This is a genomic window from Cryobacterium sp. MP_M3 (assembly GCF_015752155.1).
Lineage (GTDB): Bacteria > Actinomycetota > Actinomycetes > Actinomycetales > Microbacteriaceae > Cryobacterium.
In genome coordinates this window covers 1-56,974 of record NZ_JADOVI010000012.1, presented here as the reverse complement: position 1 = coordinate 56,974, position 56,974 = coordinate 1, and the positions used below count along the sequence as shown (strand labels likewise).

The 56,974-nt window shown below is 67.7% G+C and carries 51 protein-coding genes and 1 other RNA gene (1 of these 52 cut by a window edge); 30 read left to right on the top strand and 22 right to left on the bottom strand.

Annotated features, from left to right (window positions below; genetic code table 11):
• The 3 genes from IWX89_RS13785 to rnpB form a co-directional block, all read left to right on the top strand.
• Positions 1-365, top strand: partial view of a Nif3-like dinuclear metal center hexameric protein gene (locus IWX89_RS13785; protein WP_196904125.1) — the 3' end only. Its footprint begins 457 nt before the window's first position; the window shows 365 of its 822 coding nt (coding positions 458-822); its start codon lies off the left edge, out of view; it ends in the stop codon at positions 363-365.
• Positions 366-435: 70 nt separating this feature from the next.
• Positions 436-1,173, top strand: coding sequence for a zinc ribbon domain-containing protein (locus IWX89_RS13780; RefSeq protein WP_196904124.1), 738 nt, complete (start codon positions 436-438; stop codon positions 1,171-1,173).
• Between the two features lie 35 nt (positions 1,174-1,208).
• Positions 1,209-1,585, top strand: an RNA gene (gene rnpB / locus IWX89_RS13775) — RNase P RNA component class A.
• A 134-nt stretch (positions 1,586-1,719) separates the two neighbouring features.
• On the opposite strand, the gene IWX89_RS13770 is transcribed toward rnpB, so the two are convergent.
• A complete protein-coding gene (locus IWX89_RS13770; RefSeq protein WP_196904123.1) occupies positions 1,720-2,316 on the bottom strand; it encodes a TetR/AcrR family transcriptional regulator in 597 nt (198 codons plus the stop codon).
• A 66-nt stretch (positions 2,317-2,382) separates the two neighbouring features.
• On the opposite strand from IWX89_RS13770, the gene IWX89_RS13765 reads away from it, so the two are divergent.
• Positions 2,383-2,883, top strand: coding sequence for a cupin domain-containing protein (locus IWX89_RS13765; protein ID WP_196904122.1), 501 nt, complete (start codon positions 2,383-2,385; stop codon positions 2,881-2,883).
• A 28-nt stretch (positions 2,884-2,911) separates the two neighbouring features.
• Here IWX89_RS13765 and ppgK read toward each other — a convergent pair whose 3' ends face one another.
• A complete protein-coding gene (gene ppgK / locus IWX89_RS13760) occupies positions 2,912-3,676 on the bottom strand; it encodes a polyphosphate--glucose phosphotransferase (protein ID WP_196904121.1) in 765 nt (254 codons plus the stop codon).
• 16 nt (positions 3,677-3,692) lie between these two features.
• The gene (map, locus tag IWX89_RS13755) at positions 3,693-4,559 is read right to left on the bottom strand and encodes a type I methionyl aminopeptidase (protein WP_196904120.1); all 867 of its coding nucleotides are present in this window, start codon (positions 4,557-4,559) and stop codon (positions 3,693-3,695) included.
• Positions 4,560-4,571: 12 nt separating this feature from the next.
• Here map and IWX89_RS13750 point away from each other — a divergent pair, with 12 nt between their 5' ends.
• A complete protein-coding gene (locus IWX89_RS13750; protein ID WP_134506399.1) occupies positions 4,572-4,760 on the top strand; it encodes an SPOR domain-containing protein in 189 nt (62 codons plus the stop codon).
• A gap of 3 nt (positions 4,761-4,763) precedes the next feature.
• Here the strand turns inward: IWX89_RS13750 and panB are convergent, their stop codons facing one another.
• Positions 4,764-5,636 carry a 3-methyl-2-oxobutanoate hydroxymethyltransferase gene (gene panB, locus IWX89_RS13745; protein WP_134537316.1) on the bottom strand — a complete coding sequence of 291 codons (873 nt, stop codon included), beginning with the start codon at positions 5,634-5,636 and terminating at the stop codon, positions 4,764-4,766.
• A gap of 101 nt (positions 5,637-5,737) precedes the next feature.
• Between panB and IWX89_RS13740 the strand changes: the two genes are divergently transcribed.
• Together IWX89_RS13740 and IWX89_RS13735 are read left to right on the top strand one after the other, a co-directional pair.
• A complete protein-coding gene (locus tag IWX89_RS13740) occupies positions 5,738-7,075 on the top strand; it encodes a glutamine synthetase family protein (protein WP_134506403.1) in 1,338 nt (445 codons plus the stop codon).
• A 23-nt stretch (positions 7,076-7,098) separates the two neighbouring features.
• Positions 7,099-10,131 carry a bifunctional [glutamine synthetase] adenylyltransferase/[glutamine synthetase]-adenylyl-L-tyrosine phosphorylase gene (locus IWX89_RS13735; RefSeq protein WP_196904119.1) on the top strand — a complete coding sequence of 1,011 codons (3,033 nt, stop codon included), beginning with the start codon at positions 7,099-7,101 and terminating at the stop codon, positions 10,129-10,131.
• A gap of 185 nt (positions 10,132-10,316) precedes the next feature.
• On the opposite strand, the gene glnA is transcribed toward IWX89_RS13735, so the two are convergent.
• On the bottom strand, positions 10,317-11,741 hold the full coding sequence (gene glnA / locus IWX89_RS13730; RefSeq protein WP_196904118.1) for a type I glutamate--ammonia ligase: 1,425 nt from the start codon (positions 11,739-11,741) through the stop codon (positions 10,317-10,319).
• 144 nt (positions 11,742-11,885) lie between these two features.
• Between glnA and IWX89_RS13725 the strand changes: the two genes are divergently transcribed.
• Positions 11,886-12,329: an RDD family protein gene (locus IWX89_RS13725; protein ID WP_196904117.1), complete on the top strand. Its 444-nt coding sequence runs from the start codon at positions 11,886-11,888 to the stop codon at positions 12,327-12,329.
• Between the two features lie 16 nt (positions 12,330-12,345).
• Here the strand turns inward: IWX89_RS13725 and IWX89_RS13720 are convergent, their stop codons facing one another.
• The 3 genes from IWX89_RS13720 to lipB are packed head-to-tail and all read right to left on the bottom strand — an operon-like array spanning position 12,346 to position 14,727.
• Positions 12,346-13,056, bottom strand: coding sequence for a DUF4191 domain-containing protein (locus IWX89_RS13720; protein ID WP_196904116.1), 711 nt, complete (start codon positions 13,054-13,056; stop codon positions 12,346-12,348).
• Positions 13,057-13,105: 49 nt separating this feature from the next.
• Positions 13,106-14,095 carry a lipoyl synthase gene (gene lipA, locus IWX89_RS13715; protein ID WP_196904115.1) on the bottom strand — a complete coding sequence of 330 codons (990 nt, stop codon included), beginning with the start codon at positions 14,093-14,095 and terminating at the stop codon, positions 13,106-13,108.
• Positions 14,092-14,727, bottom strand: a complete 636-nt coding sequence (gene lipB, locus IWX89_RS13710; RefSeq protein ID WP_196904114.1) for a lipoyl(octanoyl) transferase LipB — start codon at positions 14,725-14,727, stop codon at positions 14,092-14,094. Before lipB ends, lipA begins: the two co-directional genes overlap by 4 nt.
• A gap of 109 nt (positions 14,728-14,836) precedes the next feature.
• Here lipB and IWX89_RS13705 point away from each other — a divergent pair, with 109 nt between their 5' ends.
• Positions 14,837-16,465 carry a hypothetical protein gene (locus IWX89_RS13705; protein ID WP_196904113.1) on the top strand — a complete coding sequence of 543 codons (1,629 nt, stop codon included), beginning with the start codon at positions 14,837-14,839 and terminating at the stop codon, positions 16,463-16,465.
• Between the two features lie 28 nt (positions 16,466-16,493).
• Here the strand turns inward: IWX89_RS13705 and IWX89_RS13700 are convergent, their stop codons facing one another.
• The 3 genes from IWX89_RS13700 to IWX89_RS13690 all read right to left on the bottom strand — a co-directional run bounded on the left by IWX89_RS13700 (position 16,494) and on the right by IWX89_RS13690 (position 20,953).
• On the bottom strand, positions 16,494-17,909 hold the full coding sequence (locus IWX89_RS13700; RefSeq protein ID WP_196904112.1) for a 2-oxo acid dehydrogenase subunit E2: 1,416 nt from the start codon (positions 17,907-17,909) through the stop codon (positions 16,494-16,496).
• Between the two features lie 68 nt (positions 17,910-17,977).
• Complete coding sequence (gene lpdA / locus IWX89_RS13695; RefSeq protein WP_196904111.1) at positions 17,978-19,351, bottom strand: dihydrolipoyl dehydrogenase; 1,374 nt, start codon at positions 19,349-19,351, stop codon at positions 17,978-17,980.
• A 105-nt stretch (positions 19,352-19,456) separates the two neighbouring features.
• Positions 19,457-20,953 (bottom strand): leucyl aminopeptidase, encoded by a 1,497-nt coding sequence (locus tag IWX89_RS13690; RefSeq protein ID WP_196904110.1) that lies wholly within the window; start codon positions 20,951-20,953, stop codon positions 19,457-19,459.
• A gap of 95 nt (positions 20,954-21,048) precedes the next feature.
• Between IWX89_RS13690 and IWX89_RS13685 the strand changes: the two genes are divergently transcribed.
• From IWX89_RS13685 to IWX89_RS13665, 5 genes are all read left to right on the top strand, one after another.
• A complete protein-coding gene (locus tag IWX89_RS13685) occupies positions 21,049-21,972 on the top strand; it encodes a proteasome assembly chaperone family protein (RefSeq protein WP_196904109.1) in 924 nt (307 codons plus the stop codon).
• A gap of 73 nt (positions 21,973-22,045) precedes the next feature.
• Positions 22,046-23,380, top strand: a complete 1,335-nt coding sequence (locus IWX89_RS13680; protein ID WP_196904108.1) for a nitrate/nitrite transporter — start codon at positions 22,046-22,048, stop codon at positions 23,378-23,380.
• Between the two features lie 230 nt (positions 23,381-23,610).
• Entirely contained in the window at positions 23,611-24,978 is a 1,368-nt protein-coding gene (locus IWX89_RS13675) for an RNA polymerase sigma factor (RefSeq protein WP_231383300.1), read from the top strand.
• 8 nt (positions 24,979-24,986) lie between these two features.
• Entirely contained in the window at positions 24,987-26,255 is a 1,269-nt protein-coding gene (locus IWX89_RS13670; protein ID WP_196904106.1) for a Mur ligase family protein, read from the top strand.
• Positions 26,255-26,986, top strand: a complete 732-nt coding sequence (locus tag IWX89_RS13665) for a type 1 glutamine amidotransferase (protein WP_196904105.1) — start codon at positions 26,255-26,257, stop codon at positions 26,984-26,986. Before IWX89_RS13670 ends, IWX89_RS13665 begins: the two co-directional genes overlap by 1 nt.
• A 168-nt stretch (positions 26,987-27,154) precedes the next feature.
• On the opposite strand, the gene IWX89_RS13660 is transcribed toward IWX89_RS13665, so the two are convergent.
• Positions 27,155-27,406: a hypothetical protein gene (locus IWX89_RS13660; protein ID WP_231383299.1), complete on the bottom strand. Its 252-nt coding sequence runs from the start codon at positions 27,404-27,406 to the stop codon at positions 27,155-27,157.
• 172 nt (positions 27,407-27,578) lie between these two features.
• Here IWX89_RS13660 and IWX89_RS13655 point away from each other — a divergent pair, with 172 nt between their 5' ends.
• Positions 27,579-29,660, top strand: a complete 2,082-nt coding sequence (locus tag IWX89_RS13655) for a type IIA DNA topoisomerase subunit B (protein ID WP_196904104.1) — start codon at positions 27,579-27,581, stop codon at positions 29,658-29,660.
• Here the strand turns inward: IWX89_RS13655 and IWX89_RS13650 are convergent.
• Entirely contained in the window at positions 29,657-30,397 is a 741-nt protein-coding gene (locus IWX89_RS13650) for an SDR family oxidoreductase (protein ID WP_196904103.1), read from the bottom strand. The two genes, IWX89_RS13655 and IWX89_RS13650, sit on opposite strands and share 4 nt — an antisense overlap.
• Before the next feature lie 79 nt (positions 30,398-30,476).
• Positions 30,477-32,963 carry a DNA topoisomerase (ATP-hydrolyzing) subunit A gene (locus IWX89_RS13645; RefSeq protein ID WP_196904102.1) on the bottom strand — a complete coding sequence of 829 codons (2,487 nt, stop codon included), beginning with the start codon at positions 32,961-32,963 and terminating at the stop codon, positions 30,477-30,479.
• Positions 32,964-33,055: 92 nt separating this feature from the next.
• Here IWX89_RS13645 and IWX89_RS13640 point away from each other — a divergent pair, with 92 nt between their 5' ends.
• Entirely contained in the window at positions 33,056-34,198 is a 1,143-nt protein-coding gene (locus IWX89_RS13640) for an alkaline phosphatase family protein (protein ID WP_196904101.1), read from the top strand.
• 48 nt (positions 34,199-34,246) lie between these two features.
• Here the strand turns inward: IWX89_RS13640 and IWX89_RS13635 are convergent, their stop codons facing one another.
• Positions 34,247-34,807, bottom strand: a complete 561-nt coding sequence (locus tag IWX89_RS13635; protein ID WP_196904169.1) for a DUF3043 domain-containing protein — start codon at positions 34,805-34,807, stop codon at positions 34,247-34,249.
• Between the two features lie 73 nt (positions 34,808-34,880).
• Here IWX89_RS13635 and IWX89_RS13630 point away from each other — a divergent pair, with 73 nt between their 5' ends.
• The 5 genes from IWX89_RS13630 (at position 34,881) to IWX89_RS13610 (ending at position 40,121) form a co-directional block, all read left to right on the top strand.
• Positions 34,881-36,311, top strand: a complete 1,431-nt coding sequence (locus IWX89_RS13630) for a dipeptidase (RefSeq protein ID WP_196904100.1) — start codon at positions 34,881-34,883, stop codon at positions 36,309-36,311.
• Positions 36,312-36,485: 174 nt separating this feature from the next.
• Positions 36,486-36,845: an iron-sulfur cluster insertion protein ErpA gene (gene erpA, locus IWX89_RS13625; RefSeq protein WP_196904099.1), complete on the top strand. Its 360-nt coding sequence runs from the start codon at positions 36,486-36,488 to the stop codon at positions 36,843-36,845.
• A 216-nt stretch (positions 36,846-37,061) separates the two neighbouring features.
• Positions 37,062-37,949 carry a cytochrome c oxidase subunit II gene (coxB, locus tag IWX89_RS13620; protein WP_196904098.1) on the top strand — a complete coding sequence of 296 codons (888 nt, stop codon included), beginning with the start codon at positions 37,062-37,064 and terminating at the stop codon, positions 37,947-37,949.
• A 3-nt stretch (positions 37,950-37,952) separates the two neighbouring features.
• Positions 37,953-39,698 carry a cytochrome c oxidase subunit I gene (ctaD, locus tag IWX89_RS13615; RefSeq protein WP_196904097.1) on the top strand — a complete coding sequence of 582 codons (1,746 nt, stop codon included), beginning with the start codon at positions 37,953-37,955 and terminating at the stop codon, positions 39,696-39,698.
• The gene (locus tag IWX89_RS13610) at positions 39,699-40,121 is read left to right on the top strand and encodes a cytochrome c oxidase subunit 4 (protein WP_196904096.1); all 423 of its coding nucleotides are present in this window, start codon (positions 39,699-39,701) and stop codon (positions 40,119-40,121) included.
• A 101-nt stretch (positions 40,122-40,222) separates the two neighbouring features.
• Here the strand turns inward: IWX89_RS13610 and IWX89_RS13605 are convergent, their stop codons facing one another.
• From IWX89_RS13605 to IWX89_RS13585, 5 genes are read right to left on the bottom strand one after another with little or no spacing between them, the layout of a single operon-like run.
• A complete protein-coding gene (locus IWX89_RS13605) occupies positions 40,223-41,050 on the bottom strand; it encodes a methyltransferase domain-containing protein (RefSeq protein ID WP_196904095.1) in 828 nt (275 codons plus the stop codon).
• A gap of 30 nt (positions 41,051-41,080) precedes the next feature.
• A complete protein-coding gene (locus IWX89_RS13600; protein WP_196904094.1) occupies positions 41,081-42,700 on the bottom strand; it encodes a ubiquinol-cytochrome c reductase cytochrome b subunit in 1,620 nt (539 codons plus the stop codon).
• Positions 42,697-43,770, bottom strand: a complete 1,074-nt coding sequence (locus tag IWX89_RS13595) for a ubiquinol-cytochrome c reductase iron-sulfur subunit (RefSeq protein WP_196904093.1) — start codon at positions 43,768-43,770, stop codon at positions 42,697-42,699. Before IWX89_RS13595 ends, IWX89_RS13600 begins: the two co-directional genes overlap by 4 nt.
• A gap of 54 nt (positions 43,771-43,824) precedes the next feature.
• Positions 43,825-44,637: a c-type cytochrome gene (locus tag IWX89_RS13590; RefSeq protein WP_196904168.1), complete on the bottom strand. Its 813-nt coding sequence runs from the start codon at positions 44,635-44,637 to the stop codon at positions 43,825-43,827.
• Between the two features lie 25 nt (positions 44,638-44,662).
• On the bottom strand, positions 44,663-45,292 hold the full coding sequence (locus IWX89_RS13585; protein ID WP_374220521.1) for a heme-copper oxidase subunit III: 630 nt from the start codon (positions 45,290-45,292) through the stop codon (positions 44,663-44,665).
• 145 nt (positions 45,293-45,437) lie between these two features.
• On the opposite strand from IWX89_RS13585, the gene trpD reads away from it, so the two are divergent.
• A complete protein-coding gene (gene trpD, locus IWX89_RS13580) occupies positions 45,438-46,490 on the top strand; it encodes an anthranilate phosphoribosyltransferase (protein WP_196904091.1) in 1,053 nt (350 codons plus the stop codon).
• A gap of 41 nt (positions 46,491-46,531) precedes the next feature.
• On the opposite strand, the gene glpK is transcribed toward trpD, so the two are convergent.
• Together glpK and IWX89_RS13570 are read right to left on the bottom strand one after the other, a co-directional pair.
• Positions 46,532-48,046, bottom strand: coding sequence for a glycerol kinase GlpK (gene glpK / locus IWX89_RS13575; protein WP_196904090.1), 1,515 nt, complete (start codon positions 48,044-48,046; stop codon positions 46,532-46,534).
• An 86-nt stretch (positions 48,047-48,132) separates the two neighbouring features.
• A complete protein-coding gene (locus tag IWX89_RS13570; RefSeq protein WP_196904089.1) occupies positions 48,133-48,897 on the bottom strand; it encodes an MIP/aquaporin family protein in 765 nt (254 codons plus the stop codon).
• A gap of 226 nt (positions 48,898-49,123) precedes the next feature.
• Between IWX89_RS13570 and dhaK the strand changes: the two genes are divergently transcribed.
• The 8 genes from dhaK (at position 49,124) to IWX89_RS13530 (ending at position 56,820) form a co-directional block, all read left to right on the top strand.
• Complete coding sequence (dhaK, locus tag IWX89_RS13565; protein WP_196904088.1) at positions 49,124-50,125, top strand: dihydroxyacetone kinase subunit DhaK; 1,002 nt, start codon at positions 49,124-49,126, stop codon at positions 50,123-50,125.
• 11 nt (positions 50,126-50,136) lie between these two features.
• Positions 50,137-50,775 (top strand): dihydroxyacetone kinase subunit DhaL, encoded by a 639-nt coding sequence (gene dhaL / locus IWX89_RS13560; protein ID WP_196904087.1) that lies wholly within the window; start codon positions 50,137-50,139, stop codon positions 50,773-50,775.
• A 2-nt stretch (positions 50,776-50,777) separates the two neighbouring features.
• On the top strand, positions 50,778-51,467 hold the full coding sequence (gene dhaM / locus IWX89_RS13555) for a dihydroxyacetone kinase phosphoryl donor subunit DhaM (RefSeq protein WP_196904086.1): 690 nt from the start codon (positions 50,778-50,780) through the stop codon (positions 51,465-51,467).
• Positions 51,468-51,521: 54 nt separating this feature from the next.
• Entirely contained in the window at positions 51,522-51,833 is a 312-nt protein-coding gene (locus tag IWX89_RS13550) for a hypothetical protein (protein ID WP_196904085.1), read from the top strand.
• A 135-nt stretch (positions 51,834-51,968) separates the two neighbouring features.
• The gene (locus IWX89_RS13545) at positions 51,969-53,978 is read left to right on the top strand and encodes a bifunctional diguanylate cyclase/phosphodiesterase (RefSeq protein ID WP_196904084.1); all 2,010 of its coding nucleotides are present in this window, start codon (positions 51,969-51,971) and stop codon (positions 53,976-53,978) included.
• Positions 53,979-54,000: 22 nt separating this feature from the next.
• Positions 54,001-55,386, top strand: a complete 1,386-nt coding sequence (locus IWX89_RS13540; RefSeq protein ID WP_196904083.1) for an amidase — start codon at positions 54,001-54,003, stop codon at positions 55,384-55,386.
• A 52-nt stretch (positions 55,387-55,438) separates the two neighbouring features.
• Positions 55,439-56,137: a helix-turn-helix domain-containing protein gene (locus IWX89_RS13535; RefSeq protein ID WP_196904082.1), complete on the top strand. Its 699-nt coding sequence runs from the start codon at positions 55,439-55,441 to the stop codon at positions 56,135-56,137.
• A complete protein-coding gene (locus IWX89_RS13530; RefSeq protein ID WP_196904081.1) occupies positions 56,134-56,820 on the top strand; it encodes an SRPBCC domain-containing protein in 687 nt (228 codons plus the stop codon). The genes IWX89_RS13535 and IWX89_RS13530 overlap by 4 nt, the downstream gene beginning before the upstream one ends.
• Positions 56,821-56,974 lie beyond the last annotated feature (154 nt).

Here is a 56,974-nt window from a genome sequence, read left to right as displayed (position 1 = left end):
CTCGCCGCGTCGCAGATCTGCTGCCCGCCACCGCCTCCGGAGTACGGGTGTCCGGGGACTACGGCAGCATGGTGGAATCCGTGTCCGTGTGCGGCGGTGCCGGGGACTCGCTCCTCGGGACACCGGGCGTGGTCGGAAGCGACGTCTACATCACCGCTGACCTGCGGCACCACCCGGCGTCCGAGGCTCGCGAACAGGCCCGCCTCAACGGAAACACGCCGGCGCTGATGGACGTGTCACACTGGGCCAGCGAATGGCTGTGGCTGGACACCGCGGCCGATGCCCTCCGAGCGGCCCTGCCCGGAGTTCGCGTGACCGTCAGCGACCTGCGCACCGATCCGTGGGACTTCGTCATCGTGCAGTAACCTGCCCAGAACTCACCATTCCGTTCCAATTCAATACCGCAAGCCCAATACCCCGAAGGTCAGGACACAAGTGAAGGCATCTCCAGCAGAACAGAAGGAGCTTCTCCGGCTTCAGGCCCTCGACATCAGGCTGCAGCAGGTCGAGCACCAGACGAAGGCGCTCCCACAGCACGCCGAGCTCAAGGAACTCGCCGTCACCGCAGACAAGACGCGAATGACCCTCGGTACCCGCAGCGGCGCCGTGGAGGACATCCGAACCGAACTGCGCCGGATCGAGTCGGATGTCGACGTGGTCGAGAAGCGGATCGCGCGGGATTCCGACCGGGTGAAGCACACCTCCTCGGTAAAGGACGTGCAGGCGCTGGAGACCGAGCTCGCCGCACTCCGCAAACGACTCCTGGCGCTCGAGGAGATCGAGATCGCCGTCATGGAACGGCTTGAGGAAGCGGAGGCCGCCGTCGCCGTGGTGGAGGCTGAACGTGATGCGATCGCCGCCCGGGTTGCCGAAGCCGAGCAGGCGCGCGACCTGAACCTCGCCGACCTGAACCGTCAGCTCGGCGAGTTGCGCCGGGACCGTGCCGCCATCGCCGGCAGCATCACCGACGACCTGGCCGCGCTCTACGAGAAGCGGTTCGTGTCGGGGCGAGGGAACGCGGCGGCCCTGCTGCGCGCCCGCACCTGCAGCGGTTGCACGATGACCCTGACCGGCAGCGACCTGGACGCCGTCCGGTCCTCGCCGGCCGACGAGGTGCTGTTCTGCCCCGACTGCGGCGCGATCCTCGTGCGCACGGAGGAGTCCGGGATCTGAGTCACCGTCCGCCCCTGTAGGCTTGACTCTCGGAATGGGTCGGCAAGACGGTCGCGACATCCGGTGCCGCAGGGCATCGGATGGCGAGGAACGTCCGGGCTCCACAGAGCAGGGCGGTGGGTAACACCCACCCGGGGCAACCCGCGAGACAGTGCCACAGAAAGTAGACCGCCACCGGCTTCGGCCGGAGGTAAGGGTGAAACGGTGGTGTAAGAGACCACCAGAGGCCAGGGTGACCTGGTCGGCTTGGTAAACCTCGTCCGGAGCAAGGTCAGACAGGAAACGTTAAGGCGGCTCGCCGAGTTTCCGGGTAGACCGCTAGAGGGCTGCGGCAACGTAGTCCCCAGATAGATGGCCGTCCATGGTGCTTCGCGCACCGGGACAGAACCCGGCGTATCAGCCGGCCCATTCCCCACTCCCACCTCTTGTCAGGGCGGAGAGCCTGCACGGGAGTTCCCGAGCGCCGCATCACCGCCGCAGCAATGCTTTTGTTTCGAGTCTCCGGGCGTTTGACGGGTGACGGGAACCCCGAATCGTCGAGGCGGCTCATCCCGCCATCGCCTGGGCCAGCAGTGCCCGCGCCGAACCTCGCATGAGGACCGCCGCCTCCTCGCGGCTGAGGCAGGCGACGTCGGTCAGCCAGACCAGCGACTCGATGCCCACTGTGCTGCGCACGGCGACGGCGAGGCGGTGCACCACGGTCTCAGACAGACGAGGAACGAGGGGGGACAGGGCGTCCTCGAACCAGGCGATCGCGCGCCCCTTCCGGAGGGGCAGCTCGCGTGAGCCGGCGTCCGGCTCGAGGGAGAGCCTCAACATGGTGCGCTGTTGCTGTTCCGTTTCCAGGATCAGGCGGGTGAATGCATCGACGGCAGCCAGGAGTCTCGCCTCCGGATCATCGCCGATGCCTGGCGGCAGCAGGGACGACAGCTCGGTTTCGGGATGCGCGGCGACGAGGAGCGCCGTCTGGTTGGGGAAGTACCGGTAGGCGGTCGTTCGCGACACGGAGGCGGCGGCGGCGGCGTCTTCGACGGTGGGAGCGGAATTGCCCCGCCCGATGAGCCCGCGCGCGGCCGAGACAAGTTCGTCCCGGGTGCGGACCTTTTGCCGGGTGCGTCCCGTCCGCTCGTAAGGCATTGACATGAACAATACGGTACCCTAGTCTCGTCGTGGGACTCAAGTACCATGAACGAGGGAATGAGGGCGACCATGACGACACTCACGGCCACAGTTCGTGACACCGACGCAGGCGAACGGCGCTGGTTCTGCGGCGGTGGCCTGCACACCTGGGTGGCCACCGGCGCCGAGACCGGAGGCGCCTTCCTGATTTTTGAGGACGCTCTCGATGCAGGCAAGGTCACGCCGCTGCATCGGCATCCGGATGCGGACGAGACGTTCTATATGCTCGAAGGTGAGATCCTGCTCGACCTCGACGGCGAACAACAGAGCCTGCACGCCGGGGGCATCGCGATCATTCCCCGCGGTATCCCGCACGCGTTCATGGTGACCTCGCCCCGGGCACGGATGCTGTGTCTGCAGAATCCTGCGACGGGGGAGGCCTTCTACCGGATGGCCAGCGAGCCCGACGGAGGCGAAGACGCCGAACCTCCGCTCGACTTCGAACGGGTGCGCGCGGCCGCCAGTGCCACCGGGGCGATCGAGATTCTCGGACCGCCCCCGTTCCCGCCGGTGGCCTCACCGGCGATCTGAGCGCGCCCGGCAGATGGCTCGCGGGCGGTCAGGCGCGGTTCTTGACGGCGAGCGCGGCGGCGCCGAGGATGCCGGCATTGTTCCGGTGGACCGCGGGGATGATCGGTGTCTTCAGGTTCAACAGCGGCAGGAACTGGTGGTGGTGCTTGGACACGCCGCCGCCGACGATGAAGAGGTCGGGGGAGAAGAGAGCCTCGAGGGTCGAATAGTACTTCTGCAGGCGACCGGCCCACTTCTCCCAACTCAGGTCTTCCCGTTCCTTCGCGGAGTACGCCGCCCTGGTCTCGTAGTCGACGCCGTCGATCTGGAGGTGGCCGAGCTCCGTGTTCGGTACCAGGATGCCGTCGTTGAGCAGGGCTGTTCCGATGCCCGTCCCGAGCGTGGTCAGGATGACGACCCCGGGGACACCCTTGGCGGCGCCGAATTGCGACTCGGCGTAACCGGCGGCATCCGCGTCGTTGACGAAGTGGATGGGGTGGCCGAGCCCCTTCTCGAACAGCTTCTCCGCGGCAAGGCCGATCCATTTGTCGGAGACGTTCGCCGCCGACATGGTGTGGCCGTTCTTGACGATCGCCGGGAAGCAGATCCCGACGGGGAGGTCGGGGGCCGCCGCCTTGTCGGACACGGTCTTCAGAAGGTCCTTCACCGTGTCGACGATGTCGGCCGGACGACCGCCCTTCGGCGTGGGCAGCTTCACCCGCTCGGAGAGGAGCGTGCCGGTCGACAGGTCGACCACCGCGCCCTTGATTCCGGTGCCGCCGATGTCGATGCCGATTGCCGTGGTTGAACTCATGGTTAGAACCTACCGGTTAGGGAAGCGTCAGGATCTCGGCACCGGTCTCGGTGACGACGAGGGTGTGCTCGAATTGGGCGGTGATGCTCTTGTCCTTGGTGGTGACGGTCCAGTCGTCGGCCCACATGTCCCAGTCGGGCGAACCCAGGGTGAGCATCGGCTCGATCGTGAAGATCATGCCGACCTCCATCACGGTGTCATAGACGGGCGCGGAGTCGTAGTGCGGGATGATCAACCCGGAGTGGAAGGCCTCGCCGACGCCGTGTCCCGTGAAATCGCGGACGACGCCGTAATTGAAGCGCCTGGCATAGGACTCGATGGTGCGGCCGATCACATTGACCTGCCGGCCGGGGGCGACGGCTTTGATGCCGCGCGCGAGGGCCTCGCGTGTGCGTTCGACGAGCAGAGTGACCTCTTCGCTGGCCTGGCCGACGAGGAACGTGACGTTCGTGTCCCCGTGCACGCCGTTCTTGAAGGCGGTGATGTCGATGTTGACGAGGTCGCCCTCCTCCAGCACGGTCGTGTCGGGGATGCCATGGCAGATCACCTCGTTCACCGAGCTGCACAACGACTTCGGGTACCCGCGGTAGCCGAGCGTCGACGGGTAGGCGTCGTTGGCGACCAGGAAGTCGTGGCCGACCGCGTCGAGCTGTTCGGTCGTGACGCCGGGGCGGATCGCCTGGCCGACCGCTTCAATCGCGCGGGCCGCGATCCGGCCGGACTCGCGGATCAGTTCGATCTTCTCCGCGGAGTAGACGTCCGACCCGGTGAACCGGGCCGGTGACTCCTTTCCGACGTATTCCGGGCGGGTGATGTGGCGGGGAACGGGACGGGTCGGGGACACCGTTCCGGGGAGCAGGTGACCGATGGAATCCTTAGGCATAGGATCAAGCTTATGTCCGAAGATGAGCGAGAACAGTTCTGGTACAACATGCGCACCGGCGCGGTCGAACAGGGTTTCGAGTCCCCGTCCGTCGACCGGGTCGGCCCGTTCGCGACCCGGGAGGAGGCGTCGCACGCGCTGGAGAAGCTCCGCGCGAACAGCGCCAAGTGGGCCGCCGACGATGCGGCTGAAGGGCGCTGACGCCTATTCGTAGCTGTGCTCAGGGCCCGGGTATGCGCCGGTCTGGACGTCGTCCTTGAACCGGTGCACCGCATCCGTCAGCACGCTGCGCACGTTCGCGTACTGGCGCACGAACCTCGGCACCCGGCCGTCGGTCATCCCTGCGAAGTCGGTCCAGACCAGCAGCTGGCCGTCCACGTCGGGGCCGGCCCCGACACCGATGGTCGGGATCTCGAGCCGCGCGGTGACCTGAGCGGCAACCGTCGCAGGGACCATCTCGAGGACCACGGCGAAGGCTCCGGCCTCCTGCACGGCCAGGGCGTCCTCGATCAGGCGCTCGGCGTCGTCCCCACGGCCCTGGATGATGTGTCCGCCCAGGCCGTGCTCGCTCTGCGGGGTGAAACCGACGTGCCCCATCACCGGGATGCCGCTGGACACGATGCGTTTGATCTGCTTGTAGCTGCGAACGCCGCCTTCCAGCTTCACGGCGTGCGCCTGGGCCTCTTTCATGAACCGGACGGCCGTGTGCAGCGCCTCGGTCTGACCGGTCTCGTATGAGCCGAACGGCATGTCCGCGACGACGAGCGCACGGGTGACGGCACGGGCCACGGCGCGGGTGAGCGGGATGAGTTCATCGACCGTGACCGGGAGGGTCGTCTCGTAGCCGAACACGTTGTTGCCTGCGGAGTCGCCGACCAGGAGGAAGTCGATCCCTGCCGCGTCGAAGATCTGCGCCGTCAGCATGTCGTAGCTGGTCAGGCCCGTAATCGGGATGCCCTGCTGCTTGGCGTTGTGGAAGTGCCTGGTTCGCACCCGTTTGGGTCCGGCGGGCGCCGGGACAAACGGGTTCTGCGTGGTGACGGCTGCTGGCACGTCGGACGAGGTCGGCTCTGGCATGCCTCAAGTGTAGTCAGAGCGGCATTCACGCGGTCGGCGGCCCGTTTCACCCCGGATGCGACGCCAGCCAGTAACCTAGGGAGCAACAAGAAGGGGCGTGAATGGACAAGCAGCGCGATTTCGTTCTTCGGACCATCGAGGAACGGGGCATCAAGTTCATTCGGCTGTGGTTCACCGACGTCGTCGGCACGCTGAAATCTGTCGCCATCGCCCCGGCGGAGGTCGAGGGAGCGTTCGCGGAGGGGCTCGGATTCGACGGGTCCGCGATCGAAGGACTCACCCGCTCCTTCGAGGCCGACGTGCTGGCCCACCCCGACCCGACCACCTTCCAGATCCTGCCCTGGCGCGGGGAGGTCGACCCGACGGCCCGGATGTTCTGCGACATCACCACCCCGGACGGCCAGCCCGCCGTCGCCGACCCGCGCAACGTGCTCAAGCGCACCCTGGCGAAGGCCGCCGAACGCGGATTCACGTTCTACACGCATCCTGAAATCGAGTTCTACCTGCTCAAGTCGTCCAAGTACGGCAAGAACGGACCCACCCCGGTCGACTCCGCCGGCTACTTCGACAACGTGCCCGGCGGCACGGCGCACGACTTCCGGCGCCGATCGGTGCGGATGCTCGAGGACCTCGGCATCTCGGTGGAATTCAGCCACCACGAGGCCGGCCCGGGCCAGAACGAGATCGACCTGCGCTACGCGGACGCCCTGACCACCGCGGACAACATCATGACCTTCCGCACCGTGATCAAAGAGGTGGCGATCGAGCAGGGCGTGTATGCGACCTTCATGCCCAAACCGATGTCCGACCAGCCCGGCTCCGGCATGCACACCCATCTTTCCCTCTTCGAGGGCGATACCAACGCGTTCTACGAGGCGGGTGCCCAGTACCAGCTGTCGAAGACCGGCCGCCAGTTCATCGCCGGCCTGCTCAAGCACGCGCCGGAGATCACGGCCGTGACGAACCAGTTCGTCAACTCCTACAAACGGCTCTGGGGCGGTGACGAAGCGCCCAGCTTCGTCTGCTGGGGACACAACAACCGCTCCGCCCTGATCCGGGTGCCGCTCTACAAGCCGAACAAGGGCCAGAGTTCCCGGATCGAGTACCGTGCGATCGACTCCGCCGCCAATCCGTACCTTGCCTACTCGCTCATGCTGGCCGCAGGGCTCAAGGGGATCGAGGAAGGCTACGAGTTGCCGCCGGAGGCAGAGGACAACGTGTGGGGGCTCAGCGACACCGAGCGCCGGGCGCTCGGTTACCGCCAGCTTCCCGCGAGCCTCGACCACGCGATCCAGTTCATGGAGGAATCCGAGCTGGTCGCGGAAACCCTCGGCGAGCACGTCTTCAACTACGTGCTGCTCAACAAACGCCAGGAGTGGAAGGAATACCGCTCCCAGGTGACTCCGTTCGAGCTCGACAAGAACCTGGAGATGCTCTGACCCACGCCGAGGAACGGGACGCGATGAAGCGGGAACCGCTGACCCTGACCGACCTGGCCCGGGTCGGTTTCGTCGAACTCGGCGAGGTCAGGGGCCGGCTCGCGGAGGTCACCGACCTGGGCGGACCTGAGCCGTCGGTTCTGCTGCCTCTGCTCGCGCAGGCGGCGAGCCCCGACGGAGCCCTCACGGGGCTGCTGGCGCTGCTTCGGCAGGCACCTGCCGAGTTGACGGCGCTGCTTGGCCGCCCGGGTGCCCCCTTGCGCCTGCTCAGGGTCCTTGGTGCCTCGACCGGCCTGGCCGAGTTCTTCCTCCAGCATCCCGAGGAATTGGGAGTGCTTGCGGAGTCCCGCGCCGGCCTTCCCGACGCCGCGGCGTTGACAGGCGACCTCCTCGATTCGGTGGGCGCCGTCGACGGGTTCGCGACTCTGGTCGACGACGCCGGCTGGGTGGCCCTGCGGGTGCGGTACCGCAGGCGCCTGGCCGAGCTGGCGGCGTTCGACCTGGAACAGGCCGACCCGGTGGCCGGCCTTGACGGCATCGCCCGGGCACTCGCCGACCTCGCGGCCGCTGCGCTCGAGGCGTCACTGGCCGTGGCCCGCAGCATGACGAGCGGTCCGGTGGCCGCGCCCGGGGTCTTCCCCGAAGCCGAAGTCCGGGCCACCAGGCTGGCCGTGATCGGAATGGGCAAGGCCGGCGCGGCCGAACTCAATTACGTGAGCGACGTCGACGTCATCTTCGTCGCCGAGGCCGACCCTGCCACGGAACTGGACGCATCGCGCGCGGTCGACATTGCCACCCGGCTGGCCATCCTGATGATGCGCGGACTCAACCAGCCGACCATCGAAGCCGAGCTGTGGGAGGTAGACCCGAATCTCCGTCCCGAAGGCAAGTCCGGGGCGCTCGTGCGGTCCCTCGAATCCCATCTTGCCTACTACGAGCGCTGGGCCAAGAGCTGGGAATTCCAGGCGCTGCTCAAGGCCAGGCCTCTCGCCGGCCACCTGGACCTCGGCCAGCGGTACATCCAGGCGGTGGCCCCCAAGGTGTGGACCAGCGCAAGCCGCGAGAACTTCGTGGAATCGGTGCAACGGATGCGCGAGCGGGTCACCGAGAACATCCCGGACGACGAGGTCGCGGTGCAGTTGAAACTGGGCCCCGGGGGGCTGCGCGACATCGAATTCACCGTGCAACTGCTGCAACTCGTGCACGGCCAGTCGGACCCCGCCGTGCGCCAGGCCGGCACCCTTCCGGCGCTGTCAGCGCTGGCGGACAGCGGATACGTCGGCCGGGCGGAAGCAGCCGAATTCGCCCAGGATTACCGCATCCTCCGGCTGATGGAGCATCGGCTGCAACTGGAGCGGCTACGACGCACCCACCTGATGCCCCGGGACGAGGCGAGCTTGCGCATTCTCGCCCGGTCAACCGGGCTGGCCACGAGCGCCCCGCAACTGACCGTGCGCTGGGCCGAGGTCAAGCGCCGCGTTCGCGGCCTGCACGAACGCCTGTTCTACCGTCCGCTGCTCTCGGCCGTGGCCGCGCTTCCGGCCGAGGGGCTCAACCTCACGAGCGCCCAGGCCGAGGCCAGGCTTGCCGCCATCGGCTTCCGGAACACCAAGGGCGCCCTCGGCCACATCGCGGCCCTCACCGGCGGGGTGTCCCGCCGGGCGACGATCCAGCGTCACCTGCTCCCGGTGCTCCTGCAGTGGTTCTCCGAGGGCGCGGATCCCGACTACGGCCTGCTTTCCTTTCGGCGGCTCAGCGACAGCCTTGGGTCGACCTACTGGTTCCTGCGGATGCTCCGCGACTCCTCCGGCGCGGCCGAACGACTCACCCGGGTTCTGTCCTCGTCTCGCTTCATCGGAGAACTGCTCGAGACGATCCCCGAATCCGTGGCCTGGCTGGAGAACGAGGACGACCTGCGCCCCCGGTCGGTTGCCGTTCTCCAGGAGGAGACCCGGGCGGTGCTGGCCCGGCACGAGAGTCCCGACGCGGCGGCATCGATCATGCGCACAGCCAGGCGCCGGGAGGTGCTGCGGCTCGCCTTCTCCGCCATTCTCGGGCGGCTGAGCATCGATGAGCTTGCGGCCGGGCTCACCGATGTGACGGCCACCGTCATCCAGGGGGTGACGGCAGCCATCCGCGGGACGAACCTGCTGGGGGAGCCGGACGGCCCCACCGACGGAATCGAATTCGCCGTGATCGGGATGGGACGGTTCGGTGGCGCCGAACTCGGGTTCGGGTCCGACGCCGACGTCATGTACGTCTTCCGAGCCGGCACGTTGGAGGGGACCGCCGCGCACGACCGGGCGAAGTTCATCGTGCGGGAACTGAACAGGCTCACAGACGACAACCGCCTTCCGCTGGACCTGGACATGGGCCTGCGCCCCGAGGGCAAGAACGGGCCGGTGGTCCGTTCCCTCGAATCGTACGAGGCCTATTACCGGCGATGGTCGCTGACCTGGGAGGCCCAGGCCCTGCTGCGTGGCCGCGGTGTCGCCGGCGACACCGCGCTCCTCCGCGACTTCGACCGTGTCGCCGACGCGGTCCGCTACCCGGAGAGTATCGGCGAGCAGGAGGTACGAGAGGTCAAGCGCATCAAGGCCAGGGTCGAGAGCGAACGGCTCCCTCAAGGCGCCGACCCGAACCGTCACCTCAAGCTGGGGCGCGGCTCCCTCAGCGACGTCGAGTGGTTTGTGCAGTTGCTCCAGCTTCAGCATGCGGCCCGTATTCCGGCGCTGCGCACATCGTCCACCCTCGGGGCGCTCCGGGCCGCCGTGGAGGCCGACCTGGTCAGTGAAGCGGATGCCGAGACGCTCCGGGCGGCCTGGCTGTTCGCCTCCCGCTGCCGCTCCGCGATCACCCTCTGGACGAACCGGACCGCTGACGTGCTCCCCGCCGACCGGATCCAGCTGGAGGGCGTCGCGCGGGTGCTCGAATACCCGCCCGGCTCGGCGAACCGGCTCGAGGAGGACTACCTGGCCGTTACCCGTCGCGCACGGGCAGTCTTCGAACGTCGCTTCTACGGCCCCGTCGAACGCGCCGGGCCCTTCGCAGGCTGACAGCGGCCTCCGATTCGCCTTTGTTGTGAGCCGGTCACGGCGCGTCGGCGCCTGAACGATTCGAGTTGCGGCATCCGGTGCCCGTGTTCGGCTGAGACCGGATGACACTGAGAAGGGCCGCACTCCCGGGGGAGTGCGGCCCTTCTCAGTGTCATCGCGGCGACTGGTGCAGCCGCCGGTGCGGTTTAGACGCCGTAGTACAGTTCATACTCGAACGGGTGCGGGCGCTGGGCCAGCGGCTTGATTTCCTTCTCGCGCTTGAAGTCGATCCAGGTCTCGATCAGTTCGGGCGTGAAGACGTTCCCGGCCAGCAGGAAGTCGTGGTCCTCTTCGAGGGCCAGCAGTGCGGCCTCGAGGGACGCCGGAACCTGGGGGATGTTCTTGGCCTCTTCGGGCGGCAGTTCGTAGAGGTCCTTGTCGACCGGCTCGTGCGGCTCGATCCGGTTCTTGATCCCGTCAAGGCCGGCCATCAGCTGGGCGGCGAAGGCGAGGTACGGGTTGCCGGAGGCGTCGGGCGCGCGGAATTCGATCCGCTTGGCCTTGGGGTTCGTGCCGGTGATCGGGATCCGGATGGAGGCCGAGCGGTTGCCGGCCGAGTAGACCAGGTTGACCGGGGCTTCGAAGCCGGGGACGAGGCGATGGTAGGAGTTCACGCTCGGGTTGGTGAACGCGAGCACGGCCGGGGCGTGCTTGAGCAGTCCGCCGATGTACCAGCGCGCGACGTCGGAGAGTCCGCCGTAGCCGGCCTCGTCGTAGAACAACGGCTTGCCGCCGGACCAGAGGGACTGGTGGGTGTGCATGCCGGAGCCGTTGTCGCCGAAGAGCGGCTTCGGCATGAATGTCGCCGTCTTGCCCCACTCGCTGGCGGTGTTCTTCACGATGTACTTGAACTTGAGCAGGTCGTCGGCCGCGTGCACCATGGTGTCGAAGCGGTAGTTGATCTCGCCCTGGCCGCCGGTGCCGACCTCGTGGTGGCTGCGTTCGAGGATGAGGCCGGCCGCGATGAGCTTGAGGCAGATGTCGTCGCGCATGTCGGCGTGCTGGTCGACCGGGCTGACCGGGAAGTAGCCGCCCTTGAACGGCGTCTTGTTGGCGAGGTTTCCGCCCTCTTCCTTGCGGCCCGAGTTCCAGGCACCCTCGCTGGAGTCGACGGAGTAGAAGCTCGAGTACTGGTTGACCTCATAGCGCACGTCGTCGAAGATGTAGAACTCCGCTTCCGGAGCGAAGAAGGCGGTGTCGGCGATGCCGGTCGACGCGAGGTACTTCTCGGCTTTCTTGGCAACCTGTCGCGGGTCCTTCGAGTAGATCTCCCCGTTGCGGGGGTTGTAGATGTCGAAGAGCATGATCAGCGTGCGCTCGGTGCGGAAGGCGTCGATGTACGCCGTGGTGACGTCAGGGATGAGCTGCATGTCGGATTCGTGGATCGACGCGAAGCCGCGGATCGAGGAACCGTCGAACATCTGGCCGACCGTGAAGAACTCTTCGTCGACGGTCGACGCGGGGATGTTGAAGTGCTGCTGCACACCCGGCAGGTCGGTGAAACGGATGTCAAGGAACTTGACGTCGGTATCCTTGATGAATTTGAGCACTTCTGACGAATCGCGGAACATGCGGTTTTACTCCAAACGACGTGGGCGTTAATCTCGAAAAGTCGCGCACTGCGGCTCCATTGAGGTTAGTGGGGCGGCATTACCCGACAGTGACGCTTATGTTTCACACATGTTACAGCGGGGCCGGCTCGCTAGACTCATCGCGTGTCTGCCGCATCCTCGAAACCGACCACCTTCGGACAGCTTCCGCCCAGCCGGTGGCCGGGGGAGCGCCTGGGCCTGCCGGATAAGGGCGCCGGCTCGGTCGGCCGGGTGGGACGCCGCATCTCGGCGCTGGCGATCGACCAGGTCCTGGCCACGGGGGCCGCGTTCTGGGCCTTCGACTACACGTTCCTGGACTACAACGGGTTCGCGGTGAGCGGCATGTTCGTGTTGTTGCAGATCGTGTTCATTCCGACCATCGGCGGCAGCATCGGCCACCGGCTGGTCGGGCTCCGGGTGATCTCGCTGACCGGCGGTTGGGCGGGCATCTGGCGTCCCGCGCTGCGCTCGGTGCTGCTGGGCTTCGCGATCCCCGCGCTGGTCTGGGACTCGGACCAGCGCGGATTCCACGACAAGATCGCCGGAACCGTCCTCATCCGCAGTTGACGGATGCCGGGCTCGGCTAGTTGCCGCGCTGCGGCCGGGCCTTCATCGGGTCGACGCCCTTGGGGATCGGGAGCTTCTTCGTCATGGACGAGAGACGGTTGTTCACGGCGAGGACTTCGGCCTTGGTGAGGGTCGGCTTGATCCGGGTGAGGCGCCGGGCGAGCTTGTGCAGCGGGACGGCGTCGGGGTCCGGCCCGACCGAGATGACGGTGACGGCGATGCTGCCGCCCAGCCGGGTGACCATGCGCCGTTCCTCGTCGAGCATGCGTGCGGTCCGGGTGCGAGGGCCCTCGCTTATCAGCACCACGCCGCCGCGACCGACCGCACGGTAGACCGCATCCTGGGTCTTGCCGTTGACGGCGACGGGCATCTCGCTTCCGACCCAGCCGCGCTTGAGCGAGCTGCGGAGAACCGCGCCGACCGCGCCGGGCTGGCCCTCGATCTGCGAGTAGGCGGCCTTCTCGGCGCGGCGGCCCAGGATGATGAGCATGGCGAGCAGCCCGCCGAGAGCTCCCGCGATGACCCAGAGCACGATGGTGACCACGTTGCCGGGGGATAACACGAACGCGAGCACGAGGCTGATCGCGACCGGGATCAGGAAGGCCAGGATCATGAACAGGACGATGTTCGAGTCGTAACGCCTCGTCATCTGGAACACCTGCCACATTTGCTTCAAACGGCCGGGTTCTTTGGGGGTGCGGGGAGTCTTGTCCTTGCTGCGTGCCATGGTTCCAAGACTACCGAGTCGCCCGCGTGGAGGGTGACCGTTTTTCGGGTCAGCTCACGGCCTGAGCGAACCCGAGCGTCGCATCCGCCAGGTGGCGCAGTTCCGCGGGCACCTCACGACCGGTTGCCAGCATGGACTGGGCCCAGAGACGCCCGGCACGGTAGGAGGATCGCACGAGCGGACCGGAGAGCACCCCGATGAAGCCGATCGCCTCGGCCTCCTGCTTGAGCTCGACGAACTCCTCCGGCTTCACCCAGCGGGCGACAGGCAGGTGGCGCGCGCTGGGACGCAGGTACTGGGTGATGGTGATGATGTCGGTTCCGGCGTCGTGCAGGTCCTGCAGGGCCTGGCTGACCTCCGCCCGTTCCTCGCCCATGCCCAGGATGAGATTGGACTTGGTGATCAGGCCCGCGTTGCGGCCCTGGCTGAGCACGTCGAGGGAGCGGTCGTAGCGGAACGCCGGGCGCACCCGCTTGAAGATGCGCGGCACCGTCTCCACGTTGTGAGCGAACACCTCCGGTTTCGCCGAGAAGACCTCGCCCAGGTGGTCGGGATTGCCTGAGAAGTCCGGCACGAGGATCTCCACACCGGTGCCCGGGCTCTGCTGGTGGATCTGCCGGATGGTCTCGGCGTAGATCCAGGAGCCCTCGTCGGGCTGATCATCGCGGGCGACGCCGGTCACGGTGGCGTAGCGCAGCTGCATCTTGACGACGGACTCGGCAACCCGGCGTGGTTCGTCCCGGTCGTACTCGGCTGGTTTGCCGGTGTCGATCATGCAGAAGTCGCAGCGCCTGGTGCACTGCGAGCCGCCGATCAGGAATGTTGCTTCCCGGTCCTCCCAGCACTCATAGATGTTGGGGCAGCCGGCCTCCTGGCAGACCGTGTGCAGGTCCTCGCTCTTGACGAGGTTCTGCATCTTCTGGTACTCGGGCCCCATCTTGGCCTTGATCTTGATCCACTCGGGCTTGCGCTCGATGGGCGTCTCCGCGTTCCTGATCTCGAGCCGGAGCATCTTGCGGCCCTCGGGCACGGCGCTCATGCCGCCACCGCCATCGCGCGCAGGAAACCGGCCCTGATCGGTTCGATCAGTTCGGAGGTGGCGACGTCACGGCCGAGCACGCGCGACATGGTCGTCACGCCGGCGTCCCGGATGCCGCAGGCGATGATGCGGCTGTACGCGTCCAGGGAGTTGCTGCAATTGAGGGCGAATCCGTGCATGGTGACTCCTTCGGCGACGCGGATGCCGATGGCCGCGATCTTCTCTTCGAAACCGTCCGGACCGACCCAGACGCCGGAACGGCCCTGAACCTGGCGGCCCTCGATGCCGAACTCGGCGAGGACCTCGATCAGGATCCCCTCCAGCATCCGCACGTAACCGACGACGTCGATGGGCTCGGCCAGGCGCAGGATCGGGTAGCCGACCAGCTGGCCCGGTCCGTGCCAGGTGATCTTCCCACCCCGGTCGACGTCGATGACGGGGGTGCCGTCCGTGGGACGCTCCTCCGGCTCCGTGCGTTTCCCGGCCGTATACACGGCGGGGTGTTCGAGGAAGATGAGGGTGTCGGGTTTCTCACCGGAAACGACGGAACGGTGGACTGCGCGTTGGAGCTCAAGGCCCTCAACATACGGCACGGAGTTGGCGCTTAGCCCCGCGACGACAAAGTCGAGCATCAGGCCAGTCTAGGTCAGCTTGTCCTCGGCGTCTGCCGCCCAGTCCGGATCTCCCCGGAACCCGCGAGGGCGCCCCCGGTGCTTCGCCCAGGGGCGCACAATCCGGCAGGTGAGAAACAGAGTGGGACGTGACCCGGATCCGGTCCCGGCCGCCGGCGACCCCGGCTTCGCAACCGAGTCGACGGCGGCGTCGACGTCCGGGGCTGCGGACGTCGGGACGGTCATCGCCGGGTACCGGGTGCTGCGCCGGCTCGGCGCCAGTGAACGCGCCGACGTCTACCTCGGCGTTTCCACCGCACCGTTCCAGGGCGCCGTCGAGGTCGGCACTCGTCCGCCCGTCGCCCTGAAGATCTTCCGCCCGGAAACGGCCGGAGTCGTGATCGAGCGGGAATTCCGGGTGCTGACCGAATCGACCGGGACTCGATTCGCGTCTCTCATCGACCTGGCCACGCTCTCCGACGGGCGAGTCTGCATCGTGCAGGAGTGTCTCTCCGGCAGCCGGCTGAGCAGGCTGCTCGGCGACGGCAGGCTGCTGGCGCCGGGGGAGGCGGTGACGATCCTGGCGCCGATCCTGGCGGCGCTGGCCGAACTGCTGGCCCTGGGCTACGTGCACGAAGGGCTGGCCCAGTCCTCGGTCCTCTTCGATCGCACCGGGAGACCGGTTCTGACCAGCCTGGGGCGGCTGCGGGAACTGCCGCCGCCCGGACCGGAACTCCGACGCCCGCTCGAGCAGGCGGTGTTGCGAGTGTCGGCGTTCGCCAGGGGAGTGCTTGATCGTGTCGAGACCGACGCGGATGCCGCCGTGCCGGAACCGGCCGGATGGTTGGAGTCGATCCCGCCGGGGTTTCCCTTGCACCGCCTGCTCGACGAACTCGAGCGGCGATTGTTCGCGTGGTCGCCGGCCTCTGCGGTGTCCTCGGCGCCGTCCCCCTGGGTGCCCTCCACGGGGCGCAGGATCGAGATGGGGGCGGGCTGGGCCGCCACCGAGGCCCTCCGGGGCCGCCGAGCGGCGGGCGGCCCGGCCGGCGACGTTCGGCCGGGGACGGGCGAACGCCCCGCGCCGGGCCCTGCGGGGAGATCCGGCCGAGTCAGGAGACTGTTCGGAGAGCTCAAAACTCTGCTCCACGGCCTGCCCGGCCGGCGGGCGGATGCCCGGCCATGGCAGCGCCTGCGTCACCGCCTGGGCGTGGGACTCCGGGCACATCGGGGTCCGCTCCTCGTGTCTGCGCTCGTCGTCGTCGCGGGCGCGGTGTTGCTGCTCACGCTCGGCTATCAGGCCGAGGCGCAGGGCGGCAGCGCCGGCCCCGCCCCGGCTCCCTCGTCGGCGTTCCCCGTGCCGGTCCTCCCGGCGCCGACCACGGTACCGGGCGACCCGGCGGCCGATCGCGCCGCCGTCGAGGGCGATGAACCGGTGCAGGCGGTGCAGGTGCTGCTGCGCCTGCGCGCCGGGTGCCTCCGTGCGGCATCCGTGGCCTGCTTGGACGGTGTCGACCAGGCCGGATCCGCGGCACTGGCCTCGGACGGGCAGGCCGCCCGGTCGTCTCGCCAGGGGGACTCCGCGGCGCCCGCCGGGGAGGCCGCAGAATCGGCGCCGTCCCTGGTCGAACGCCGGGGTGGCATCGCCCTGGTGGCCGTCGTGCTGACCGTGGGCTCCGCGCACGGAAACAGCAAACCGGCCTCGGTCCTTGTGGTCAAGGGCGAGGCCGGTTGGCGGATCAGGCAGATCTTCGACTACTGACGGGCGAACCCGTCGCCTGCCGTGGGTGTCAGATGCCGAGGTTGGCTTCGAAGGCTCCGGCCTCGAGGCGCTGCTTCATCATGACGAGGAAGCGGGAGGCGTCCGCGCCGTCAATGATGCGGTGGTCGTAGGACAATGCCAGGAACACCGTGGAGCGGATGGCGATCGAGTCGAGGCCGTCGGTCGTGACGACGATCGGCTTCTTGTAGACGACGCCGGTGCCCAGGATCGCGCTCTGCGGCAGGAAGACGACGGGCGTGTCGAACAGCGCCCCGCGCGACCCTGTGTTGGTGAGCGTGAAGGTACCACCGGAGAGCTCATCGGGCTTGAGCTTGTTGTCGCGGGTGCGCTGGGCCAGATCGGCGATCTGAGCGGCGAAGCCGGCCAGGTCGAGTTCGCCGGCGTTGCGGACGACAGGGGTCAGCAGGCCACGCTCGGTGTCGACCGCGATGCTGATGTTCTCCTGGCTGGGGTACACGATCGAGTCGCCGTCGATGGTGGCGTTGATGATCGGGTTCGCCTGCAGCGCCTCGGCCGCGGCCAGGGCGAAGAACGGCAGGAAGGAGAGCTTGTTGCCGGTCTTGCTCTGGAAGGCACCCTTGACCTTGTCGCGGAGGATCGCCACGCGGGTGACGTCGACCTCGACGACGGTCGTCAGCTGCGCCGACGACTGCATCGAGATGACGGCGCGCTCGGCGACGACCTTGCGGAGGCGGGACATCGGAACGGTGGTGCCGCGCAGGGGCGAAACCTCGACGGCCGGTGCGGCCGGCGCTGCGGTCGCGGCGGATGCCGTGGCCCTGGCCGATTCGATGTCTTCCTTGCGGATCCGTCCGCCGACCCCGGTGCCGGAGACGGTGGAGAGGTCCACGCCGGCCTCGTTGGCGAGTTTCCGCACGATCGGCGTGACGTAGCCGCTGGTTCCGGCGTGCGAGCCGCGAGACACGGGCTCGGCTGCCGGCGCTGCCGCAGGAGCAGGCGCGGCCACCGGGGCCGCAACGGGGGCTGCCACGGGTGCCGGTGCGACGACTGGGGCGGCGACGGGTGCTGCCACGGGTGCCGGTGCGGCAACCGGAGCCGCGACGGGCGCGACGTATGCCGGAGCCTCGGCCACCGGTGCAGGCGCGACCGGAGCCTCGGCCACCGGTGCAGGCGCGACCGGAGCCTCGGCGACCGGTGCGGCTGCACCGGTGGCCGCTGCTGCCGAGCCGTCTCCGATGGTCACCAGAGGGGTCCCGACCTCGACGGTCTCGTCCTCCTGGACCAGGATCGCCTCGATGATCCCCGCGATGGGGGACGGGATCTCCGTGTCCACCTTGTCGGTCGATACTTCCAACAGCGGCTCGTCGACTTCGACGTGGTCGCCCACGTTCTTAAGCCAGCGGGTTACCGTACCCTCTGTGACACTCTCACCGAGTGCCGGGAGGTTAACGGATTCGCTCATGCGTCTGTCTCCTTCAAAACCATTTGTCTGTAATTTGCTTACTGAGAGTCTGAGTGGCGGGATGTGGTTTACATCGCGTGCAGGGGCTTGCCGGCCAGGGCCAGGAAGGCCTCGCCGAGCGCTTCGTTCTGAGTGGGGTGCGCGTGCAGGAACGGGGCGATGTCCTCGGGGTACGCCTCCCAGTTCACGACCAGCTGGCCCTCACCGATCAGCTCACCCACGCGGGCGCCGATCATGTGCACTCCCACGATGGGACCGTCCGAGACGCGCACGAGCTTGATCGAACCGCTCGTGCCGAGGATGGAACTCTTGCCGTTGCCGCCGAGGTTGTACTCGTAGGTGGAGATCTTGTCGGCTCCGAACTTCTCGGCCGCCTTGGCCTCCGAGTAGCCGACCGACGCGATCTCGGGGTCGCAGTAGGTGACCTTCGGGATGTTGACGTCTTCGACCACGATCGGGTTCAGGCCGGCGATTTCCTCGGCGACGAAGATGCCCTGCTGGAAGCCGCGGTGTGCGAGCTGCAGGCCGGGCACGATGTCGCCGACGGCAAAGACGCCGGGGATGTTCGTGGCGAGGCGCTCATCGGTGATGACGAAGCCGCGATCGACCGTGATGCCGACCTCTTCGAAGCCGAGTCCCGCGGTGGCCGCGCCACGACCGACGGCCACGAGCAGGAGGTCAGCCTCGACGGTGGTGCCGTTCTCAAGGGTGACGACCACGCCGTTCTCGTCCTGGCTGACGCTCTGGAACCGGATGCCGAGGGAATACTCGATCCCGCGCTTGCGGAAGGCACGTTCCAACTGCTTGGAAACGGATTCTTCCTCGTTCGGGACCAGGTGGGGGAGCGCCTCGATGATCGTGACGTCGGCGCCGAAGGACTTCCAGACGCTGGCGAATTCAACGCCGATGACGCCACCGCCGAGAACGGCGACCTTGCCCGGCACGTAGTCGAGTTCGAGGGCGTGCTCGCTGGTGATGACCCGCCCGCCGATTTCAAGGCCGGGCAGAGACCGGGAATACGAACCGGTGGCCAGGACGACGTTCTTGCCGACGATGGTGTCCTCGCCGACCTGCACGGTCGTCGGGGAGACCAGCCGGCCTTCACCGGCGATGACGGTGATGCCACGGGCCTTGATCAGTCCCTGCAGCCCCTTGAACTTGGAGGCGACGATCCCCTCGCGGAACGCGGTGACCGCCTGCATGTCGATACCGTCGAACTGGGTCTTCACGCCGTACTTCGCGGACTCCCTGCTGACGTCCGCAACTTCTGCGGAGTGCAGCAGCGCCTTGGTCGGAATGCAGCCCAGGTGGAGGCAGGTGCCGCCGAGCTTGCCCTTCTCGATCAGGGCAACGGTGAGGCCAAGCTGGACCGCACGCAACGCCGCTGCGTATCCACCGCTTCCTCCACCGAGAACGACAAGGTCAAAATTCTGTTCCGACACCCAGATACTCCCTCGTGCATCACAAACTCGGTTTGCCGGGCGTCATGGAAGACGACGCCGCCGGCATTCGCTGATCGGCAAGCTTATCCTGCCTCCTCGACTGTACTACGGGCGTGAAAAGTCCTCGGCCAGTCGAAGCAACGCCCGGAGCGAAATCCCGGTCGGTCCGGCCCCCGTGAACCCGAACGCACTGCCCGTGTTGTGGGCCGGGCCGGCGATGTCAAGGTGCGCCCACGGGATCTTCACCGCGTCATCGCCTTCGCCGCGGGTGCCGATGAACTCACGGAGGAACACGCCGGCCAGCAGCATTCCGCCCGCGGCGCTGCCGATCTTCGCGTTCGCGATGTCCGCGACATCCGAGTTGAGCAGGGGACGGAGCTCATCCGGCAGCGGCATCGGCCAGGACTGTTCGCCCACGGCCTTCCCCGCGTCGAGGACCCTGGCGACCATGGTGTCCTCGCCCATCACCGCGTAGTAGCGGGTGCCGAGGGCGACGATGGCTGCGCCGGTCAGGGTGGCCACGTCGATGATCGCGTCCGGCGCTTCCTCGCCGGCGGCGACGAGGCCGTCCGCGAGCACCAGACGGCCCTCGGCGTCGGTGTTGAGGACTTCCACGGTCTGGCCGCCGCGGATCCGGAGCACGTCGTTGGGCCGGATCGCCGACCCGGACGGCATGTTCTCGGCGATGCAGAGCCACGCCGTGACCTTCAGGTCGAGCCTGAGCCGGGCCGCGGCGAGGGTGGCCGCCAGAACGGTGGCCGCCCCGGTCATGTCGTACTTCATGCCCACCATCGATGCCGGCGGCTTCAGCGAGAGTCCGCCGGTGTCGAAGGTGATGCCCTTGCCGACGAGGGCGAGGTGCCTGGTCGCCCCGGCCGGCGAGTAGGTGACCTTGACCAGGCGCGGCGGACGGGTCGAGCCCTGGCCGACGCCGGCGATCCCGCCGAAACCGTCCGCGATGAGCTCGTCCTCGTTCCAGACCCGGACCTCGATCGGCAGGCCGGGCTGGGCGTCGACCGCCTCGACGGCGAGCCGGGCGAGGGACTCCGGATAGAGATCGGACGGGGGAGTGTTGACGAGGTCCTTGATCAGGGTCACCGCGTCAGCGACGATTCCGACCCGCGTGGGCACGTCGCCCAGGTCCAGCCCCGTGTGCACGACGATCTCCTCGGCGGGGAGCTTGGTCGCAGCCAGGGAACTGTGCCGGTAGGTCGTGAACGAGTACGCGCCGAGCGCCGCGCCCTCCAGGATCGCTTCGGCATCCTCCGCCGTCGCGGTCGGGAACGCGAACGCGACCGAGGAAACCCCGGTCAACTGCCGGACCGCGGATCCGGCCGCATGGCGGAGGGCGTCGACAGTCGGTTCCTTTCCGATCCCGACGATGGCGATGCTGCGTGCCGCACCCACCGAGGCAGGCAGACGCACGAGCTGGTCGCGGCCGCCGGTGACGCCGAGGGAAGCGAGTTGCGCCGACAGGCCCTCGAAGGCAGGGTCGGCGAACAACACGCCGGTGTCGCCGGAGGAGGTCGCCCCGACGATCAGGACGTCGACATCGGACTCGATTGCGGGCTGTGCGGACACGGAAAGGCGGGGAACGGTCATCCCTTGATGCTACGGGTCAGCCTGTTCGCTCTCGGCACCACGGCGCGGCGACCGATTCCTTCGACGCACGGAAAATGGCGTTTAGAGTTGACGGCATGCGCGATCCTGGTGACCTTTACGAGCTGACCGCGGACGCCGAGCGCGTCCCGGATGGCCTGCACCTGGTCGCGGGGCTGACCGGCTTCGCGGATGCCGGTGGCGCGGTCTCGCAATTCACCGAGTACCTGCGCAACACCCTCGACCATTCGGTGATCGCCGCATTCGACGCCGATGTCCTCCTCGACTACCGGGCGCGCCGCCCGATCATCTACTTCGACCAGGACCACCTCACCGACTACCAGCCGGCCACCCTCCGGCTGTACCTGGCCCGGGACGAGATCGGGCAGCAGTTCCTGCTCCTGGCGGGCTTCGAGCCCGATTTCCGTTGGGACCAGTTCACGGCCGCGGTGCTCGAACTGGTGCGGCGGTTCAAGGTGTCCTCGACCACCTGGGTGCACGCGATCCCGATGCCTGTGCCGCACACCAGACCGATCGGCGTCACCGTGAGCGGCAACCGTTCGGACCTGATCGAGAGCATGTCGGTCTGGAGGCCGCACACCCAGGTGCCGGCCAATGCCCTCCACCTGGTCGAGTTCCGGCTGCAGGAGAGCGGGGCATCCGTTGTCGGCTTCGTCCTGCTGGTGCCGCACTACCTTGCGGACACGGAGTTCCCGGCCACGGCCCTCTCCGCCCTGGAGAGCACGAGCGCCGCGACCGGCCTCATCTTCCCGTCGGACCAGCTCAGGGAACAGAACCGCGATTTCGTGGGGCGCATCGACGAGCAGGTGCACGACAACCCCGAACTCGCGAAACTCGTCGGCACCCTCGAAGAGCGCTATGACGCGTACATGGAGGGAAGCACCCTGCGGTCGCCGCTGACCGACGAGGCAGGCGAGCTCCCCAGTGCGGACGAGATCGCGGCCGAGCTGGAAAACTTCCTCGCCACCCGCCGCAGCCGGGACGAGGGCCCACCCGCCTGAGCGGCGCCCGCCTGAGGGGCGACCACCGGAGCGCCTGACCGTGCGGGAGCGCCGCGCGAGTAAGTTAGGGGCAATGAACTCGCGTCGCTCCTGGTTGATCTTCTCCATCGGGTCGTTCGCGTACCTGTCCGCCGTGCTGCAACGTTCCTCGCTGGGCGTCGCCGGGGTCGCCGCCACGGAACGCTTCGGCGGCTCGGCCGCTGTGCTCTCCAGCCTCGCGGTCGTTCAGCTTGTCGTCTACGCCGCCGCCCAGGTGCCGGTGGGCGTGCTGATCGACCGGTACGGGCCCCGCGTGCTCGTCATCTCCGGCACCGCGCTGATGGTCGGCGGGCAGCTCACCCTGGCTTTCGCGCCGACGATCGGCGTCGCCGTGGTCGGCCGCATCCTCGTCGGGGCCGGGGACGCGACGATCTTCATTTCCATGATCCGGCTGATCGGCTCCTGGTTCACCGGCCGGAGCGTGCCGCAGCTCTCCCAGTGGCTGGGCAATATCGGCCAGCTGGGTCAGGTCATGTCCGCGGTGCCCCTGGCCTGGGTGCTGCACACCTGGGGCTGGACGGCCGCGTTCGTGTCAGCGGCATCCGTGGCTCTCGTCGCGCTCGTCGTGGTGATCATTGTCGTGCAGGACCGGCCGGCCGGCGTCCTGGTGGAGGATCGTCCGGCCAGCTGGGCTGCCGCGCTCGCCCTGCTTAAGCACAGTTTCAAACGGCCGGGAACCCAACTGGGATTCTGGTCCCACTATGTGACCCAGTCGTCGGGAACCGTTTTCAGCCTCCTCTGGGGCTTCCCGTTCATGGTCTACGGCCTCGGCTACGACCCGTCCCTCGCGGCCGGGATGCTGATGGTCCTGGTCGGAGCCGGCGTGATCGCCGGACCGATCCTCGGAATCCTCACGGCACGCTACCCGCTGCGGCGCAGCAACATCGTTCTGGCCGTGGTGTCGCTGATGGGCGCGGCGTGGGCGCTCGTCCTGCTCTGGCCGACGACGCCCCCTATGTGGCTGGTGATCGTGTTGCTGGTCGCCCTGGGCATCGGCGGTCCGGGTTCCCTGATCGGTTTCGATTTCGCACGCACCTTCAATCCGCAGCGAAGCCACGGCTCCGCCAACGGGGTCGTCAATGTGGGCGGGTTCACTGCGAGCTTCGTGATGGTGTACCTGGTCGGCCTGCTCCTTGACCTTCAGGACGGGTGGCGCGTCGCCGCCGGCGCAGCAAGCGACCTGTACTCGCTCGACTCGTTCCGGGTGGCGTTCTCCGTGCAGTACCTGGTCGTCGGGCTGGGGGTGGTCTTCCTGCTGCGAGCCAGGGCGCGCACGCGCCGGCAGCTTTCCAACGACGAGGGGATCGAAGTCGCCCCGATCTGGGTGGCGGCGGCCCGCGCGTGGCGCCGGCGGCGGCGGCCGGAATAGGACGCGCCTGGCTTGCCTCATACACAAAGCATGCAATAATTGTCAATAGGGCCCGTTCTGGTCCTGGGAGTATCGACAATCTTGTCGCTGCGATTAGCCCGGGACTTGACATGGGTCCTAGTACTGCCCAAAATCCACACTGCCCAGGTGTTGGAACGGCCAGCTCCACTTCGGCCGTTTCGACCCGGCAGCGCCGCCGGCGACAGCGCCACGGCATGAGAGGTGTTCGAATGGCAACCCGCACAAAATCCGAGCCAAGCGAAGAGACCACCGCGACCGCGCCCGCCGTGGCAGAGGCTGATGCCGCCGCGGCAAAGGCGCCCGCCAAGGCGCCCGCCAAAGCGACCGCCGCGAAGGCACCGGCAGCCAAGGCCGCCGCCGTGAAGAAGCCGCTCACCAAGGCCGCCGCCGCGAAGGCCGCCGCAGCCCTGGCCGCGAAGGACGCCGGCGAAGAGAAGCCCGCTCCGCGCAAGCGCGCCGCCGCCAAGACCAAGGCTGCCGCGGGGTCCGATGACCACGATGAGCACCCTGCCGGCGAAGACGCTGATTCCGACGACGACGACACGGACGAAGAGGGCAAGAAGCGCGCCGCCGCGGCCGAGCCGCTCCCCAGCGGAGCGCTCGTACTGTCCCTCGTCGACGACGACGACGAAGTCCCCGTCTACTCCAGCGCCATCACCGGTGCCACCGCCGACCCGGTCAAGGACTACCTGAAGCAGATCGGAAAGGTCGCACTGCTGAACGCGGCCGAAGAGGTCGAGCTGGCGATGCGCATCGAAGCCGGCCTGTTCGCCGAAGACAAGATGGCCGTGATGACCGAGGCCGAGAAGAAGAGCGCCCTCGGGCGTGAGCTCCAGTGGGTTGCCAAGGACGGCGCCCGGGCGAAGAGCCATCTTCTCGGAGCCAACCTCCGCCTCGTCGTCTCCCTCGCCAAGCGTTACACGGGCCGCGGGATGCAGTTCCTCGACCTCATCCAGGAGGGAAACCTGGGCCTGATCCGTGCCGTCGAGAAGTTCGACTACACCAAGGGCTTCAAGTTCTCCACCTACGCCACCTGGTGGATCCGCCAGGCGATCACCCGCGCGATGGCCGACCAGGCCCGTACCATCCGCATCCCGGTGCACATGGTCGAGGTCATCAACAAGCTGGCCCGCGTGCAGCGGCAGATGCTGCAGGACCTGGGCCGCGAGCCCACGCCCGAGGAGCTGAGCCGTGAACTCGACATGACGCCCGAGAAGGTCGTCGAGGTGCAGAAGTACGGTCGCGAGCCGATCTCGTTGCACACCCCGCTCGGCGAGGACGGTGACAGCGAATTCGGTGACCTCATCGAAGACACCGAAGCGGTCGTACCGGCGGACGCCGTCGGATTCACGATGCTGCAGAAGCAGCTCGAAAGCCTCCTCGACTCGCTCTCCGAGCGGGAAGCCGGCGTGATCCGGATGCGCTTCGGCCTCGGCGACGGGATGCCGAAGACGCTCGACCAGATCGGCGACACGTTCGGGGTGACGCGCGAGCGCATCCGTCAGATCGAGTCGAAGACCATGGCGAAACTGCGCCACCCCTCACGGTCGCAGTCCCTACGCGACTACCTCGAATAGGCGGCCGCGTGCGCTACGCACCGGCGATCCTCGTCGGCAGGGTTGTTCGCGTCCTGGCGAGATGGCGGAAGCCGGGTGGGGGATCAGCGGTCCCCGGTCTCGTCGTCAATACCATCGCGCCGGGATTCCTGGCCCGCACTTTGAACGGCTTCCCGGGCGGACTGGTCATCGTGACCGGCTCGAGCGGCAAGTCCACCACCACGAAGATGCTGGTTGCCGCTCTCCGGGCGCACGGGCTGGGCGTGTTCACGAACGAGTCGACGGCCAACATCAGCCAGGGGCTCACCTCGGCGCTGCTCGAGCAGGCCAGCCTGGCCGGCCGGATCAGCGGCGACGTGGCCGTGCTGGAAATGGATGAGGGGCACGGCGCCCTGATCTCAGGGTCGCTGAAGCCCCGGGTCGTCGCGCTGACGAACGTGATGGTCGACCAGATCGATCGCTTCCACGATTCCGAGATGGTCGCGGCCATGCTCGGCAAAATCGCGTCCCGAGCCACCGGAACCGTCGTCGTGAATGCCGACGACCAGCACCTGGTGGACCTGGCATCGCGACTCGAGGGAACCGTGGGCGTGTCCCGCTACGGCGTGTCCGCGGATGTCCTCGCGGCGAACCCGCGCGGACTCGGCTACAGCGTGACGGCCGGCCACCGCCTCTCCCCGTTGGAGGGAATGCTCCTCACCACGGTCGACGGCCGCGACGCCACCGTGCTGGTGAACGGAGCCAGCTACGACATGGGCCTGCCCGCCCGCGGCACCCACTATGCCGTCGACGCGCTGACCGCCCTCAGCACCGCCCAGGCGGTCCTCGGCGAGCGTTTCGACCCTGCCGTAGCGGTCGCCGCCATCTCGGCGATCCCGCCGGTGTTCGGCCGGGGCGAGATCGTCACGGTGCGCGGCCGGAAGGTCGAATTCGTGCTCGTGCAGAACCCCGCGAGCTTCCAGCTCAACGTTGACAGCCTCGCGGCCGGAACCGACCAGATCCTGATCGCGATCGGTTCGGATGTCCGTGACCCATCCTACTTCTGGCCGGTCGACACGTCCGGGCTTGGCCTGGTTCTCTTCGCCTCCGGCTCGAAGGCGCAGGAAATCGCCCTGCAGCTTGCCTACGACGACGTCACCATTGAGCGCATCGAGCCTGACCTCGGCCGCGCCCTCGACGAATTCCTCGCGCTCCCTGACCCGCGGATCGGACTGAAAACCATCATCTTCTCGGCCGACTCCATGCGCCGCACCCGCGCCCACCTCGGGCTCGTCTCCAACAAGGCAGGGCGGGAGTAATGCGCGCGCTCAGCATCGTCTCCGTACTGCCCGAACTTCTCGGCACGAACGGCGACGCCGCGAACGCCCGGGTGCTCGCCCAACGCGCCCGCTGGGCCGGCTTCGACGCCGACGTCATCCCGGTGCGCACGGCCGCCGACCTGCCGGAGCAGATCGACCTCGTCGTGATCGGATCCGGGTCCGACACCGACCTGACCGGCGTGCGCGACATCCTCGCCACAATGACCGAGCAGCTCCGCGCCTGGTGCACGGAGGGAATCCCCATCCTCGCCGTCGGCACCGGGTGGGAACTGCTTAGCTGGGGGATCGAACTCGGTGACGGTACCGTCGTCGAGGGCCTCGGAATCGTCACGGGCCGCGCGGTTCCCCGTCCCGAACGAGTCACCGATGACCTCATCGTCGACTCCCGTTTCGGCCGGCTGGTCGGCTTCGAGAACCACGCCCGCGACTACGTCGGCGCCGAGGCGTCACCGCTCGGCCGGGTCCGATCCGGAACGGGCAACGGCGCCGGCACCGGCGCCGAGGGCCTCGTCATGGGAAACCTCGTCTGCACCCACCTGCACGGACCGGTGCTGGCCCGGAACCCCGCCCTCGCCGACCACCTGCTCAGCACGGCCCTGGCGCGAGCCGGCGCAGTGTACCTTCCGGGGGCACGAGCCATCGCAGTCGACGAGACAGCGAAAGCCGGGCGCAATCAACTTGCCGTGGCGCTGGGTCTCACTGCGGAGTAGCCTCCGACGGGATGTCCGGCAACAGAGTTGTCCGGCACAGACGGGTTTTCCGGCACTGACGGGTTTTCCGGCACTGACGGGTGCCGCTGCCGGCGGGCCCGCGGACACAGAAACGGCGCGGACCGACCGAAGTCGTCCGCGCCGCTGACAGCGGGAAGTCGAATATGACTAGGAGCGCTGGTCCTCGAGGAGTCGGCTGGACTCGTCGTGCCAGCTCTCGGCGATCGCCGCGAGCTTCTCCTGGTGCTTGCGGCCGTGGTGGGCGCAGAACATCAGTTCGCTGTTGTTGACGACGACTCGGATGTAGGCCTGGGCGCCACACGCATCGCAGCGGTCGGCCGCGGTGAGCTGGTGAGGGGCGCTCTGCCCGTCGACGGAACTTTGGTCGATGGCACCATTTCCGGTTGCGATCTGGGACATGTTTTCCTCCTCCAGACTGATACCAAGTGATACCAATTTAACCTGTGCTCCATGTAAACACGGTCCGCCCCGGTTTTCGACTCCGTTTGGTTGCATTTCGCTCACCGCGTAGACGATGTGGGCAGGGTGTTGCTGGGGAGCCGGGCGCTTCCGGTCGGTATTCTTGACAGTTGTGAGCTCTTCAGACTATTCCGCACGCCACCTGTCGGTCCTCGAGGGGCTCGAGGCGGTTCGCAAGCGCCCCGGCATGTACATCGGTTCAACCGACTCGCGCGGTCTGATGCACTGCCTCTGGGAGATCATCGACAACTCGGTCGACGAAGCGCTCGGCGGATTCGGTTCCCGGATCGACATCATCCTGCACTCGGACGAGAGCGTCGAGGTCAGGGACACCGCCCGCGGCGTTCCGGTGGATATCGAGCCCAAGACAGGCCTGACCGGGGTGGAGGTGGTCTTCACCAAGCTGCACGCCGGCGGCAAGTTCGGCAGCGGATCGTATGCGGCCTCCGGCGGCCTGCACGGCGTGGGGGCATCCGTGGTGAACGCCCTGTCGGAGCGCCTCGACGTTGAGGTCGACCGTGACGGCAAGACCTGGGCGATGTCGTTCCACCGCGGCGAACCCGGGATCTTCGCGGACACGGGGGAGAAGAGCCCCGACGCGCCCTTCACACCGTTTGAGAAGCAGAGCGAACTCCGCGTGATCGGCAAGGTCAAGCGCGGGGTCACCGGAACCCGGGTGCGCTACTGGGCGGACCGGCAGATCTTCACCAGGGGGGCGGCCTTCCAGACTGAGGAGCTCCTCGACCGGGCCAGGCAGACCGCGTTCCTCGTTCCCGGCCTCGCCATCGACATCGACGACCAGCGCGGCGCCGAACCCGTACGCGAGTCATTCCAGTTCGAGGGCGGCATCTCCGAGTTCGTCGACCACCTCGCAACCGACACCCCCATCACCGACACCTGGCGGCTGTCCGGCAACGGCAGCTTCACCGAAACCGTCCCCGTGTTGACCGACAAGGGCGCCATGGTGCCGACCGAACTGACCCGGGACTGCGCCGTCGATATCGCCCTGCGCTGGGGCACAGGCTACGACACCGTCGTCCGCAGCTTCGTGAACATCATCGCCACGCCCAAGGGCGGCACCCACCAGGCCGGCTTCGACGCCGGGCTGCTGAAATTCCTGCGATCCCAGGTGGAGTTGAACGCCCGCCGCCTCAAGATGGGCTCCGACAAGCTGGAGAAGGACGACGTGATGGCCGGCCTGACCGCCGTGCTGACCGTGCGGCTTCCCGAACCGCAGTTCGAAGGACAGACCAAGGAGGTCCTGGGCACACCGGCCGTGCGCGCCATCGTCGCCAACGTCGTCGCCCAGGCCATGAACGAACGCTTCGTATCCACGAAGCGTGACGACAAGACCCAGGCGGCGGTCGTGCTGGACAAGATCGTCGCCGAGATGAAATCCCGCATTTCCGCCCGTGCCCACAAGGAAACCCAGCGGCGAAAGAACGCGCTCGAGAGCTCGTCGCTGCCGGCGAAGCTGGTCGACTGCCGCAGCAACGACGTGACCACGAGCGAGCTGTTCATCGTCGAAGGTGACTCGGCGCTCGGCACCGCGAAGCTCGCCAGGGACAGCGAGCACCAGGCCCTCCTGCCGATCCGGGGCAAGATCCTCAACGTGCAGAAGGCCTCGGTGTCCGACATGCTCTCCAACCTGGAATGCGCGTCGATCATCCAGGTCATCGGCGCCGGCTCCGGGCGCAGCTTCGATCTGTCCGCAGCGCGGTACGGCAAGGTCATCATCATGAGCGACGCGGATGTTGACGGCGCCCACATCCGCACCCTCCTGCTGACCCTCTTCTTCCGGTATATGAGGCCGATGATCACCGAGGGCCGTGTCTTCGCGGCGGTGCCGCCGCTGCACCGGGTGGTCGTGATGAACCCGGGCAGCAAGCCGAATGAGACCATCTACACCTATTCGGAGCCTGAACTGCACGGTGTGCTCGCCGGGTTGAAGAAGAGCGGCAAGCGCTACCAGGACCCGATCCAGCGCTACAAGGGGCTCGGCGAGATGGATGCCGACCAGCTCGCCACCACGACCATGGAACGCGCGCACCGCACCCTCCGCCGGGTCAGGGTGTCCGACGCGGAGATGGCAGGGAAGGTATTCGAACTCCTGATGGGCAACGACGTCGCCCCCCGCAAGGAATTCATCATCGACAGCTCGGACAAGCTCAGCCGCGACCGGATCGACGTCTAAGCATCGGTACCCGCGCCCTCCGCGAACGGCCTCACCGCGGGAACCGAGAAGGCCGTGCTCGGCAGGTCGGCCTCGTCGGCCATGATCGCGGCGACGATGCGCCGGGCGACCAGGTCGGGTGCGTGCCCGGCGGGCAGCCGTGGCGCCGCTCCGGCGATCGGATGCGCGGACAGCCCGGTCTCGGTGTGGCCCGGCCGGGCGTCGACAATGCGGATGCCGCTCCGGCGCAGCTCCCGGCCGGCGGCCTTGTCGAAGGCCGCAAGAGCTGCCTTCGATGCGGAGTACGCCGCCAGGTTGGCGGTCGGGCTTTCGCTCACGACCCCGCTCAGCGTCACCAGGAAGGGACTTCGCCCCGCCGCTGCCGACTCGGTCAGGGCCGCGTGCGCGGCCCGCAGCAACCGGATCGGGGCGAGCGTGTTCACGGCGAACAGCCGTTCCAGCGTCGCGTCGGTCACCTCGGTCGCCGCTCCGAAGGCGACGACGCCGGCGGCGTTCACGATGCCGTCGAGGCGGCCTGCGACGGCGACCGCGGCGGCGACCAGGTCGGCGATGTCGGCCGGCACGGCGAGGTCGGCGGTGATGATCGTCCCGGGAAGGTCAAGGGCCTCGAGGCTGCCTCGGTCCCGTCCGCTGAGGATCAGTCGCGCGCCCTGGTCCGCGAGGCGCCGGGCGATGTCACGACCGAGGCCCCCTGAGGCGCCGACGACGAGGATGGATGCGTCACGAAGCTGGGTCATGTCGCCACCCTAGCCGAGCTTTCTGCCCGGACGGCCCACCCGGGCCGGCCTCCGCGGGAGGCAGCAGGTGCCGTGTCGGTCAGCCGTTCTGCGTGCCGATCTGGGCTCCGATCGAACCGACCACGGCGTCCAGCATCGTGCCGGAGGCGTCGCGGCGCGAACCGGATTCGGGGAGCGAACGAGGCGACCCGTCCGGGCCGACGGCGCGGGCCGGCATCGGCCCGACCCAGGCGACGGACACGGTGTCCTCGCCCTTGAGGAAGCGGTGCGATCGCACGCCCCCGGTGGCGCGGCCCTTCGCCGGGTACTCGGCGAAGTCGGAGACCTTGGCGCTGCCGGGATCCGTTCCGGCGAGCGTCTGGCTGCCGGTGGCGATCGTGGCGACCACGGCGGACTCGGCCGCCTCCGGCGGCAGGCTGGTGAAACAGACCACCTGGGTGCCGGGGGCGAGCTTGATCCCGGCCATCCCGCCGGCCGTGCGCCCTTGCGGGCGCACCGAGCCCGCCTGGAAACGCAGAAGCTGGGAGTCGGAGGCGATGAAGACGAGCTCGTCGGCCTCGGAACCCTGTGCGGCGCCGACGACGACATCCTTCGGTTTCAACGCGATGATCTCGAAGTCGGGCCGGTTCGCCCAATCACCCGACGTCACCCGTTTCACGACGCCGGAGCGCGTGCCGAGCGCGATGGCCCGGTCGGAGTCGAGGGAGACAAGGGCCAGCACCTTTTCCTCCCTGTTCGGCACGGCAAGGTAGTCCCCGATGCGCACGCCCGCCGCCAGCTGGATCGAGGTGGGCGGCATCACGGGCAGGTCGACGGGGGAGAAGCGGATGAGGCGGCCCAGGCTGGTCACGGCGCCGACCTCGGTGCGGCTGGTGGTGTCCAGGCTGGACAGGATCGCGTCGTGCTTGCTGCGGCGCTGTGCCGGGACGATGCGCTCGTTCAACGGTTCGTCGGCCGAGGGAAGGTCGACCCGGGCGATCCGGCCGGTCGTGCTGAGGTAGAGCCGGGTCGGGGTGTCGGTGACTTCGAGGATCGCGGCCGTGCGTTTCGCGGCGGCCCCGGCGATGCTCGGCCGGGCCTCGGTGAGCACGGTCCGCCGGGGGGTGCCGAATCGTTCGGCCACGGTGGCGAGCTCGTCGGACACGAGGGTGCGGATGGCCTGCTTGCTGCCGAGCAACTTCTCGAGGGCGGCGATCTCCGCGAGCAGCTGGTCGCGTTCCGTCTCCAGCTCGATCCGGGAGAACCGGGTCAGCCGGCGCAGCCGGAGCTCGAGGATGTACTCGGCCTGGATCTGGCTCAGGTCGAACACGTCGATCAGGCGGGTGCGGGCCTGTTCGCTGTCGTCGCTGGCGCGGATCACCTGGATGACCTCGTCGATGTCGAGGATGGCCACGAGCAGACCCTCGACGAGGTGCAGGCGTTCCTTGCGGCGGGCCAGCCGGTACGCCGACCGCCGGGTGACGACCTCGATCCGGTGGCCGACGTAGACCATCAGCAGTTCGCGCAGGCCCAGGGTCTGCGGTCCGCCGTCGACGAGGGCGACGGCGTTGATGTTGAACGAGTCCTCGAGCGGGGTGACCCGGTAGAGCTGCTCGAGCACGGCCTCCGGGCTGAACCCGGTCTTGATGCCGATGACGAGGCGGAGTCCCTTGGTGCGGTCGGTGAGGTCGGTGACGTCGGAGATGCCGCTGAGCTTCTTCGAATTCACCCCGTCCTTGATCTTCTCGATGACCCGCTCCGGGCCGACGAGGTAGGGCAGCTCAGTGACGACCAGCCCCGCCTTGCGGGCGGTGATCGCCTCGACGGAGACGCGTGCCCGGGTCTTGAAGCTGCCGCGGCCGGTGGCGTAGGCATCCTTGATCCCGGCCAGGCCGACGATGGTGCCTCCGGTGGGCAGGTCGGGACCGGGCACGAACTCCATCAGGTCCTCGAGGGTGGCGTCCGGGTGCGCCAGGAGGTGCCGGGCCGCGCCGACCACCTCGATCAGGTTGTGCGGCGCCATGTTCGTCGCCATCCCGACGGCGATGCCGCTCGCGCCGTTGACCAGCAGGTTCGGGTACGCGGCCGGCAGCACGTCGGGCTGGGTGAGCTGGTTGTCGTAGTTGGGCACGAAGTCCACGACGTCCTCGTCGAGGTTCTCCGTCATGGCGAGGGCCGGGGCGGCCAGGCGCGCCTCGGTGTAGCGGGGCGCGGCCGGGCCGTCGTCGAGAGAACCGAAGTTGCCGTGCCCGTCGATCAGGGGCACCCGCAGGGTGAACGCCTGGGCCATCCGAACCAGGGCGTCGTAGATCGCCGTGTCTCCGTGCGGGTGCAGCTTGCCCATCACTTCGCCGACGACCCGCGCGCTCTTGACGTGCCCGCGGTCCGGACGAAGTCCCATTTCGCTCATCTGGTAGAGGATGCGGCGCTGCACCGGCTTGAGCCCGTCCCGGGCGTCGGGGAGCGCCCGGGAGTAGATCACCGAGTACGCGTACTCGAGGAAGGACCCCTGCATCTCCGTCGACACGTCGACGTCTTCGATGCGCTCGGTGAAATCGGCGGGCGGCGTGCTGTTTGAACGGCTCATTCGTGAATTCTGTTGAGGCGTGCTGGCTCGGGGCAGGCACTTTCGGGTGGGCGCTGGAACGTGCGGCCTGGGTCTATGTCAGAATTGGCCGGATGCCCCCCATGCTACCGGCCCGCCAATTCAGTGCCCTGCGGCTTGCCGACGTTCTGACAAGTTCCCTGTCCGCGATCCTCGACCGCCCCAATGCCCTCGGCCTTGGCTCGGCCGGCCGGACCGTCGTGGTGCTGGCCGACGGGCTCGGTGTCGGCCAGCTCAGAGCGCGCGCCGGGCACGCGCGCTTCCTCTGCTCCCATCTCACGAAGGCAGGCGTGCTCGACGGCGTCTTCCCGGCCACGACGGCCGCGGGAATCGCCACCCTCACAACCGGCGTCGAGCCGGGTCGGCACGGCCTGGTCGGCTACCGGGTGCGCGACGCGGCCAGGGACCGGGTCGTGAACCAGCTGACCGGCTGGGACGACGCAATGGATCCGGCGCTGTGGCAACGGGAACGCACGGTCTTCGAGCGCGCCGCCGACGACGGGGTGCCCAGTTTCGCGATCGGGCCCAAGCGCTACACCGCGTCCGGTTTCACCCTGGCCGTGCTCCGGGGAGCGCGCTACGTGCCCGCGGAGACCCTGGCAGACCGGTTCGCGGCCGCCCGCGCCCTGCTCGACTCCGAGCCGAGGGCGCTCGTCTACCTGTACATCCCCGAACTGGACATGGCCGCGCACGCGCACGGCTGGGAGTCCGCCCGGTGGCTGGCCGAACTGGAGGCCCTCGACGCCGCGATGGCGAGGTTCGCCGCCGGCCTCAGACGGGACGAGGGGTTGCTGCTCACCGCCGATCACGGCGTCATCGACGTCCCGGCGACCCGGCATGTGCTTTTCGACACCGTTCCCGAGCTCGTCGGGGGAGTGCGCCACATCGGCGGAGACCCTCGGTGCGTTCAGCTCTACCTGGAACCGGAGCGCGCCGAGGGGGCGCCGGCCCTGGCCGAATCCTGGCGAGAGACCGAGGGGGACCGTGCCTGGGTGTTCACCCGAGCCGAGGCCGTCGAGGCCGGGCTGTTCGGCGAGGTTGCGCCAGAGGTGCTTCCGAGGATCGGAGACGTCATCGTCGCCGCCCGCAAGCTGGTCGCGTACTACGACTCACGCGAACCGAACCAGTCGGCTCGCAAGATGATCGGCCAGCACGGATCGCTGACCGACGAGGAACTCCGGGTCCCGTTGATCCGGTTCGGCGCGCATTCGGCCTGAGGCCGGCACCTGCCGGACCGGGTGTGAGCCCGACCCGGCACGCAAAAGTCAGGCGGGGTACTGGCCGCGCTTGACCTGCGGCTTGGGCAGGCGCATCGGACGGAGCTGCAGCGCGCGCATCGCCGCGTACCAGCGCACCCGTTCGGCCTTGGCCTCGCCGAACTTCGCCTTCACCTTGCGGGTGAGCGTGAAACCCAGGATGACGCAGTCGACCACGGCGACGAGGAAGAAGGCCCACAGCGCCAGGATGCCGTAGGTCTGCACCATCGGGTCGGGGAAGAACGTCAGTAGGATGACCAGGAACATCACCGGGATCATGAATTCGCCGATGTTGAAGCGGGCGTCGACGTAGTCGCGGACGAACCGTTTCTGAGGCCCGCGTTCGCGCTGCGGAAGGAACTTGTCGTCGCCGGCGGCCATGCCGACACGGGCGCGGTCCCTGGCCTCGGCCGCCTTGCCTCTCGCCTGCTTGGCCGCGAGCTTGCGGTCGTCGGGCACCAGCGGGCGCTTGTTCAGCGCCTCCTGCTGCTTGCGGCTGGGCGTCGCTTGCCCCTTGCCGGACGGGTGACCGGCCGCGAGGCGGGCTTTCGTCTCATCCACGGTCTCCATGGGGGGTTGTGCGTCTGGGTTCACAGGCTTAGCCACATCAGTTCCTTGCAATTGGTTGGCTTAAGATTACCCGATGAGCGATATTCCAGAAACAGAACCGAATTCGTCGACAACGGCCGTGGACGGCATCCTGGCGGCCGTGGAGCGGGGCCTGCCGTCGACGATCGCGGACCTCTGCGCGCTCGTCCGGGTCCCGTCGGTGTCGTGGGATGCCTTCGATCGTGGCCAGGTGGCCCGCAGCGCCGAGATGGTGGCGGAACTCGCGCGGGGCCTGGGCGTGTTCGACACCGTCGAGGTGAAGCAGGCCGGCATCCCGGGCGGCTCGGAACTGGGCCAGCCGGCGGTTCTCGCCACCCGGGCTGCCCGGAACGGCCGGCCGACGGTGCTGCTCTATGCGCACCACGATGTACAGCCTCCCGGCAACGACGGGGACTGGGAAACGCTTCCCTTCGAACCGACCGTGCGCGGAGATCGTCTGTACGGGCGCGGAGCAGCCGACGACAAGGCGGGTGTGATGGCGCACATCGCATCGATCCGCGCCCTCGTCGAAGCGGAAGGACCCGACTTCGACCTCGGCCTCGCGCTCTTCATCGAAGGGGAGGAAGAGTTCGGCAGCCGGTCCTTCGCCACCTTCCTGGAGGAGAACCGGGAGGCGCTGCGCGCCGACGCCATCGTGGTCGCCGACTCGAACAACTGGGACATCGACACTCCGGCGCTGACAATCGCGTTGCGCGGCAACGTCACATTCAGGCTCACCGTCCGCACCCTCGACCACGCGTCGCACTCCGGCATGTTCGGCGGAGCCGTCCCCGACGCGATGATGGCCACGGTCCGCCTTCTGGGCAGCCTGTACGCCGCCGACGGATCGGTGGCGGTCGCAGGGTTGACCAGCCACGACACGGCCACCCCCGACTACTCCGAGGACCAGCTCCGCCAGGAGACCGGGCTGGCCGCGGGAGTGAGCCCGATCGGCCACGGTTCCGTGCTCAGCCGGATCTGGTCGCAGCCGGCGATCACGATCACCGGCATCGACGCGCCGACCGTCGCCAACGCCTCCAACACCCTGTCGCCCGTGATCTCGGTTCGCCTGAGCACCCGGATCGCCCCCGGCCAGCCCGCAGCGGATGCCTTCGCCGCCCTCGAGACGCACCTGCGCGAAAACGCCCCGTTCGGCGCGCAGATCGACATCGACGACGTCGACACGGGGGAGGCCTTCCTCGTCGACACGAGCGGCTGGGCCGTCACCGAGACCCGGCTCGCCATGGAGGAGGCCTGGGGGCGCGCGCCGGTCGACATCGGCGTCGGCGGCTCGATCCCGTTCATCGCGGACCTCGTGCGGGTCTTCCCCGAAGCCCAAATCCTGGTCACCGGCGTCGAGGACCCCGATTCACGCGCGCACAGCCCCAATGAGTCACTCCACCTCGGAGTGTTCAAACGCGCGGTCCTCGGCGAGGCCTTCCTCCTCGGCCGGCTCAACCGGAGGGTCCAGCCGGAGGCATCCTGACCGGCCCGGCCAAGTCGACGTCCGGATCGGGAATTCCGAGGGTGCTTTCACCGTTTCCCTCGGTAGAATCGCGGTGGCAACCCGTGCGTGCCGGCCGAGGCCGGCCGCGCGGCCCCACCGATTGACAGCAGCGACGTGACGGGACCGTACCGGCGCGAGAGTAAGAGGAGCAGCATGACCGACACCATCGCCCAGACCGGCACCGCAGCCCACGGCGTGGGCCTCAGCGCTACCGCCGCCCAGAAAGTCCGCAGCCTGCTCGCCCAGGAAGGCCGTGAAGACCTGCGGCTGCGCGTCGCCGTGCAGCCCGGAGGCTGTTCCGGCCTGATCTACCAGCTCTACTTCGACGAGCGCGTGCTCGAGGGTGACGCTCTCGTCGACTTCGACGGGGTCGAGGTCGTCGTCGACAAGATGAGCGTGCCGTATCTCGACGGAGCGTCCATCGACTTCGAGGACACCATCCAGAAGCAGGGGTTCACGATCGACAATCCGAACGCCGGCGGAAGCTGCGCCTGCGGAGACTCCTTCAGCTGATCGCTGCGGCCGAGTGCCGCCCCTGTCCGAACACACCAGGCACCGGGCGTGTCGCGGTTCGGCAGGGGTTGGCACCCGCAAATACTGTGACTGGGGGCGAATTCGTTATCCGCCCGGCCGCGTTGGTGCACATCCGGAGCCGTCTCTCGCAGTAGGCTGTGAAACGAGAAATGCACTTCCAGTGAAGTGTCGTCGAGTCTTCCCGAAAGGTTACTGGTGCGCAAAAACCATCGTTTCCGATGGGCTGCTATTCCGATTGCAGCGTCGTTGGCCATTGTTCTGGCGGGGTGCACGCAGGCCCAGCTTCACGGCTTCCTCCCCGGCTTCGAAGAGGGTCAGCCGGCGGTGACCAACCAGACCGACCGCATCGGCGGGCTGTGGACGACGTCCTGGCTCGTGTTGCTCGTGGTCGGCCTGATCACGTGGGGTCTCACGATCTGGACCGTCGTCGTCTACCGCCGTCGCAAGGGCCAGACCGGCCTGCCCGTCCAGCTCCGTTACAACATGCCGATCGAGATCTTCTACACGGTCGTGCCCCTCATCCTCGTGCTGGGCTTCTTCGCCTTCACGGCGCGTGACCAGGCCGCGATCGAGGCGCGCTTCGAGTCGCCCGACGTGAAGATCGAGGTCATCGGCAAGCAGTGGGCCTGGGACTTCAACTACGTCAACGAAGACGTCTACTCCGCCGGCATCCAGGGCCAGCCCGACCTCAACGGGCCGAAGGGCTCGCTGGTCGAGTCCGAGCTCCCCACCCTCGTGCTCCCCGTCGGCAAGAAGATCGAGCTCGCGCTCGAGTCCCGCGACGTCATCCACTCCTTCTGGGTCATCGACTTCCTCTACAAGAAGGACATGATCCCCGACAAGACCAACTACATGTCGGTCATCCCCGAACGCATTGGCACATACAAGGGCAAGTGCGCCGAACTGTGCGGCGAGTACCACTCCCTGATGCTGTTCCAGGTCAAGGTAGTCTCCGAGTCCGACTACGAGGCATACATCCAATCGCTGCGGGTCGCCGGCAACGAAGGCCAGCTCGACAACGGCTACAAGCGCAATCAAAATCTTCCGGGCACGACCGCCCCGACGGTTCAGGAGGGTAACTAGGCCATGAGTACCACCACTGCTCCCACCGCCCCCACCGCCCCCGCCGCACCCGCCGCACCCCGGCGCGTGTCCGGCGTCGACCGCAAGGGCAACGTCCTGGTGAGGTGGATCACCTCCACCGACCACAAGGTCATCGGGTACATGTACCTGATCACCTCCTTCGTCTACTTCTGCCTCGCCGGCGTGATGGCGCTCGTGATCAGGGCCCAGCTGTTCGAGCCCGGCCTGCAGGTCGTGCAGACGAAAGAGCAGTACAACCAGCTCTTCACCATGCACGGCACGATCATGCTGCTGATGTTCGCGACGCCCTTGTTCTTCGGATTCGCGAACTCGCTGATGCCCCTCCAGATCGGCGCGCCCGACGTGGCGTTCCCGCGGCTGAACGCCTTCTCCTTCTGGGCGTTCTTCTTCGGCAGCCTGATCGCGGTCGGCGGGTTCCTGACCCCGCAGGGAGCGGCATCCTTCGGCTGGTTCGCCTATCAACCTCTGGCGAGCACGACCTTCTCGCCCGGCGTCGGCGGCAACCTGTGGATGGTGGGCCTGGGGCTCTCCGGCTTCGGTACCATCCTCGGCGCGGTGAACTTCATCACCACCATCATCACCATGCGCGCGCCCGGCATGACCATGTTCCGGATGCCGATCTTCACCTGGAACACCATGGTCACCTCCATCCTCGTGCTGATGGCGTTCCCGGTTCTCGCTGCCGCGCTTCTCGCCGCCGCCTCCGACCGGATCTTCCTCTCGCACATCTACGATCCGGCCAACGGCGGCGCCATTCTCTGGCAGCACCTGTTCTGGTTCTTCGGCCACCCCGAGGTGTACATCATCGCGCTGCCGTTCTTCGGAATTGTGTCCGAGGTGTTCCCGGTCTTCAGCCGTAAGCCGATCTTCGGCTACAAGACCCTGATCTACGCGACCATCTCCATTGCGGCGCTGTCCGTCGCGGTGTGGGCGCACCACATGTACGTCACCGGTTCCGTTCTGCTGCCGTTCTTCTCCCTGATGACCATGCTCATCGCGGTGCCGACCGGCGTGAAGATCTTCAACTGGATCGGAACCATGTGGCGCGGTTCGCTGACCTTCGAGACTCCGATGCTGTGGGCCCTCGGGTTCCTGGTCACGTTCACCTTCGGTGGCCTGACCGGTGTAATCCTGGCGTCGCCGCCGCTGGACTTCCATGTCTCCGACACCTACTTCGTCGTGGCGCACTTCCACTACGTGATCTTCGGCACCGTCGTGTTCGCCATGTTCAGCGGGTTCTACTTCTGGTGGCCCAAGTGGACCGGCAAGATGCTCAACGAGAGCCTGGGCAAGTGGCACTTCTGGCTCCTGTTCATCGGCTTCCACACCACGTTCCTCGTGCAGCACTGGCTCGGAGTCGTCGGGATGCCCCGTCGGTACGCGTCGTACTCGCCGGAGGATGGCTTCACCTGGATGAACCAGCTGTCGACGATCGGCGCGATGATCCTCGCCGTGTCGATGATCCCGTTCTTCCTGAACGTGTACATCACGGCACGCAAGGCTCCGCTGGTCACCGTGAACGATCCGTGGGGTTTCGGCGCCTCCCTCGAGTGGGCGACGTCCTGCCCGCCGCCGCGGCACAACTTCACCTCGATCCCGCGGATCCGCTCCGAGCGTCCCGCTTTCGACCTGAACCACCCCGAGGTGGCCATGGCCGTCGGCATCGGCCCCGGCAAGGACGCTCCGGATGCCCCCACGTACGACGCTGCTTCGAACAAGGTGAAATAAATGAGAGCCAACGTCAACCTGCTCTGGATCCTCGCAGGCTTCTTCACCGTCGTCACCACCGCGTACGTCGTGTGGGGTCTGCTGGACCCCAAGCAGCACAGCGTCGAGTGGGCCGGCACCTTCGCCCTCGGACTCTGCGCCGTGTTCGTCAGCTTCGTAGCGTTCTACCTCAATCGGGTGCACGGCGCCCAGGGCGGGGAACTGCCTGAAGACCGCCTGGACTCCAACATCGACGACGGCGACCCCGAGGTCGGGTTCTTCAGCCCGTGGAGCTGGTGGCCGATCCTGCTCGCCGGCAGCGCCGCACTGTTGTTCCTCGGCCTGGCCGTTGGCGTGTGGATCTCCATCATCGCCCTCGGGCTGGGAGTCATCTGCCTCGTCGGCTGGGTCTACGAGTACTACCGGGGCATGTTCGCCCGCTAGAACGCACTACACGGCCGTTCACGGCCATCCGCTATGGCGTCCGCGACAGAAGTCCGGGCGCCGTTTGCGTGCCCGGACGTAGGCGCAGGCGCAACCGCGTGTCAGCCTCGGCGGCGGAACCCGAGCAGTTCGACGGCGACGGTCACGGGGCGATCGGCGTGCGGCTCCTGGGCCAGGGTGGCGGCATCCGTATGGTGGGCCGACGGCCCCATCCCGACCAGCCTGGTCACCTGGCTGGCATCGAGCGTGAGCAACTCGGACGATATCCGCCGGGACTCGAGCACGAAGTTCGCGTCGAGGGACGCAACCAGTTCGTCCGACTTGTTCGCCTGCACCCCGAGGGCAAGTCCGGCCGCGCGGAGCTCCTGCAAATGGGTCTCCTGCGGCACCACGACGACCAGGAGGCCGCCCGGGCGGAGCACCCGGTGGAACTCGGCCGGATTGCGCGGCGCGAAGACGTTGAGGATGACGTCGACAACGCCATCCCGCACCGGCAACGGTGCCCAGACATCCGCCACCAGCCCGTCGATCCGGATATCGCCGGCGACAGTGCGAGCGACGGCGACGGGGGAGAGGTCCATGCCGAGGGTCCGGGCGCTGTCCAGGGTGGCGAGCACGCCGCGCAGGTAGTAGCCGGTGCCGCAGCCGACGTCGAGGACAGCGAGCGGGTCCTCCTGAGCTACCAGTGCGGCGATGCTGTCACGCAGGGGCTCGTACCAGCCCGCGGAGAGGAACGCGTCACGAGCATCGAGCATTGCCGCGCTGTCGCCGATCAGGCGCCGGGAGCCGCCGGCCAGCGAGACGTAGCCGCGCTTGTTCGCGTCGTAGGCGTGGCCGGTGGCGCAGCGGAGGACGAGCGCGCCGCCGGGCGCGAGGGGACCAAAACAGATCGGGCACCGAAGCCACTCCGACAGGGTCTGGAGGGACATCGATGCCCGATCTGTTGGTAAGGCGGGTGCCTAGTGGTGGTCTCCGTGGGACTGTTCGAGTTCCGCGCTGCCGACCGGTTCGATCCGGTCCTCGAAGAACCAGCGGGACATGCCGGCGCGGAGCTTCTGCCCGGTGGTGATCTTGCCCTGGGCGTTCGGGCGGATCATCAGCGGTTTGTAGTCCGAGTAGCTGACCAGCTTCCAGCGCTCGTACTCGTCGATCGGCTGGTGCACCTCGATGTACTCGCCGCCGGGAAGGCGCACGATCCGACCGGACTCGTAGCCGTGCAGCACGATCTCACGGTCCTTCTTCTGCAACGCCAGGCAGACCCGCTTGGCGACGAAGAACGCGATGAACGGTCCGACGATCGTGAGGAACTGCATCGTGTGGATGACACCCTCCATCGTGACCGAGAAGTGCGTCGCGATGATGTCCGAGGAGGCCGTGGCCCACAGGGCGGCGTAGAACGTGACGCCGGCCGCACCGATGGCCGTGCGGGTCGGGGCGTTCCGCGGGCGATCGAGGATGTGGTGCTCGCGCTTGTCCCCGGTCACCCAGGCCTCGATGAACGGGTAGATGAGCACCACGAGGATGAACAACCCGAGAGAGACGAGGGGGATGAGGATGTTGAACGAGAACGTGTGGTCGAGCCAGACGAACTCCAGTCCCGGCGGGATCAGGCGCAGCGCCCCGTCGGCGAATCCGATGTACCAGTCCGGCTGGGTTCCCGCAGACACGGGGGAGGGGTCGTAGGGGCCGTAGTTCCAGATCGGGTTGATCGTGAACAAGGAGGCCATCAGCATCACGACGCCGAAGACGATGAAGAAGAAGCCGCCGGCCTTGGCCGCGTAGACAGGGAGGACCGGGTAGCCGACAACGTTCTGGTTCGTGCGCCCTGCACCGGGGTACTGGGTGTGCTTGTGGACGACGACGAACAAGAGGTGCATCGCGATCAGCGCGACGATGATCGCCGGCAGGAGCAGAATGTGCAGCGAGTACAGGCGTCCGACGATGGCTTCGCCCGGGAATTCCCCGCCGAAGAGCAGGTAGGAGATCCAGGTGCCGACGAGCGGGATGCCCTTGACCATCCCGTCGATGATGCGGAGGCCGTTGCCCGAGAGCAGGTCGTCGGGAAGGGAGTAGCCGGTGAATCCTTCGGCCATGGCGAGGATGAAGAGGATGAAGCCGATCACCCAGTTCAGTTCGCGGGGCTTGCGGAACGCGCCGGTGAAGTAGATCCGGAGCATGTGCAGGCCGATGGCCGCGACGAAGAGCAGCGCGGCCCAGTGATGGACCTGGCGCATCAGCAGCCCGCCACGGATGTCGAAGGAGATGTCGAGTGACGACGACATCGCCGCGGACATCTCCACGCCCTTCAACGGGACGTAGGAACCGTCGTACTGCACGGGCGCCATGGACGCGCTGAAGAAGAATGTCAGGAACGATCCGGACAGCAGGATGATGACGAAGCTGTAGAGCGCCACCTCGCCGAGGAGGAAGGACCAGTGGTCGGGGAAGATCTTCCGGCCCAGTTCCTTGACCGCCGTCGAGATGCTGGTGCGCTCGTCGATGTAGTTGGCGGCGACGGCCGTCAGGCCGTCGGACTTCTTGGTTTCGACCAGCTCAGTGGTCGTAGTTGTAGTGCTCAATGCCGCTCCCAGAAGCTCGGTCCGACGGGTTCAGTGAAATCGCTCTGCGCAATGAGGTAACCCTCTGAGTCTACCGCGATGGGCAGTTGGGGCAGGGGGCGCTTGGCCGGTCCGAAGATGACCTCGCAGTGGTTCGACACGTCGAACTGCGACTGGTGACAGGGGCAGAGGAGGTGGTGGGTCTGCTGCTCGTACAGCGCCACCGGGCAGCCGACGTGGGTGCAGATCTTCGAGTAGGCGACGATCCCGTCATACGACCAGCCCTTGCGTTCGGGCAGTTCGTTGAGGTCTTCAGGCTTGAGCCGCATCAACAGGACGGCGGCCTTGCCCTTTTCTTCGAGCTTGCCGTGCTCCAGGTCCTGGAGCCCCTCAGGGATCACGTGGAAGGCGGAGCCCAGGGTGATGTCGGATGCCTTGATCGGAGTGCCGGTCGGGTCGAGGGCGAGACGCGTGCCCTTCTTCCACATCGTGTGGCTGAGAAGTGCTGCCGGGTTGTCGTCCTGCGGGCCGAGGCCGCGGAACAGCACGACCGCAGGAAGCGGGAACGCGATGAGCGCACCGATCAGGCTGTTGCGGATGAGGGTGCGTCGACCGATGCCGGATTCTTCGCCGGCCTCCTGGAAGATCTCGACGGCGCGTGAGCGGGTCTCCTCCGAGCCGCGAACGGGGTGGCGTTCGTCGATGCCCTCATGGTCGAACATCAGGGCCTTGCCCCAGTGCACGGCACCGATGCCGATCGCCATCAGAGCGAGGGTGAGGCCCAGGCCGATGAAAAGATTGTTGGTGCGAACCGAACCCGGGTCCTCGGGGACGATCGGGAACGCCATGTACGCCGCGATGGCGAAGACGCTGCCGACGATCGACAGGTAGAACAGCGTGTACACGGTGCGCTCGGCCCGGCGCTCGGCGCTCGGGTCGAGATCGGTCACACGAGGGCGGTGCGGCGGGAAGCCCGGGTTGGCCACGGCGTCCCGTACGACGACGGCGGTGCCTGCGGGAGCTCCCTCATGCCCGACGCCCGACGAGTCAGCAGCGGCCAGGTCCTTTCCGCTGTTATCGTCCTTGGCCATTGTTCTCCTTCATCGGCAGTTTCATATACAAGTTGTTCGAGACCGGATGACCGGTCAGTTCGATTTCGCCGTGATCCACACGGTCAGGGCGACGATCGTCCCGAGCCCGAAGATCCAGAGGAACAGGCCTTCAGAGACCGGTCCGAGTGAGCCGAGCGCGTAGCCACCGGGAGAAGGGTTGTTCTCGAGGTACTTGAGGTAGGTGATGATGTCGCGCTTGCTCTCGGGGGAGATGTTCATCTCGTTGAAGACCGGCATGCTCTGCGGGCCGGTGACCATGGCCTCGTAGATGTGCTTGGACGTGACTCCCTCGAGCGACGGTGCGAACTTGCCCTCCGTCAGCGCTCCACCGGCGCCGGCCACGTTGTGGCACATCGCGCAGTTGATTCGGAAGAGCTCGGCGCCCTTGGCAGCGTCGCCCTTCTCGTCGAGGAGTTTGGCCTCAGGCAGTCCGGGGCCGGGCGCGAGCGAGGACACATAGGCGGCCAGGGTGGCGATCTGCTCGTCCGTGAACTGGACGGCCTTCTTCTGCGCCTGCGGCCCGTCCATCTGCATCGGCATCCGGCCGGTGCCGACCTGGAAGTCCACCGCCGCGGCGCCCACGCCGATCAGGCTCGGACCGCTGCCGGTGCCCTGCGCGGCCAGGCCGTGGCAGGTGGCGCAGTTCGCGGCGAAGAGCTTCTTGCCCTCACCGATCGTCTGCTGGGACGTGGCGCTGGTTTCGGCGCTGGCGGTGCTCGTGCTGAACGCGGCGTACGCCCCGCCCGTGAAGAGGAGACCGATCGCGATGAGGGCGACGCTGGACAGAGGGTGGCGGCGGCCGGCCTTGCGCCCGCCGGGACTCTTGGGCTTCTTGATCGTGGTCATTTGTGCGTTTTCCACTTTCGACTGTCTATTTGAGAACGTAAATGACGAGGAACAGGCCGATCCAGACGACGTCGACGAAGTGCCAGTAGTAGGACACGACGATGGCGCTGGTTGCCTCTTTGTGGCCGAAGTTCTTGACCGCGAAGCCGCGGCCGATCACGAGCAGGAAGGCCAGGAGGCCGGCGGTGACGTGGATGCCGTGGAACCCGGTGGTGAGGTAGAACGCGGATCCGTACGCGTTGCTGGAGAGGGCGACACCCTCGGACACGAGCGTGGCGTATTCGAAGATCTGGCCGGAGACGAAGATCGCACCGAGGGCGTAGGTGAGGAAGAACCACTCGACCATGCCCCACTGGCTCGGCTTCCAGCCGGTGGACCTGGCCTGCAGCCGTTCGGCCGCGAACACGCCGAACTGGCAGGTCACGGAGGACGTCACCAGGATGAGCGTGTTGACCAGCGCGTAGGAGAAATTGTGCTTCTCCGTCTCGAACTGCCACAACTCCGGCGAAGTCGACCGGAGGGTGAAGTAGATCGCGAAGAGACCGGCGAAGAACATCACCTCGCTGCCGAGCCAGACGATTGTGCCCACAGCCACGCTGTTGGGCCGATTAACCACGGGCGCTGTGGCTGAATAAGTAATTGAAGGGCTCGTCACCGTTCCATTATGGCCGATATCCGACGGGGTTTCGCTCAACTGGGCTTGCCTGTCGCTCAAAAACCGGAATGACCACCCGATTGGAACAAAGACGCCCCCGGAGGACCAATTCGGGTGGTCGGCGGATCTCGCTTAAGATCGTTCCATGCTTGAATTCCAGTCCTGGCCCAACGTGATCAGCGCCCTCCTCGCGGGTGAGGACCTGAGTGTCTCCGATGCGGCGTGGAGCATGGAACAGGTGATGCAGGGGGAAGCCACTCCAGCGCAGCTCGCGGGATTCCTCGTGGCCCTGCGGGCCAAGGGTGAAACGGTCGACGAAGTCGTCGGTTTCCGCGACGCGATCCTCGAGCACGCTGTGCCGTTGGCCGTGAACCCGATGGCCCTCGACATCGTCGGCACGGGCGGGGACCGTTTCGGCACCGTCAACATCTCCACAATGGCCTCCATCGTCTGTGCCGGGGCCGGGGTGCCGGTGATCAAGCACGGCAACCGGGCGGCAAGCTCCGCGTCAGGCTCCTCCGACGTGCTCGCGGCACTCGGGATCGACCTGACCCTCGCGCCCGACAGGGTCGCAGCCATCCTTGATTCCGCGGGAATCACCTTCGCCTACGCCGCTGCGTTCCACCCCGGATTCCGCCATGCGGCGACCGCCCGCAAGGAACTCGGCATCCCCACGGTGTTCAACTACCTCGGCCCGCTCTGCAACCCGGCGCGCCCGGAGGCGTCCGCCGTCGGTGTGGCCAGCCTTGACCGGGTTCCGCTGATCGTCGGCGTCTTCCAGACCCGGGGCGCCACCGCCCTCGTGTTCCGTGGGGATGACGGCCTCGACGAGCTCACGACGACCGGGCACAGTCACGTGTGGGAAGTCTCGCGCGGGCTCGTGACCGAACACGACATCGATCCCCGGGAACTGGGAATCAAGCGGTCGAAGATCAGCGAGCTGGTCGGCGGCGACGCCGAGCACAACGCGGCCGTCGTTCACCAGATGCTCTCCGGCCAGGACGACGCGGTGCGGGACATCGTCCTGCTCAACGCCGCGGCCGGCCTGGTCGCCTTCGACCTCGCCAACGACCCGGCTCAGGCCCAGGTGAATATCCTCGATCGATTCCGCATGAAAATGGCCGTGGCCGCGGAGACTGTCGACTCCGGTGCGGCCACGGCCAAACTCGCCGAGTGGGTGGCGGCCAGCCGGGTCTGACCCGGCCGAACGCCACCCTCCGGCTGCGATGACCAGCCGGGCTAGACGACGTCCTCGTCAACCCAGCCGAAGGTCTTCGTGACGGCCTTCTTCCAGTTGCGCAGCTGCCGGTTCTTCTCCTCTTCGCTCATCTGGGGTGTCCACCGACTGTCTTCCTGCCAGTTGGCGCGCAGTTCGTCGAGGCTGCCCCAGAAGCCGACCGCGAGGCCGGCCGCGTAGGCAGCGCCGAGCGCGGTGGTCTCCGCGACGACCGGGCGCACGACCGGCACGCCGAGGATGTCGGCCTGGAACTGCATCAGGGTGTTGTTGGCGATCATGCCACCGTCCACCTTGATCTCGGTCAGCGGCACCCCGGAGTCCGCGTTGACCGCGTCCAGCACCTCCCGGGTTTGGAACGCCGTCGCCTCGAGCGCGGCACGGGCGATGTGGCCCTTGTTCACGAACCGGGTCAGGCCGACCAGGGCGCCGCGGGCATCCGAACGCCAGTACGGCGCGAACAGGCCGGAGAACGCGGGCACGAAGTACGCGCCGCCGTTGTCGTCCACGGTCTTGGCCAGGGTCTCGATCTCCTCAGAGCTGCTGATCATGCCGAGGTTGTCGCGCAGCCATTGAACGAGCGCACCGGTGACGGCGATCGAACCCTCCAGGGCGTAATGGGGCGCGTCGGTGCCGAGCTTGTAGCCCAGCGTGGTGAGCAGACCGTTCTTGGAGTGGACGATCTCGGTGCCGGTGTTGAAGATGAGGAAGTTACCGGTGCCGTAGGTGTTCTTCGCCTCGCCCTGGTCGAACGCGGCCTGGCCGAAGGTCGCCGCCTGCTGGTCGCCGAGGATGCCCGCGATCGGCACCTCCCGGAGCAGGCTGTGCTCATTGACGATGCCGTAGACCTCGCTGGAGGAGCGGATCTCGGGCAGCATCGACTTGGGCACGTCGAACGCGGCGAGGATGTCGTCGTCCCACTGCAGGGTCTCCAGGTCCATGAACATGGTGCGGCTGGCGTTGGTGACGTCGGTGGCGTGCACGCCGCCTTCGAGCCCGCCGGTCAGGTTCCAGAGCACCCAGGAGTCGGTCGTGCCGAACATCAGCTGGCCGGCGTCGGCCTTGGCCCGGGCGCCCTCGACGTTCTCGAGGATCCAGACGATCTTGGTGCCGGAGAAGTAGGTCGCCAGCGGCAGGCCCACCTGGGCCTTGAACCGTTCGACGCCGCCGTCGGCGGCGAGCCGGTCGACGATCGGCTGGGTGCGGGTGTCCTGCCAGACGATGGCGTTGTAGACGGGCAGTCCGGTGGTGCGGTCCCAGACCACGGCGGTCTCGCGCTGGTTGGTGATGCCGACGGCGGCGATGTCGTGGCGGGTGAGGTTGGCCTTGGAGAGGGCCTGGCCGATGACCTCACGGGTGTTGTTCCAGATCTCCATCGGGTCGTGCTCGACCCAGCCGGCCTGGGGGAAGATCTGGGCGTGCTCGAGCTGGCCGGTCGAGACGATCGACCCGGCCTTGTCGAAGATGATCGCGCGGGAACTCGTCGTTCCCTGGTCGATCGCGATTACGTACTGAGCCATGGATAACTCCTTATTGTGTGGCGCGTTGATGGGGTGACGCAAAAAAGAGGGGCCGATCCAGAGACTGAATCGGCCCGTTCCGTGAGTTAGGTGAGGAGCGGCAGGAGGGCGAAGGACGCCCAGCCGGCGAGCAGCCCGCCGATGATCGGGCCGACGACCGGAACCCACGAGTAGGCCCAGTCGGAGGAGCCCTTGCCCTTGATCGGCAGCAGGAAGTGCGCGATCCGCGGGCCGAGGTCACGGGCCGGGTTGATCGCATACCCCGTCGGCCCACCGAGCGAGGTGCCGATCACGATGACGAGGATGGCGACGGGCAGGGCGCCGAGGGCGGCAAGGCCGCCGCTCTCACCCTGGCGCCCACCGCCGAACGCGATCACCACGAACACCAGCACGAAGGTGCCGATGATCTCCGTGACGAGGTTCCAGCCGTAGGAACGGATGGCCGGGCCGGTCGAGAACACACCTAGTTTGTTGGCCGGGTTGGGTTCCGCATCGAAGTGCTGCTTGTAGGCCAGCCAACAGGCCACGGCGCCGAGGAACGCGCCCAGCATCTGGCCGGCGATGTAGACCAGCACCGACAGGAAGCTGACGGTCACGCCGGAACCGAACTCGGTCGCGCCGGAGGCCACCAAGCCGAGTGTGACGGCAGGGTTCAGGTGGGCGCCGGAGTTGTAGGCGACGATGACACCCGCGTAGACGGCAAAACCCCAGCCGATGGTCACCATGAGGAAGCCGCCGCCGAGTCCCTTGTTCTTAGCCAGGGCTACGTTGGCGACGACTCCGGTACCGAGGAGGACGAGCATCGCTGTGCCCACGACCTCCGACAAAAATACGACTCCAATATTGTCCACTGTGACCTTCCTTGGTGAGGCTGGAGATACCAGACGATCCCCTCGCGGTGAGCGGTTGGCAACAACATAGCGCGGTGGTTTCGGGAGTGGAATAGGCAGGTGGCCGTGCCATTATCTGGCCCTTACCGGCGACCGCGGCAGCGCGTAAGTTGGGGGCGAACCTGCAAATACACACGCCGCGACCCGAATGCCGCGTCGTTCCGCCAACTCGATCGAAGGAAGAGTCATGAAAAAGCTCGTCAATGATCCGAAGAATGTCGTCAATGAGGCCGTCGCCGGGTTCGGGGCCGCCCACGCCGATCTCGTTCGGGTCTCCACCGATCCCATCTTCATCGTGCGCAAGGACGCCCCGGTCGCCGGGAAGGTCGGGATCGTCAGCGGCGGCGGCAGCGGCCATGAGCCGATGCATGGTGGATTCGTCGGGCCGGGCATGCTGGACGCCGCGGTTCCCGGCGCGGTGTTCACCTCGCCGACTCCTGACCCGATCCTGGCCGCGACGAAGGCGGTGGACGGGGGAGCAGGCGTGCTCCACATCGTGAAGAACTACACCGGTGACGTACTCAATTTTGAGACCGCCGCCGATCTCGCGGCCGCGGACGGCGTCGAGGTGCGCTCCGTGCTCGTCAATGACGACGTGGCGGTGAAGGACTCTCTCTACACCGCCGGTCGCCGGGGCGTCGCCGGGACCGTCCTCGTCGAGAAGATCGCCGGTGCCGCTGCCGACCGCGGTGACGACCTCGAATCGGTCGCACTCGTGGCAGAGCGCGTCATCGGTCAGGTGCGTTCGATGGGGGTGGCCCTCACCCCCTGCGTCGTGCCCCACGCCGGGCAGCCGAGTTTCACCCTGGCGGAGGATGAGATCGAGATCGGCATCGGCATCCACGGGGAGCCGGGACGCGAGCGGATCAAGCTCGAACCCGCCGACGCCATCGTCGACCGCCTTCTCGGCCCGATCCTGGATGACATCCCCTTCGTGGCCGGCGACAAGGTCCTCCTGTTCGTCAACGGCATGGGTGGAACGCCGCAGGTCGAGCTGTACATCGTGTTCCGGCGGGCCGCCGAGGTTCTCGCCGAGCGAGGCATCGAGGTGACTCGCACCCTGGTCGGGAACTTCACGACCTCCCTCGAAATGCAGGGCATGTCGATCACCGTCCTGAAACTCGACGACGAACTCACCACCCTGTGGGATGCGCCGGTACAGACCGCGGCGCTACGGTGGGGACGGTAGAGGGAGATCAGATGAACTTGGGTGCCACCTGGGCCAAAGCCTGGATCAGAAACAGCGCGGATGTCATGAGCGAGCACCGGATCGAGTTGATCGACCTGGACCGCGAGATCGGCGATGGGGACCATGGCGAGAACATGGATCGGGGTTTCCAGGCCGTTCTGGCCAAGCTGGATGCCGTTCCTGCCGAGGCCGGCCCGGGTGACGTCCTCAAGATGGTCGCCACGACGCTCATCTCGACAGTGGGCGGTGCGGCCGGCCCGTTGTACGGCACAGCGTTCCTGAAGGCGGCGATCGCGATCGCCGACAAGACCGACCTGGACGGAGCCGCGCTCGTGACGCTCCTGACGGCCGCCAGGGACGGCATCGTGCTGCGCGGCAAGGCCGAATCCGGCGACAAGACGATGGTGGACGCCTGGACGCCGGCGGTCGACGCCGCCGGCGCCGCCCAGGCCGCCGGGGCCGACGACCTGGCCATCCTGCGGGCGGCGGCGGATGCCGCAGAGGCCGGTGCGCTGGCCACCGAGCCCCTCGTCGCCCACAAGGGTCGTGCGAGCTACCTGGGTGAGCGGGCCATCGGGCACCGCGACCCCGGCGCCCAGTCGTCCGCCCTCCTGTTGAGGGCCGCGGCCGACACCGCCGCGGAGGCCTGAGCATGGCGGATGCTCCCCGGGTGGGACTGGTCTTCGTGTCCCACAGTGTGAAGATCGCCGAGGGTCTCGTCGAACTGGCGGGCCAGATGGCTCCACACACCGTCCTCGTCGCGGCCGGCGGCACCGATGAGGGTGGAATCGGCACCAGCTTCACACTGGTGCTCGGGGGGATCGAGCGGGCGGATGCCGGGGCGGGCGTTGCGGTGCTCTGCGATCTCGGCTCGGCCATCCTCACCGCCGAGACCGCGCTCGACTTTCTCGACGAGGGCCTGCGGGCACGGGTGCGAATCGTCGATGCGCCGATCGTCGAGGGGGGAGTGGCGGCGGCCGTGGCCGCGGAGGTCAGGGACAGCCTCGACGATGTGGTGCGGGCCGCCCGGTCGGCAGCCCCGGCATCCGACGGTTCGCCGCCCGAAGGCACCCCGGCCGGCCCGGCCGTGGTGACCCGCACGGTCACCCTGACGAACAAGGACGGCCTGCACGCCAGGCCGGCCGCCGACTTCGTGAAACTGGCGAGCACGTTCGACGCCCGGGTCACCGTCAACGGCAAGGACGCGACGAGCCTGCTGGCGATCATGTCACTCGGCCTGATCCGGGGGAAGACGGCGGAGATCTCGTCCTCAGACGCCCACGGCGCTCAGGCCGTTGAGGCTCTGGCGAACCTGCTCGAGTCCGGTTTCGGCGAAGAGTAGCCCCGCACCTATCAGACAAGCGCGGTCTTGTCCAATCCGGCGTACGCTGTCGCCATGGTCCAGCACAACAGGTCGCGGCGGGGCACGGCGCCCGCGCATCGCTTCGAATGGGTCGACCACACCCTGCGGCCCATCGCGAGTCCGCCCCCGCCGGGCGGCTTCGATGCCGACGACCCGGTCAGTCTCAAGCGCTGCCCGGTCTGCGGGCACGCCATGCGGGAACACACCATCGTCCACGCCGCCCATGACAGCATCCTCAACTGCCCGGTCGCGCATCCAGGGGCATGGGACCGGGACGCGTTCGAGCCGGTGAATGAGTTCGGGATGGTGACCCACCGTCGCCACGACCTCCCGCAAACGGGGTGAGGTCAAGTCGGCGCGAGTGGCGCTAGATTGATTCTCGAATAGTGCGGGGACCGGCACTTTCGAACAGGCCATGTGGTCGGCTCGCGAGCGTCCACTCGCCGTGCCACTTCTTCCGCTGAGACGAAGGTCGGCCTGATGAACACATTCCTGCGGCTCGGGCAACCGGTTGAGGCGTCCCTCCTCGCCCGCGCATTCGCCGCGACGAGCCGGGTTTCCCTGATCACCGACGCGCAGGAGAACATCCTCCACGTCAGCGACGCCTTCACCGCGATCACCGGCTACCGGGCCGAGGAAATCCTGGGCACCAATTGTCGCCTCCTGCAGGGACCGGGCACCGACCCGACCGCCCGGGTGGCGATCCGGAGCGCCCTCCGGGGCGGGGACTCTTTCGAGGGCGACATCCTCAACTACCGGAAAGACGGCTCACCGTTCTGGAACGGGCTGAGCATCACCGCGCTGCGCGACGAGGGGGGAGCGGTCACGCACTTCGTCAGTGTGCAGCGGGACATCAACACGCGCATGGCGTTGCAGGAGCAACTGCGATTTCAGGCCACCCACGACCCGGTGACCGGGCTGCCCAACCGGAGAGCGCTCGAAGAGCACCTCGCCGCAGCCCAGGCCGCGCCTCGCGGCGACCGTTCGGCGGCGCTCGGTGTGATCGACATCGACGACTTCCGCTTGGTGAACAACCGGTTCGGGTCGTTGGGCGGCGACGACCTTCTGCGCCAATTCGGACGCCGCCTGGGAGCGCTGCTGGGCGAGGACGACTTTCTCGCTCGCCTGAACGGTGACGAATTCGTCGTTGTCGTCGACGAGATTGACGACGAGGACCAGCTGAATCGTGTCCTGGCCGGTCTCCACCGCGCGGTGGAGACCCCGTTCGTCATCGAAGGCGCCCCGGTCTCGGTGGGATTCAGCATGGGCGTCGCATTGTGCCCTCGTGACGGGACGGACTGCGCGACCCTCCTGCGAGAGGCTGATGCCGCCCTGTACGAGGCTAAGGCCGGCAAGGGAGATCGAGAGAAGTGGTGGCGGAGTGCCCGGCCCCGGCAGGCTCCCGGCACGGCGCCGGCGCAGTCCGTGGATCGCGAGACCCGGGCGCAGGGCACCCTGACGGATGACCTGGCCCGGGCCTACCGCGAGCGGTTGTTCGGTGGTGGCCTGCGGATGTACATGCAGCCGATCCTCGATCTTCGCTCGGGGGCGCTCAGCCACGTGGAGGCGTTGGCGCGCCTCGTGCTGGACGACGGCACGGTTGTCCCGCCGGACGTCTTCCTGCCCGGCCTCAGTGACGTCGACGAGGACGAACTCTTCCGCCTGGCGCTCGGTGAGGCACTCGGCAGCCTCGCCGGGTGGGAGGGCCAGGGTCTGGTGACCAGGGTCTCCGTCAATCTAGCACCGTCGACCCTCCTCAATCTCGATTGCCCCGACTGGGTCGGGACCCTGCTGGCCCTGCACGGCATTGCGCCCGAGCGGCTCGAGCTGGAACTACTCGAGACCCAGACGATGGACTCCGCCGTGCAGGCGAACGCCGTGGACCGGCTCAAGGCTCTCGGGGTCCGGCTCGCCCTGGACGACCTCGGGTCCGGCTACGGCAGTCTGAAACGCCTCTCCGACCTCCCGTTCGACTCCATCAAACTCGACCGGGATCTGCTGCTCGAGATCGACGCCAAGCCGATCGAATCCCTGAGCCTGATCGCCACCCTGACCCAGCTGGGTCGCGACTTCGGCGTGCGCGTGGTCGTGGAGGGCCTGGAATCAGCGGGTGTGGCCGAGGCCGCGGCCGTACTCGGCGCGTCCGCCGGCCAGGGCTACTATTTCTCGGCCCCGATGCCCGCGGAGGCTGTGCCGGACTGGGTGACGGGATTCCGGTCTCCGCTTGTCCCCGACGCGGTGAGGACCGGGCTGGGTGCCCTGGCGTACCACTGGCAGTTCCTGCGATGGGGGTCACCTCACCCGCACACCCTGGCCGACTGCCCGGTCACCGGGTACCTCGCCGCCCATCCGGCCGCCGCTGGGGACCAGATCCACCGGCACGCGCAACTGCACGAGGGTGTCACCGCGCACCCTGCGGCCGGGCGGTTCTTGCAGGACTGGCTGGCCGAGCAAGCCCAGGCTGAGGCGGCGGGCAGAAGCCGGCCGTGAGCGCGGCCCGGAAGTAGGCGCGATGTTGGATTTGCGGGACTACTGCCGTCAGGATGCCGTGGGCCTGGCCGCGCTGATCCGGTCGCGGCAGGTCAGCGCCGACGAGGCCGAAGATGCGGCCCGGCGAGCAGTGGCCGCGGTCAACGACGACCTCAACGCGCTGACCCGGCCGCTCTTCGAACCGGCGCAGGGCTATCAGCCCGATGGGCCGCTGGCCGGCGTGCCGTTCCTGGTCAAGGACAGCGGCCCGTTCGCCCGGGGAGTGCCGTTCACACTCGGCAGCCGCGGCATCCGCGGGGCCGTGACCGGTCTGGACCACGAGCTGATGGCCCGGTTCCGGGCCGCCGGGCTCGCCGCGATCGGGCAGACGACCACTCCGGAAATGAGTTTCAGCTTCGCCACAGAATCGGCGATGTACGGCGTGACCCGGTCTCCGTGGGATCTCACCCGAGGTGTCGGCGGCTCGAGCGGCGGGTCGGCAGCCCTCGTCGCGGCCGGCGCAGTGCCGGTGGCCCACGGCAGTGACGGTGCAGGATCGGTGCGGGTGCCCGCGTCGTGTTGCGGACTGGTCGGCCTCAAGCCCGCTCGCGGCCGCACCCCGGGCGGCTACGCGGGGCCGGGAGAATCCGTCGCGGTGGACTTCGCGCTGACCCGCACCGTTCGCGACGCCGCCCACCTGCTCGATGTGGTCGCACACGGCACACCGGGGTCGAGAGGCTACGCCGACCAGCTCCGCGCCCCGGCGGAGCCGTTGCGGGTGGCGGTGACCACGGCCGCCTGGTCGGGAGTCCCCATCGACGCCCAGGTGGCCGCTGCCACGGTGGCCGTCGCCGCGATGCTGGACTGGATCGGGCACCGCGTGGTCGAGACCAGCCCCACCATCGACTCTGACCTTGTCGTGGAGGGGGAGATGCTGGCCGTGTATGCGGCCGGCACGGCCTTGCTCGGGGCGCCCCGACAACCCGACCGCGCCCTCCTCGAAGGGGTGACCCGTGCCGTCCTCAGGGAAACCCTCGCTCGAACGGATGCGGACCTCGCCGGTGCGGTCCGCGCCCAGCGACAGCTGTCGGCCTCGATCGCCCAGTTCTTCTCCGGCCACGATGTGCTGGTCACGCCCACCATCGGTCGGCTGCCCGCCCGCCATGGCACCCTCGACTACGACAACGCCAGCTACTCCGTGCGGGGCTGGTTGCGGCGGATCTTCGAGTACGGGCCGTTCACGGCGCCGTTCAATCTGTCAGGCCACCCGGCGATCAGCCTGCCGCTCGGGATGAGCCGTGAGGGTCTGCCGATCGGCGTGCAACTCGTGGCAGCGGCGGGCCGGGAGGACGTGCTCATCCGGCTGGCGGCGCAGCTCGAGCAGGCCATGCCGTGGGCCGCTCATCAGCCGTCGATCTTCGCCGGGTGACCGCGGCTCCCGCGTCATTGACAAATTTTATTGTCGGTGACAGGCTGGCATCATGTTGGATATCGCGGTGATCGACGGAGCCGGCGCGGCCGAAGCATCCCTCGACCCGATCCGGAGCCGGATCCTCGCGGCACTGGGGGAGCCGGGGTCCGCGACGACGCTCGCGGCACGAATCGGGCTGCCGCGCCAGAAGGTCAACTACCACCTGCGCGAACTCGAGCGACACGGCCTCGTCGAGCTCGTCGAGGAACGACGCAGGGGCAACATGACCGAGCGGATCATGCAGGCGACCGCCGCGAGCTTCGTGATCCTGCCGAGCGCACTCGGGGGAGTCGCCCCCGACCCTGGCAGGGGAGTGGACCACTTCTCGGCGCGCTGGATGCTGGCGGTGGCGGCGCGCCTGGTGCAGGACGTCGGCACCCTGATCACCCGCTCTGACCACGCCCGCAAGCCATTGCCGACGTTCACCATCGACAGCGAGCTCCGCTTCGCCACGGCGTCGGACCGGGCCGCCTTCGCGGCGGAACTCGGGCGGAGCGTCGCCGGCCTCGTCGAGCGCTACGACACGCCCGCGGCGCCGAATGGGCGCGCCTACCGGCTCGTGCTCGCCCTGCACCCGCGGATCACCGCCGACGGAACGGCCCGGCACAGCGCCGAGCTGGAAACGCAGGGTGCCGACGCGCCCACGACCGGCAACCATCCGGGCGCCCGCCCGGTGTCAGCCACGACCCACGAGGAGCACCGACCATGAGCAAGGAATTCGAGATCGTCTTCGAGGGGGAGTTCCCGGGAACCCCGGACCAGGTCTGGGACGCGGTGACAACGGAGACCGCGGCGTGGCTCTTCCCCACCGACGGGATGCCCGGGGAGGACATCGTCTCCGAACGCCCGACGCACCACGTCAACCGGATGGAGGGCGCGGACGGCTGGTTCAACCAGCTCGAACAGGTCATCGAGGATCGCCCGGAGGGGCGCGCGTTCCTGCGCTGGGTGCACAGCGGGGTATTCACGGAGGACTGGGACACCCAGTACGACGGTGCAAGCGCGCACACCGCCTTCTACCTGCACACCCTGGCCGAGTACCTCGAGCATTTCGCGGGGCGTCCGGTCGTCTTCGCGTCGGTGGACGGGCCGGCCGCCTCCGCCGCTCCCGGCGCCTTCGACCGCGTGAAGGCCGCCCTCGGGCTCATCGCCGGCGCCGCGGCCGGGGACAGCGTGCCGGCGGCACTGCCTGGGATCGCCTCGGATACGGCCGTCGTCGATTTCTGGAACGACAACTTCATCGGCGTGCGCACGGGTGACGCGCTCTACCGATTCTTCGGACGCAACGCCTTCGGGGCGCCGGTCGGCGTCACCGTGCACCATTTCGGCGCCGCCGACCCGACGGCCCTGCAGAACTCCTGGCAGGACTGGCTGGACCGGATCTTCGACTGACCCGTTACGCTGAGGCCCAGCGGCGCGGAACGGCCGTGGGGAGAGTGTCCGGAATCCCTTACTGGTGCCCCTGCGGATTCGTGACCGGCTAATGGTCAGCGATCGTTGGCCCAGACGGCCCAGTGTGGCGGCACTCACACGTAGCCGTTAAGGA

Bases quoted from the DNA above. Each gene is read 5' to 3' on its own strand.
- IWX89_RS13590 (WP_196904168.1), bottom strand. From the start codon at position 44,637: ATGACCACGATCAAGAAGCCCAAGAGTCCCGGCGGGCGCAAGGCCGGC.
- IWX89_RS13550 (WP_196904085.1), top strand. From the start codon at position 51,522: ATGGTCCAGCACAACAGGTCGCGGCGGGGCACGGCGCCCGCGCATCGC.
- ctaD (WP_196904097.1), top strand. From the start codon at position 37,953: ATGAGTACCACCACTGCTCCCACCGCCCCCACCGCCCCCGCCGCACCC.
- IWX89_RS13750 (WP_134506399.1), top strand. From the start codon at position 4,572: ATGTCCGAAGATGAGCGAGAACAGTTCTGGTACAACATGCGCACCGGC.
- IWX89_RS13680 (WP_196904108.1), top strand. From the start codon at position 22,046: ATGAACTCGCGTCGCTCCTGGTTGATCTTCTCCATCGGGTCGTTCGCG.
- IWX89_RS13635 (WP_196904169.1), bottom strand. From the start codon at position 34,807: ATGGAGACCGTGGATGAGACGAAAGCCCGCCTCGCGGCCGGTCACCCG.
- IWX89_RS13665 (WP_196904105.1), top strand. From the start codon at position 26,255: ATGCGCGCGCTCAGCATCGTCTCCGTACTGCCCGAACTTCTCGGCACG.
- IWX89_RS13735 (WP_196904119.1), top strand. From the start codon at position 7,099: ATGAAGCGGGAACCGCTGACCCTGACCGACCTGGCCCGGGTCGGTTTC.
- IWX89_RS13690 (WP_196904110.1), bottom strand. From the start codon at position 20,953: ATGACCGTTCCCCGCCTTTCCGTGTCCGCACAGCCCGCAATCGAGTCC.
- IWX89_RS13535 (WP_196904082.1), top strand. From the start codon at position 55,439: ATGTTGGATATCGCGGTGATCGACGGAGCCGGCGCGGCCGAAGCATCC.
- glnA (WP_196904118.1), bottom strand. From the start codon at position 11,741: ATGTTCCGCGATTCGTCAGAAGTGCTCAAATTCATCAAGGATACCGAC.
- lipA (WP_196904115.1), bottom strand. From the start codon at position 14,095: ATGAGCGCCGTGCCCGAGGGCCGCAAGATGCTCCGGCTCGAGATCAGG.
- trpD (WP_196904091.1), top strand. From the start codon at position 45,438: ATGCTTGAATTCCAGTCCTGGCCCAACGTGATCAGCGCCCTCCTCGCG.
- IWX89_RS13610 (WP_196904096.1), top strand. From the start codon at position 39,699: ATGAGAGCCAACGTCAACCTGCTCTGGATCCTCGCAGGCTTCTTCACC.
- glpK (WP_196904090.1), bottom strand. From the start codon at position 48,046: ATGGCTCAGTACGTAATCGCGATCGACCAGGGAACGACGAGTTCCCGC.
- IWX89_RS13640 (WP_196904101.1), top strand. From the start codon at position 33,056: ATGCCCCCCATGCTACCGGCCCGCCAATTCAGTGCCCTGCGGCTTGCC.
- IWX89_RS13660 (WP_231383299.1), bottom strand. From the start codon at position 27,406: ATGTCCCAGATCGCAACCGGAAATGGTGCCATCGACCAAAGTTCCGTC.
- IWX89_RS13545 (WP_196904084.1), top strand. From the start codon at position 51,969: ATGAACACATTCCTGCGGCTCGGGCAACCGGTTGAGGCGTCCCTCCTC.
- erpA (WP_196904099.1), top strand. From the start codon at position 36,486: ATGACCGACACCATCGCCCAGACCGGCACCGCAGCCCACGGCGTGGGC.
- IWX89_RS13530 (WP_196904081.1), top strand. From the start codon at position 56,134: ATGAGCAAGGAATTCGAGATCGTCTTCGAGGGGGAGTTCCCGGGAACC.
- IWX89_RS13685 (WP_196904109.1), top strand. From the start codon at position 21,049: ATGCGCGATCCTGGTGACCTTTACGAGCTGACCGCGGACGCCGAGCGC.
- IWX89_RS13740 (WP_134506403.1), top strand. From the start codon at position 5,738: ATGGACAAGCAGCGCGATTTCGTTCTTCGGACCATCGAGGAACGGGGC.
- IWX89_RS13675 (WP_231383300.1), top strand. From the start codon at position 23,611: ATGGCAACCCGCACAAAATCCGAGCCAAGCGAAGAGACCACCGCGACC.
- IWX89_RS13630 (WP_196904100.1), top strand. From the start codon at position 34,881: ATGAGCGATATTCCAGAAACAGAACCGAATTCGTCGACAACGGCCGTG.
- IWX89_RS13770 (WP_196904123.1), bottom strand. From the start codon at position 2,316: ATGTCAATGCCTTACGAGCGGACGGGACGCACCCGGCAAAAGGTCCGC.
- IWX89_RS13595 (WP_196904093.1), bottom strand. From the start codon at position 43,770: ATGGCCAAGGACGATAACAGCGGAAAGGACCTGGCCGCTGCTGACTCG.
- IWX89_RS13765 (WP_196904122.1), top strand. From the start codon at position 2,383: ATGACGACACTCACGGCCACAGTTCGTGACACCGACGCAGGCGAACGG.
- IWX89_RS13645 (WP_196904102.1), bottom strand. From the start codon at position 32,963: ATGAGCCGTTCAAACAGCACGCCGCCCGCCGATTTCACCGAGCGCATC.
- dhaK (WP_196904088.1), top strand. From the start codon at position 49,124: ATGAAAAAGCTCGTCAATGATCCGAAGAATGTCGTCAATGAGGCCGTC.
- map (WP_196904120.1), bottom strand. From the start codon at position 4,559: ATGCCTAAGGATTCCATCGGTCACCTGCTCCCCGGAACGGTGTCCCCG.
- dhaM (WP_196904086.1), top strand. From the start codon at position 50,778: ATGGCGGATGCTCCCCGGGTGGGACTGGTCTTCGTGTCCCACAGTGTG.
- IWX89_RS13720 (WP_196904116.1), bottom strand. From the start codon at position 13,056: ATGGCACGCAGCAAGGACAAGACTCCCCGCACCCCCAAAGAACCCGGC.
- lipB (WP_196904114.1), bottom strand. From the start codon at position 14,727: ATGCTCGACTTTGTCGTCGCGGGGCTAAGCGCCAACTCCGTGCCGTAT.
- IWX89_RS13700 (WP_196904112.1), bottom strand. From the start codon at position 17,909: ATGAGCGAATCCGTTAACCTCCCGGCACTCGGTGAGAGTGTCACAGAG.
- panB (WP_134537316.1), bottom strand. From the start codon at position 5,636: ATGCCAGAGCCGACCTCGTCCGACGTGCCAGCAGCCGTCACCACGCAG.
- dhaL (WP_196904087.1), top strand. From the start codon at position 50,137: ATGAACTTGGGTGCCACCTGGGCCAAAGCCTGGATCAGAAACAGCGCG.
- IWX89_RS13605 (WP_196904095.1), bottom strand. From the start codon at position 41,050: ATGTCCCTCCAGACCCTGTCGGAGTGGCTTCGGTGCCCGATCTGTTTT.
- IWX89_RS13650 (WP_196904103.1), bottom strand. From the start codon at position 30,397: ATGACCCAGCTTCGTGACGCATCCATCCTCGTCGTCGGCGCCTCAGGG.
- IWX89_RS13540 (WP_196904083.1), top strand. From the start codon at position 54,001: ATGTTGGATTTGCGGGACTACTGCCGTCAGGATGCCGTGGGCCTGGCC.
- ppgK (WP_196904121.1), bottom strand. From the start codon at position 3,676: ATGAGTTCAACCACGGCAATCGGCATCGACATCGGCGGCACCGGAATC.